At 56.6% G+C, this 56,805-nt stretch carries 54 protein-coding genes, 5 tRNA genes, 1 pseudogene and 1 riboswitch (2 of these 61 running past the window's edge); of the genes and pseudogenes, 41 read left to right on the top strand and 19 right to left on the bottom strand.

Going from position 1 to position 56,805, the window contains the following annotated elements:
* The 7 genes from zapE to F7P80_RS05785 all read left to right on the top strand — a co-directional run.
* On the top strand, positions 1-678 hold the 3' portion of the coding sequence (gene zapE, locus F7P80_RS05815; protein ID WP_151043372.1) for a cell division protein ZapE. It extends 426 nt beyond the left edge of the window; only the last 678 of its 1,104 coding nucleotides appear in the window; the start codon falls outside the window, past its left edge; it ends in the stop codon at positions 676-678.
* 59 nt (positions 679-737) lie between these two features.
* Positions 738-1,451 (top strand): hypothetical protein, encoded by a 714-nt coding sequence (locus F7P80_RS05810; protein ID WP_151043370.1) that lies wholly within the window; start codon positions 738-740, stop codon positions 1,449-1,451.
* Between the two features lie 111 nt (positions 1,452-1,562).
* Positions 1,563-3,617 (top strand): DNA repair helicase YoaA, encoded by a 2,055-nt coding sequence (yoaA, locus tag F7P80_RS05805; RefSeq protein ID WP_077344622.1) that lies wholly within the window; start codon positions 1,563-1,565, stop codon positions 3,615-3,617.
* Positions 3,618-3,680: 63 nt separating this feature from the next.
* A complete protein-coding gene (locus tag F7P80_RS05800; RefSeq protein ID WP_151043368.1) occupies positions 3,681-4,796 on the top strand; it encodes an NAD(P)/FAD-dependent oxidoreductase in 1,116 nt (371 codons plus the stop codon).
* A 123-nt stretch (positions 4,797-4,919) separates the two neighbouring features.
* Positions 4,920-5,225: a glycine zipper domain-containing protein gene (locus F7P80_RS05795; RefSeq protein ID WP_054067256.1), complete on the top strand. Its 306-nt coding sequence runs from the start codon at positions 4,920-4,922 to the stop codon at positions 5,223-5,225.
* A gap of 48 nt (positions 5,226-5,273) precedes the next feature.
* Positions 5,274-5,669 carry a phage holin family protein gene (locus tag F7P80_RS05790; protein ID WP_054067257.1) on the top strand — a complete coding sequence of 132 codons (396 nt, stop codon included), beginning with the start codon at positions 5,274-5,276 and terminating at the stop codon, positions 5,667-5,669.
* Positions 5,666-6,043 carry a hypothetical protein gene (locus F7P80_RS05785; protein ID WP_130932709.1) on the top strand — a complete coding sequence of 126 codons (378 nt, stop codon included), beginning with the start codon at positions 5,666-5,668 and terminating at the stop codon, positions 6,041-6,043. Before F7P80_RS05790 ends, F7P80_RS05785 begins: the two co-directional genes overlap by 4 nt.
* Before the next feature lie 155 nt (positions 6,044-6,198).
* Here the strand turns inward: F7P80_RS05785 and F7P80_RS05780 are convergent, their stop codons facing one another.
* On the bottom strand, positions 6,199-7,248 hold the full coding sequence (locus F7P80_RS05780) for a quinone-dependent dihydroorotate dehydrogenase (RefSeq protein ID WP_151043366.1): 1,050 nt from the start codon (positions 7,246-7,248) through the stop codon (positions 6,199-6,201).
* 36 nt (positions 7,249-7,284) lie between these two features.
* Here F7P80_RS05780 and rpiA point away from each other — a divergent pair, with 36 nt between their 5' ends.
* The 3 genes from rpiA to F7P80_RS05765 all read left to right on the top strand — a co-directional run bounded on the left by rpiA (position 7,285) and on the right by F7P80_RS05765 (position 12,209).
* A complete protein-coding gene (rpiA, locus tag F7P80_RS05775; RefSeq protein ID WP_054067260.1) occupies positions 7,285-7,977 on the top strand; it encodes a ribose-5-phosphate isomerase RpiA in 693 nt (230 codons plus the stop codon).
* A gap of 21 nt (positions 7,978-7,998) precedes the next feature.
* Complete coding sequence (locus tag F7P80_RS05770) at positions 7,999-9,228, top strand: nucleoside recognition domain-containing protein (protein ID WP_054067261.1); 1,230 nt, start codon at positions 7,999-8,001, stop codon at positions 9,226-9,228.
* 677 nt (positions 9,229-9,905) lie between these two features.
* Positions 9,906-12,209, top strand: a complete 2,304-nt coding sequence (locus F7P80_RS05765; RefSeq protein ID WP_249041394.1) for a putative bifunctional diguanylate cyclase/phosphodiesterase — start codon at positions 9,906-9,908, stop codon at positions 12,207-12,209.
* 156 nt (positions 12,210-12,365) lie between these two features.
* Here the strand turns inward: F7P80_RS05765 and F7P80_RS05760 are convergent, their stop codons facing one another.
* Positions 12,366-13,490: a PQQ-dependent sugar dehydrogenase gene (locus F7P80_RS05760; RefSeq protein ID WP_151043364.1), complete on the bottom strand. Its 1,125-nt coding sequence runs from the start codon at positions 13,488-13,490 to the stop codon at positions 12,366-12,368.
* Positions 13,491-13,660: 170 nt separating this feature from the next.
* On the opposite strand from F7P80_RS05760, the gene F7P80_RS05755 reads away from it, so the two are divergent.
* Positions 13,661-14,365, top strand: a complete 705-nt coding sequence (locus tag F7P80_RS05755) for a YebC/PmpR family DNA-binding transcriptional regulator (RefSeq protein ID WP_054067264.1) — start codon at positions 13,661-13,663, stop codon at positions 14,363-14,365.
* A gap of 290 nt (positions 14,366-14,655) precedes the next feature.
* Here F7P80_RS05755 and F7P80_RS05750 read toward each other — a convergent pair whose 3' ends face one another.
* Positions 14,656-15,852 (bottom strand): amino acid aminotransferase, encoded by a 1,197-nt coding sequence (locus F7P80_RS05750; protein WP_151043362.1) that lies wholly within the window; start codon positions 15,850-15,852, stop codon positions 14,656-14,658.
* A gap of 118 nt (positions 15,853-15,970) precedes the next feature.
* Here F7P80_RS05750 and uvrB point away from each other — a divergent pair, with 118 nt between their 5' ends.
* From uvrB to F7P80_RS05690, 12 genes are all read left to right on the top strand, one after another.
* A complete protein-coding gene (gene uvrB, locus F7P80_RS05745; RefSeq protein WP_151043360.1) occupies positions 15,971-18,031 on the top strand; it encodes an excinuclease ABC subunit UvrB in 2,061 nt (686 codons plus the stop codon).
* Between the two features lie 232 nt (positions 18,032-18,263).
* Positions 18,264-18,800, top strand: a complete 537-nt coding sequence (gene iscR / locus F7P80_RS05740; RefSeq protein ID WP_054067271.1) for a Fe-S cluster assembly transcriptional regulator IscR — start codon at positions 18,264-18,266, stop codon at positions 18,798-18,800.
* A gap of 104 nt (positions 18,801-18,904) precedes the next feature.
* Complete coding sequence (locus tag F7P80_RS05735; RefSeq protein WP_151043358.1) at positions 18,905-20,125, top strand: IscS subfamily cysteine desulfurase; 1,221 nt, start codon at positions 18,905-18,907, stop codon at positions 20,123-20,125.
* A 40-nt stretch (positions 20,126-20,165) separates the two neighbouring features.
* Complete coding sequence (gene iscU, locus F7P80_RS05730; protein ID WP_054067273.1) at positions 20,166-20,567, top strand: Fe-S cluster assembly scaffold IscU; 402 nt, start codon at positions 20,166-20,168, stop codon at positions 20,565-20,567.
* Between the two features lie 4 nt (positions 20,568-20,571).
* On the top strand, positions 20,572-20,895 hold the full coding sequence (iscA, locus tag F7P80_RS05725) for an iron-sulfur cluster assembly protein IscA (RefSeq protein ID WP_054067274.1): 324 nt from the start codon (positions 20,572-20,574) through the stop codon (positions 20,893-20,895).
* Positions 20,896-20,978: 83 nt separating this feature from the next.
* On the top strand, positions 20,979-21,497 hold the full coding sequence (gene hscB, locus F7P80_RS05720; RefSeq protein ID WP_054067275.1) for a Fe-S protein assembly co-chaperone HscB: 519 nt from the start codon (positions 20,979-20,981) through the stop codon (positions 21,495-21,497).
* Between the two features lie 85 nt (positions 21,498-21,582).
* Positions 21,583-23,451 (top strand): Fe-S protein assembly chaperone HscA, encoded by a 1,869-nt coding sequence (gene hscA, locus F7P80_RS05715; RefSeq protein WP_151043356.1) that lies wholly within the window; start codon positions 21,583-21,585, stop codon positions 23,449-23,451.
* A 12-nt stretch (positions 23,452-23,463) separates the two neighbouring features.
* Complete coding sequence (gene fdx / locus F7P80_RS05710) at positions 23,464-23,802, top strand: ISC system 2Fe-2S type ferredoxin (protein WP_054067298.1); 339 nt, start codon at positions 23,464-23,466, stop codon at positions 23,800-23,802.
* Between the two features lie 5 nt (positions 23,803-23,807).
* The gene (dnaQ, locus tag F7P80_RS05705; protein ID WP_151043354.1) at positions 23,808-24,545 is read left to right on the top strand and encodes a DNA polymerase III subunit epsilon; all 738 of its coding nucleotides are present in this window, start codon (positions 23,808-23,810) and stop codon (positions 24,543-24,545) included.
* Positions 24,546-24,571: 26 nt separating this feature from the next.
* Positions 24,572-24,646, top strand: a tRNA-Val gene (locus tag F7P80_RS05700).
* Positions 24,647-24,673: 27 nt separating this feature from the next.
* A tRNA-Val gene (locus F7P80_RS05695) sits at positions 24,674-24,748 on the top strand.
* Positions 24,749-24,754: 6 nt separating this feature from the next.
* A tRNA-Val gene (locus tag F7P80_RS05690) sits at positions 24,755-24,829 on the top strand.
* A gap of 105 nt (positions 24,830-24,934) precedes the next feature.
* Here the strand turns inward: F7P80_RS05690 and F7P80_RS16735 are convergent.
* The gene (locus F7P80_RS16735; RefSeq protein WP_170265348.1) at positions 24,935-25,090 is read right to left on the bottom strand and encodes a hypothetical protein; all 156 of its coding nucleotides are present in this window, start codon (positions 25,088-25,090) and stop codon (positions 24,935-24,937) included.
* Between the two features lie 310 nt (positions 25,091-25,400).
* Between F7P80_RS16735 and F7P80_RS05685 the strand changes: the two genes are divergently transcribed.
* The 4 genes from F7P80_RS05685 to F7P80_RS17070 are packed head-to-tail and all read left to right on the top strand — an operon-like array spanning position 25,401 to position 26,438.
* Positions 25,401-25,628 (top strand): hypothetical protein, encoded by a 228-nt coding sequence (locus tag F7P80_RS05685; RefSeq protein WP_151043352.1) that lies wholly within the window; start codon positions 25,401-25,403, stop codon positions 25,626-25,628.
* Between the two features lie 13 nt (positions 25,629-25,641).
* Positions 25,642-25,848: a hypothetical protein gene (locus tag F7P80_RS17080; protein WP_249041393.1), complete on the top strand. Its 207-nt coding sequence runs from the start codon at positions 25,642-25,644 to the stop codon at positions 25,846-25,848.
* Positions 25,845-26,144 (top strand): Abi family protein, encoded by a 300-nt coding sequence (locus tag F7P80_RS17075; RefSeq protein WP_249041392.1) that lies wholly within the window; start codon positions 25,845-25,847, stop codon positions 26,142-26,144. Before F7P80_RS17080 ends, F7P80_RS17075 begins: the two co-directional genes overlap by 4 nt.
* Positions 26,145-26,147: 3 nt before the next feature.
* Positions 26,148-26,438 (top strand): hypothetical protein, encoded by a 291-nt coding sequence (locus F7P80_RS17070; protein ID WP_249041391.1) that lies wholly within the window; start codon positions 26,148-26,150, stop codon positions 26,436-26,438.
* Positions 26,439-26,631: 193 nt separating this feature from the next.
* Here F7P80_RS17070 and F7P80_RS05675 read toward each other — a convergent pair.
* A tRNA-Ser gene (locus tag F7P80_RS05675) sits at positions 26,632-26,722 on the bottom strand.
* A 236-nt stretch (positions 26,723-26,958) separates the two neighbouring features.
* Here F7P80_RS05675 and F7P80_RS05670 point away from each other — a divergent pair.
* Positions 26,959-28,524, top strand: a complete 1,566-nt coding sequence (locus F7P80_RS05670; RefSeq protein ID WP_211371999.1) for an AAA family ATPase — start codon at positions 26,959-26,961, stop codon at positions 28,522-28,524.
* Positions 28,508-29,053 (top strand): ATP-binding protein, encoded by a 546-nt coding sequence (locus F7P80_RS16895; RefSeq protein ID WP_211371998.1) that lies wholly within the window; start codon positions 28,508-28,510, stop codon positions 29,051-29,053. Before F7P80_RS05670 ends, F7P80_RS16895 begins: the two co-directional genes overlap by 17 nt.
* An 88-nt stretch (positions 29,054-29,141) precedes the next feature.
* On the opposite strand, the gene F7P80_RS05665 is transcribed toward F7P80_RS16895, so the two are convergent.
* Positions 29,142-30,080 carry a LysR family transcriptional regulator gene (locus F7P80_RS05665; RefSeq protein WP_058880227.1) on the bottom strand — a complete coding sequence of 313 codons (939 nt, stop codon included), beginning with the start codon at positions 30,078-30,080 and terminating at the stop codon, positions 29,142-29,144.
* Positions 30,081-30,482: 402 nt separating this feature from the next.
* Here F7P80_RS05665 and F7P80_RS05660 point away from each other — a divergent pair, with 402 nt between their 5' ends.
* From F7P80_RS05660 to F7P80_RS05645, 4 genes are all read left to right on the top strand, one after another.
* A complete protein-coding gene (locus F7P80_RS05660; protein WP_151043350.1) occupies positions 30,483-31,466 on the top strand; it encodes a putative oxygenase MesX in 984 nt (327 codons plus the stop codon).
* A gap of 45 nt (positions 31,467-31,511) precedes the next feature.
* Positions 31,512-32,075, top strand: a complete 564-nt coding sequence (gene msuE, locus F7P80_RS05655; RefSeq protein WP_054067300.1) for an FMN reductase — start codon at positions 31,512-31,514, stop codon at positions 32,073-32,075.
* A 70-nt stretch (positions 32,076-32,145) separates the two neighbouring features.
* Positions 32,146-33,177 carry a methionine synthase gene (locus F7P80_RS05650; protein WP_151043348.1) on the top strand — a complete coding sequence of 344 codons (1,032 nt, stop codon included), beginning with the start codon at positions 32,146-32,148 and terminating at the stop codon, positions 33,175-33,177.
* 139 nt (positions 33,178-33,316) lie between these two features.
* Positions 33,317-34,585 (top strand): BaiN/RdsA family NAD(P)/FAD-dependent oxidoreductase, encoded by a 1,269-nt coding sequence (locus F7P80_RS05645; RefSeq protein WP_151043346.1) that lies wholly within the window; start codon positions 33,317-33,319, stop codon positions 34,583-34,585.
* A 41-nt stretch (positions 34,586-34,626) separates the two neighbouring features.
* Here F7P80_RS05645 and F7P80_RS05640 read toward each other — a convergent pair whose 3' ends face one another.
* From F7P80_RS05640 to F7P80_RS05605, 8 genes and pseudogenes are all read right to left on the bottom strand, one after another.
* The gene (locus F7P80_RS05640) at positions 34,627-35,175 is read right to left on the bottom strand and encodes an ATP--cob(I)alamin adenosyltransferase (protein ID WP_170265347.1); all 549 of its coding nucleotides are present in this window, start codon (positions 35,173-35,175) and stop codon (positions 34,627-34,629) included.
* The gene (locus F7P80_RS05635; RefSeq protein WP_151043342.1) at positions 35,172-36,008 is read right to left on the bottom strand and encodes an ABC transporter substrate-binding protein; all 837 of its coding nucleotides are present in this window, start codon (positions 36,006-36,008) and stop codon (positions 35,172-35,174) included. Before F7P80_RS05635 ends, F7P80_RS05640 begins: the two co-directional genes overlap by 4 nt.
* Positions 36,008-37,921, bottom strand: a complete 1,914-nt coding sequence (locus F7P80_RS05630; protein ID WP_151043340.1) for a TonB-dependent receptor domain-containing protein — start codon at positions 37,919-37,921, stop codon at positions 36,008-36,010. Before F7P80_RS05630 ends, F7P80_RS05635 begins: the two co-directional genes overlap by 1 nt.
* Positions 37,922-37,978: 57 nt before the next feature.
* A riboswitch (cobalamin riboswitch) is annotated at positions 37,979-38,212 on the bottom strand.
* 267 nt (positions 38,213-38,479) lie between these two features.
* On the bottom strand, positions 38,480-38,893 hold the full coding sequence (locus F7P80_RS05625; RefSeq protein WP_077344611.1) for a YeeE/YedE family protein: 414 nt from the start codon (positions 38,891-38,893) through the stop codon (positions 38,480-38,482).
* A gap of 25 nt (positions 38,894-38,918) precedes the next feature.
* On the bottom strand, positions 38,919-39,362 hold the full coding sequence (locus F7P80_RS05620) for a YeeE/YedE family protein (protein WP_054067288.1): 444 nt from the start codon (positions 39,360-39,362) through the stop codon (positions 38,919-38,921).
* Entirely contained in the window at positions 39,359-39,697 is a 339-nt protein-coding gene (locus F7P80_RS05615; protein WP_054067301.1) for an ArsR/SmtB family transcription factor, read from the bottom strand. Before F7P80_RS05615 ends, F7P80_RS05620 begins: the two co-directional genes overlap by 4 nt.
* A 116-nt stretch (positions 39,698-39,813) precedes the next feature.
* Positions 39,814-40,919: pseudogene (locus F7P80_RS17390) on the bottom strand (transposase).
* A gap of 108 nt (positions 40,920-41,027) precedes the next feature.
* Positions 41,028-41,225 carry a YgaP family membrane protein gene (locus F7P80_RS05605; RefSeq protein WP_054065565.1) on the bottom strand — a complete coding sequence of 66 codons (198 nt, stop codon included), beginning with the start codon at positions 41,223-41,225 and terminating at the stop codon, positions 41,028-41,030.
* Positions 41,226-41,360: 135 nt separating this feature from the next.
* On the opposite strand from F7P80_RS05605, the gene F7P80_RS05600 reads away from it, so the two are divergent.
* Positions 41,361-42,284 carry an MBL fold metallo-hydrolase gene (locus tag F7P80_RS05600; RefSeq protein ID WP_151043338.1) on the top strand — a complete coding sequence of 308 codons (924 nt, stop codon included), beginning with the start codon at positions 41,361-41,363 and terminating at the stop codon, positions 42,282-42,284.
* A 189-nt stretch (positions 42,285-42,473) separates the two neighbouring features.
* Here F7P80_RS05600 and F7P80_RS05595 read toward each other — a convergent pair.
* The 3 genes from F7P80_RS05595 to F7P80_RS05585 form a co-directional block, all read right to left on the bottom strand.
* Positions 42,474-42,564: transfer RNA gene (locus tag F7P80_RS05595), tRNA-Ser, on the bottom strand.
* A 96-nt stretch (positions 42,565-42,660) separates the two neighbouring features.
* The gene (locus F7P80_RS05590; RefSeq protein ID WP_151043336.1) at positions 42,661-43,578 is read right to left on the bottom strand and encodes an SPFH domain-containing protein; all 918 of its coding nucleotides are present in this window, start codon (positions 43,576-43,578) and stop codon (positions 42,661-42,663) included.
* 65 nt (positions 43,579-43,643) lie between these two features.
* On the bottom strand, positions 43,644-44,069 hold the full coding sequence (locus F7P80_RS05585) for an NfeD family protein (protein ID WP_151043334.1): 426 nt from the start codon (positions 44,067-44,069) through the stop codon (positions 43,644-43,646).
* A 156-nt stretch (positions 44,070-44,225) separates the two neighbouring features.
* On the opposite strand from F7P80_RS05585, the gene F7P80_RS05580 reads away from it, so the two are divergent.
* Positions 44,226-46,598: an arginine/lysine/ornithine decarboxylase gene (locus F7P80_RS05580; protein WP_151043332.1), complete on the top strand. Its 2,373-nt coding sequence runs from the start codon at positions 44,226-44,228 to the stop codon at positions 46,596-46,598.
* Positions 46,599-46,725: 127 nt separating this feature from the next.
* Here F7P80_RS05580 and F7P80_RS05575 read toward each other — a convergent pair whose 3' ends face one another.
* Entirely contained in the window at positions 46,726-47,586 is an 861-nt protein-coding gene (locus tag F7P80_RS05575) for a DNA ligase (protein WP_151043330.1), read from the bottom strand.
* 315 nt (positions 47,587-47,901) lie between these two features.
* Here F7P80_RS05575 and F7P80_RS05570 point away from each other — a divergent pair, with 315 nt between their 5' ends.
* The 4 genes from F7P80_RS05570 to F7P80_RS05555 all read left to right on the top strand — a co-directional run bounded on the left by F7P80_RS05570 (position 47,902) and on the right by F7P80_RS05555 (position 52,973).
* On the top strand, positions 47,902-48,441 hold the full coding sequence (locus F7P80_RS05570) for a fimbrial protein (protein WP_151043328.1): 540 nt from the start codon (positions 47,902-47,904) through the stop codon (positions 48,439-48,441).
* 110 nt (positions 48,442-48,551) lie between these two features.
* The gene (locus tag F7P80_RS05565; RefSeq protein ID WP_151043326.1) at positions 48,552-49,274 is read left to right on the top strand and encodes a fimbrial biogenesis chaperone; all 723 of its coding nucleotides are present in this window, start codon (positions 48,552-48,554) and stop codon (positions 49,272-49,274) included.
* A 19-nt stretch (positions 49,275-49,293) separates the two neighbouring features.
* Positions 49,294-51,966 (top strand): fimbria/pilus outer membrane usher protein, encoded by a 2,673-nt coding sequence (locus F7P80_RS05560; protein ID WP_151043324.1) that lies wholly within the window; start codon positions 49,294-49,296, stop codon positions 51,964-51,966.
* Positions 51,967-52,013: 47 nt separating this feature from the next.
* Positions 52,014-52,973 (top strand): fimbrial protein, encoded by a 960-nt coding sequence (locus F7P80_RS05555; protein WP_170265344.1) that lies wholly within the window; start codon positions 52,014-52,016, stop codon positions 52,971-52,973.
* A gap of 80 nt (positions 52,974-53,053) precedes the next feature.
* Here F7P80_RS05555 and fabI read toward each other — a convergent pair whose 3' ends face one another.
* Entirely contained in the window at positions 53,054-53,854 is an 801-nt protein-coding gene (gene fabI / locus F7P80_RS05550; protein WP_054065560.1) for an enoyl-ACP reductase FabI, read from the bottom strand.
* Positions 53,855-53,954: 100 nt separating this feature from the next.
* Here fabI and F7P80_RS05545 point away from each other — a divergent pair, with 100 nt between their 5' ends.
* Complete coding sequence (locus tag F7P80_RS05545) at positions 53,955-55,805, top strand: extracellular solute-binding protein (RefSeq protein WP_151043319.1); 1,851 nt, start codon at positions 53,955-53,957, stop codon at positions 55,803-55,805.
* Positions 55,806-55,811: 6 nt separating this feature from the next.
* Positions 55,812-56,805 carry the 5' portion of a microcin C ABC transporter permease YejB gene (locus tag F7P80_RS05540; protein WP_151043317.1) on the top strand. Its footprint extends 35 nt past the window's final position, so only the first 994 of its 1,029 coding nucleotides appear in the window; it begins with the start codon at positions 55,812-55,814; its stop codon lies off the right edge, out of view.

Raw genomic sequence — 56,805 nt, 5'->3', positions numbered from 1 at the left:
ATCCTGTACCGTCTGCTGATGGCTCTGTTTGACAACGGTGTGGGTTTTGTGACCACGTCCAACTTCACCCCCGATGGCCTGTATCCGGACGGCCTGCACCGCGACCGTATCCTGCCCGCCATTGATCTGCTCAACACACGCATGGATGTGGTGAACGTGGACAATGGCACGGACTACCGCCGCCGCACGCTGGAAAAGCTCAAGCTCTACCACTGCCCGCTGGGAGAGTCCTCTGACGCTGCGATGCAGCAGACCTTTGAGCAGCTGATCGATGCGCCCGAAGAAAAACCGCTGTTCAAGATCGAGTCGCGCGAGATTCCTGCCGTGCGCCGTGCTGGTGGCGTGATCTGGTTTGACTTCCGCGAACTGTGTGGCGGTCCCCGTTCGCAGAACGACTATCTGGAAATTGCCTCGCAGTTCCATACGGTGCTGCTGTCCAACGTGCCTTACATGCCGGTCAACATGGCATCGCCTGCACGCCGCTTTACCTGGCTCGTGGATGTGCTGTACGACCGTCGCGTCAAACTCATCATGTCGGCAGCCGTGCCTCCTGAACAGCTGTACACCGAAGGCCCACTGGCCCATGAATTTCCGCGTACAGTGTCACGCTTGAATGAAATGCAGTCGCAAGAGTATCTGTCGCTCGAACGCCGCGTGGTAGATACTGGACTGACCTGAGTTTTTGACGAGCAACCATGAACCTTTCTTGCTGGCTTCCCCGTACGTGCAGTGCCCTGATGTTGAGTCTGCTGTCTGCCGCTGTCTGCGCACAGAGCGATGTGCAGGATGAGGCGGCCCATGCTGCCGCACTTGAGCAGCGTGCACAGGCGCGTGACAGGGAGCGTGCCGAGATTGAACAGGCGCGTCAGACCATTGAAGCCCGCAGAAAGGAAGCCGAAACGGCCTGCTGGCAGCGCTTTGCGGTGGAGCACTGTCTGCGCGATGCGCGCCAGACCGCACGTGAGCAGGAGCTGCCGCTGCGCCAGCGTGAACTGGAACTCAAGCAGCAGGAGCGTCAGGAAAAGGCTGATGCCCGCCTGCGCCAGATTGAGCAGAAAAAACGTGAGCGCAGCCCCGCACCCATGAACGCCACAGAGCGTCGGGCGCCTTCTGCAGCGGCTGAAAAAGCCAATCCAGAGCAAGCTGCCGCAGAGCCATCGGTAACGCCATCTGCAGCGCAGTCGGAGGCTGATCTGGCGCGCGTACAGGCAGAGCGTGAAGCACAGGCGCGTGAGCGTGCGGTCAAGACCGAGCAGGCACGCCAGAACAAGGCTGTGGAGCTTGCTGAGCGTGAGCAAGCTGAGGAAGAGCGCCGCGCCCGCGTGAAAAAATCCATGCAGGAAAAGCAGCAAAAAGCCGCAGAACGCCGCGCCAGCAAGGAGTCGCAGCCCAATGTGCAGCGCGGCAATCCATTGCCTGTGCCCGAAGGTTTGCCCCAGCCCAAGGACTGATGCGGCCCGGGTCGCCAGTGCCATAGCTGTGGCGATTTCAGTGGGAAGTACGGGCTGAAATCTTTGTAGTTCCTGTGCCTGTGGTGACTGACTGCCACGTGGATAGCCCCCATGACTCTTGAGGAACAAGTTGCCGCAGCCTTTGCGCAGGACGGCTGGCTCTCACGTGCAGAGCCACATTTCCGCCCGCGCACCGGGCAGACCGCCATGGCGCTGGCCGTGGCTGCCACCATTGAAAGTGGTGGCGTGCTGGTGGCTGAAGCCGGCACGGGCGTGGGCAAGACTTTTTCCTATCTGGTGCCTGCCTTGCTGTGCGGCAAGCGCGTGGTGATCTCCACCGCCACCAAGGCCTTGCAGGATCAGCTTTATCTGCGTGACCTGCCACGGCTGGTGCAGGCGCTGGGCATGCCGCTGCGCATTGCGCGCCTGAAAGGCCGCTCCAGCTATCTGTGCCTGCACCGCATGGGCCAGGTCCACCAGAGCAAAGTGCCGCTGGACCCCCAGGTGTTGCGCGCCGTTGCCCGTGTGCAGCAATGGTCGCATGGCACACGCACGGGAGATCTGGCGGAGCTGCCGGGGCTGGCCGAAAACTCTGCCGTGACCACGCTGGTCACTTCCACCAAGGACAACTGCCTGGGCAGCAGCTGCGAGCACTGGGAGCAGTGCCACGTCAACACCGCACGTGCACAGGCGCTGCAGGCCGATATCTGCGTGGTTAACCACCACCTGTTTTTTGCCGACATGGAAGTGCGCGACTCGGGCGTGGCGCAGTTGCTGCCTTCCGCCGGTGTCGTGGTCATGGATGAGGCCCACCAGCTCAACGAAACCGGCATTCAGTTTGCGGGCTGGGTACTGGGGACACGCCAGCTGCAGGGCTATATCAAGGATGTGCTGGCTGATGTGAACCTGCATGCCCGGGGGCAGGCAGACTGGATGCAGCTGCTGGCCCAGCTGGAGCACGCCATCAACACCTGGCGGGCAGTGGCGGGCAGCGTGCCGCAGGGCACAAGGTTGCGCTGGCTGGGGGCTGCACCGGATGGGCTGCCGGAGAGCAGCTGGCGCAAAGGCCTGCATGCCACAGGGCAGGCCTTGCGCGCCTTGCTGCTGGCACTGGCGCAGGTGACAGAAACCGCCCATGCCTTGCTGCCGCTGTACGAGCGCGGTGCACGCCTGCTGTCGCAGCTGGCCAGCTTCGCCCAGCCTGTGCCTGATGACGCAGTGCGCTGGCTGGAAGTGACGCGCCAGCACCTGCGGCTGATGGAGTCGCCCCTGAACATTGCCCGCCTGATGCGGGAGCACCTGCAGGACACGGACGATGCCCAGGACGAAGCCGCCGCACCGCGCCAGGCCTGGGTGTTTACCTCGGCCACGCTGGGCGATGACGATGACATGCGCTGGTTCACGGAAAGTTGCGGCCTGCGACAGGCACGGGTGCTCAAGGTAGAAAGCCCGTTTGACTACCAGCGCCAGGCGGTGCTCTATGTGCCTGAAGTGTTTCCAGACCCCGCGCAGCAGGCTGAACACAGCGCTGCGGTGGCGCAGCTTGCAGGCGATGGCGCCCAGGTGCTGGGTGGCCGCACGTTGGTACTCACCACCACGCTCAAGGCCCTGGAGACTATCGGCCAGCTGCTGCAGCAGCGCTTTGGCATGTTTGAACCCATGGACGTGCTGGTGCAGGGGCAGGGCTCCAAGCATGTGCTGATGGAGCGCTTTCGCGCAGGCGCGGTCAACGGTCGCGGCTGCATGCTGGTGGCGTCTTCCACGTTCTGGGAGGGCGTGGACATTCCGGGCGATGCGTTGCAGCTGGTGGTGATTGACAAGCTGCCTTTCCCGCCGCCGGACGACCCGCTGGTCGATGCCCGTTCGCGCCAGTTGGAGTCCATTGGCCGTAGCCCCTTTGTGGACTACATGCTGCCCGAGGCCTCCATGGCGCTCAAGCAGGGGGCGGGCCGCCTGATTCGCAGCGAAACTGACACCGGCATTCTGGTGGTGGCTGACACCCGGCTGCGCACCAAGTCTTATGGCAAGCGCCTGGTGCAGGCTTTGCCCCCCATGCATCGCATTGGCACGCGGGAAGCTTTTGAAGACGCGCTGGCACGTTTGGTGCGTGGAGAACTGCCTGTAGAGACTGCGCCTGCTGATGAGGACGATGTCAGCAATTCTTAAGCCTGATGGGTTCGCAATCGGCGTACGCTAGGCGCAGAGACAAATTCATTAGGGGGCAGACAAATGGTCGATCAGGTGCAAACCGTAGTGGTTGGTGCAGGTGTGGTGGGGCTGGCTGTGGCGCGTGCGCTGGCCCAGTCAGGCCGCGAGGTGATTGTGCTGGAGGCGGCCGATGCGATTGGCACGGGCACCAGCTCTCGCAACAGCGAGGTGATTCATGCCGGCATCTACTACCCCAAAGACTCGCTCAAGGCGCGGCTGTGCGTGCAGGGCAAGGAACTGCTGTATGCCTACTGCGCAGAAAAAAATGTGGAACACCGCCGCTGCGGCAAGCTGATTGTGGCCACCAGTGGCGAGCAGGTCGCGCAGTTGCAGCAGATCCAGCAAAAAGCAGCGGCCAATGGCGTGCATGACCTGCAACTCCTCACGCGCGACCAGGCGCAGGCGCTGGAGCCTGCACTGCAATGCCAGGCAGCGCTGCTTTCACCCAGCACCGGCATTGTGGACAGCCATGGGCTGATGCTGGCACTGCAGGGCGATATGGAGCAAGCTGGCGGCGCGCTGGCCTTGCTCTCGCCTGTGGTGGCAGGCCAGGTGCAGGCCGATGGCATCTTGCTGCGCACCGAAGACGGTACTGAACTGCTGGCGCAGGAAGTCATCAATGCCGCAGGCCTGTATGCGCCCGAGGTGGCTTCGCGTATTCAGGGGCTGGATGCCAAGCATGTGCCTACGGCCTACTTTGCCAAGGGCAACTATTTCACGCTCAGCGGCAAGGCACCGTTCAGCCATCTGATCTATCCCGTGCCGGAAGCCGCAGGCCTGGGCGTGCATCTGACGCTGGACCTGGGCGGGCAGGCCAAGTTTGGCCCGGATGTGGAATGGGTAGACAGCCCGGATCAGCTGCAGGTGGACCCACAGCGCTGCGCAGGCTTTTATGCCGAGGTGCGCAAGTACTGGCCCCAGCTCAAGGACGATGCACTGGCCCCCGGCTATGCAGGCATGCGCCCCAAAATTTCCGGGCCGGGGGAAGCCGTGGCAGACTTTGTCATTCAGGGCAGCAGCACCCACGGCATTGCCGGACTGGTGAATCTGTTTGGCATTGAGTCGCCCGGACTGACCAGCTGCATGGCGATTGGCGATCATGTTCTGCAAATGCTGAAAAGCGCTGGCAATGCATGATGGCTGTTGACTGACTTGGTGAGGGCTGCTGCATTCGTTAAGATGCTGACGCAGTCTTCGTTGCCCGGGCCACACAGGTTCGGGCCTCTGATTGTTCTTCTGATAGCTAGAAAGGTATCCATCATGGCAATTTCTGACACCGTTTCTTCCGCTCAAGCCGATCTCGAAAAGCTGGTCACTGACGTTCGCACCCTGCTGGCCAGCAAGGATCTGGACGCCATCCCCCAGATCAATGTGCTGCGCGAAAAGCTGGACGAAAGCGTATACCAGGTGCGTGAAAAGACCCTGAACGCCGCTTACGAAGCAGCGCGTCAGGCCAAGGACGCAGCCTATGCCGCTGACCGCTATGCCCATGACGAACCATGGCGCGTGGCAGGTGCTGCACTGGCCGTGGGTGCCTTGCTGGGCTTCTTGCTGGCCCGTCGCTAAGCGTGGACGTGAGCCCCTTGTTTTCCCTCCCAGCAAAGGAAATCTGCCGTGAACTGGATGTCAGCGATTGGATTGGACAGTTTATTAGCGCGCATTCGGACCAACCTCAATGAGGGGGCCATCGCAGCAGAAGACCGCATAGAACTGGCTCGGCTGGAATGGTCTGCGCAGAAAAAGCGCATGCAGACCATTTTTGTGCTGGGCATTGTGATGGGCGGGTTGACCATTGTGGCCCTGCTGCTGATCTCCATGGCCGTGATGGTGCAGTTCTGGGACTCGCCCCAGCGCACCGTGGTGGCATGGGTGATCGCCTGTGTATGGTTTGTGGCGTGGGTGGCAACACTGCTGGTGCTGGTGGCGGTGCTGCGCAAGTCCAGCAGGCCGTTTGAACTCACACGCGCGGAACTGGCCAAGGACTGGTCATTGATCAAGGAGCGGCTGTGAATACCTCTGTATCTACACCTGCCGAGTCGCACAGTGAATCACCTGTAACACTGTCTGCACTCGAAGCTTTGGAAAAAGATCACCGTTGGCTCAAGGCTGGTGCGGCGGAACGTGCCGTGCTGGAGCGCATAGCCAAGCAGCGTGACCGTCTGACGCAGGCCAGCAAGGCCCAGCAGCAGGCGCTTGCGCTCAAGCAAGAGCAAAAGCCTGTGCTGCGTGCTGATGCGCCCCTGCCAGATCGCGTGGTGGCCTTTGCCAGACTGCACCCGTTTGCTACAGCAACGGCGGTGGGCGCAGCCTTGATGATTGGCCCGCGCCGCATCATGCGCTACAGCGCCTGGGTGCTGCCTTTGATCAGTCGCTTCAAGCGCTGATTGCGGCTTTGGTCCGCACCATGAAAAAAGTCCAGCCTGGTGCTGGACTTTTGTTTTGATAGCTGCTTGCGCTGATGTTTAAAGGCTTTCAGATACTTTTCTATCTGAAATCCATGAATATCCAGCGCTGGAAGCTATATTTTTTGAGGTTTTGCTCAAGGGCGCATGGCCTTGATGGCCTTGGCTGCTTCCGTCACCAGCGCAGGGCCTGCATAGACCAGACCGCTGTAGATCTGCACCACGTCTGCACCGGCGTGAATCTTGGCGACGGCGTCTTGTGCACTCATGATGCCGCCCACGCCGACGATGGGAAAGCCCTTGCCCAGCGCAGCGCGCAGCTGGCTGATCACGCGGTTGCTGGCTTCAAACGCGGGCGCACCGCTCAGGCCACCGGCTTCCTCGCCGTGCTCCATGCCCTTGACGGCATCGCGGCTGAGCGTGGTGTTGGTGGCAATCACACCGTCCATGCCGTGGCGCTGCAAGGTCGCTGCAATCACCTTGACCTGGTTCTCGTCCAGATCGGGCGCAATCTTCACAAAGATGGGCACGCGGCGGCCCTGTGCGGCAGCCAGTTCCTCGCGCTTGGTGGCAATCGCGCCCAGCAGGCTGTCCAGCGCCTCGTCACTTTGCAGCGCGCGCAGGTTCTTGGTGTTGGGGGAGCTGATGTTGACCGTCACATAGTCGGCATGGGGGTACACGCCCTCCAGGCAGATCAGGTAGTCGTTCGTGGCTTCTTCGATGGGTGTGACCGCGTTCTTGCCAATGTTCAGGCCCAACAGCAGGGGCTTGTCCTGTGCGCGCACGGTGGACTTCTTGACGTTGGCGATAAAGGCATCCAGCCCGTCATTGTTAAAACCAAAGCGGTTGATGATGCCCTTGGCCGCTGGCAGGCGGAACATGCGCGGCTTGGGGTTGCCGGGCTGGGGCTTGGGCGTGACGGTGCCCACTTCCACAAAGCCAAAGCCCATGGCCGCCAGCGCATCGATGCAGCGGGCGTTTTTGTCCAGACCCGCAGCCATGCCCACGCGGTTGGGGAAGTGCAGCCCCGCCAGCGTGATGGGGTCGTTCACCTGCGGTGCAGACCAGGCCATCTGCAGCGGTGTGCCCTGGCCCTTGGCCAGCATGTTCATCGTGAAGTCATGGGCCTGTTCGGCATCCATACCAAAGAGAAAGGGTCGCACGAGCGCGTAGGGGATCAGTGACATAGGGAATAATTCGGTGGATTAACCGGATTCTCTCTCATGACGACACCTCAAGCTCCTTTGTCCCAAGATGAATTGAAAACTTTGGTCGGTCAAGCCGCACTGCAATACGTGGTTCCCGGCGAGATCGTGGGGGTGGGCACTGGCTCCACGGTCAACAAGTTCATTGATGCACTGGCCTCCATGAAGGACCAGATCAAGGGTGCGGTGTCCAGCTCCGTGGCCAGCACAGAGCGCCTGAAGGCGCTGGGCATCACGGTTTTCGATGCCAATACCGTTGAAAGCCTGTCGGTCTACATCGACGGCGCGGACGAAATCGACGGCAAGGGATTCATGGTCAAGGGCGGTGGCGCTGCACTCACGCGCGAGAAGATCGTCGCAGCCCAGGCCAAGCAGTTTGTCTGCATCGTGGATGAATCCAAGCTGGTCGAAGCCCTGGGCAACTTCCCCCTGCCAGTGGAAGTCATCCCCATGGCCGCCGCACAGATTGCGCGCAAGTTTGCAGCCATGGGCGGCACAGCCACCATCCGCATGAAGGACGGCCAGCCGCTGGTGACGGACAACGGCCAGCACATTCTGGACGTGCGCGGCCTGCGCATTACCGATCCGCTGGCGTTTGAGAGCGAAGTCAACCAGTGGCCCGGTGTGGTCACCGTAGGCGTGTTTGCCCACCAGAAGGCCTCCGTCTGCCTGATGGGGACGGCCGCTGGTGTGAAAACCTTCACCTACTGATCACCGCTTCCTAAGTAAGCCATGCTCAACATCCTCTGGTTGGGCTTTTTTATCGTGGCTGCCATCGCGGCACTGGCCCAATGGCTGGTGGGCGGGCAGCCACAAGTGTTTGCACAGATGGTGCAGGCACTGTTTGCCATGGCCAAGCTCTCGGTCGAGGTCATGGTGCTGCTGTTTGGCACGCTCACTCTGTGGCTGGGCTTTTTGCGCATTGCCGAAGAAGCAGGTGTGGTGCAGTGGCTGGGCAAGGTGCTGGGGCCGCTGTTTGCCAAGCTCATGCCTGAAGTGCCACGCGGCCACCCGGCGCTGGGCCTCATCACCCTGAACTTTGCTGCCAATGGCCTGGGGCTGGACAACGCCGCCACGCCCATGGGCCTCAAAGCCATGAAGGCGCTGCAGGAGCTCAACCCCAAGCCTGACACTGCCACCAACGCGCAGATTCTGTTCTTGGTGCTCAACGCCTCATCGCTCACGCTGCTGCCCGTCACCATCTTTATGTACCGCATGCAGCAGGGCGCGGCAGACCCCACTCTGGTGTTTCTGCCCATCTTGCTGGCTACGTCGGCTTCTACGTTGGTCGGGCTGCTGTCCGTGGCACTGGTGCAGCGGCTACCCATTTTTAGCCCCGTGGTACTGGCCTATCTGCTGCCTGTGGCGCTGGGCCTGGCGGCGTTCATGGCGCTGCTGACCACGCTCAGTGCGGCGGCGCTGGCTTCGCTGTCATCCTTGCTGGGTAACTTCACGCTGTTTGCTTTGATTCTGCTGTTTGTCTGCATGGGTGCGTACAAGAAGGTGCCGGTGTATGACAGCTTTGTGGCAGGCGCCAAAGAAGGCTTTGATGTGGCCAAGGGCCTGCTGCCGTACCTGGTCGCCATGCTCTGCGCCGTGGGGGTATTTCGCGCCTCGGGCGCGCTGGACTATGTGCTGGACGCCATTCGCTGGTGCGTCCACCTGCTGGGCATGGATGGCCGCTTTGTGGATGCGTTGCCCACGGCCCTTGTCAAACCCTTTTCCGGCAGCGCCGCCCGCGCCATGCTGATTGAAACCATGCAAAGCCAGGGTGTGGACAGTTTTGCCGCGCTGGCTGCCGCCACCATTCAAGGCAGTACCGAAACCACCTTTTATGTGCTGGCGGTGTACTTTGGCGCAGTAGGCATTCAGAAGGCCCGCCATGCAGTGCCTTGTGCGCTGCTGGCAGAGCTGGCGGGGGTGGTAGCGGCGATTGGGGTCACGTATTGGTTTTTTGGGTGAGCGTGCGATAGAGCTTGGTGGGCTTGTTGGGGGTGGCATGCTTGGCTTGCCGAAGGGGGTCGGGTTTCGCCCCGACAGCCGATTTCCTTTTCTTTGCCTTGCCAAAGAAAAGGAATCTTCACGCTTGTGTGGGGCGGAACTCATATGGCGGAGCAATGTGAGTGGAGAGTAAAAGAAAGGCGACTCTGTTACCTGCGACCCTTCGCATTCGCTGCGGGTAACCTGCGGTGCTCGCCTGTGGGGTGCGCCGCAGAACTCGCTGCACGCCTTTGTCGTTGCGCACAGACAGCTGCGGCGAGTCAGTCTACGAAGCGTGTGCGCTGCGCCCGCGTCTTGCTGCGCACACGCCACCCCACAGGCTGTGCGCCTCGGCGCAGGTAGAAGGGAGTGGGGGGAGCACCTGTCGTTGGGTGCTTCATGAAATATGGCTGTAGCGCCCATGTATCAAGCACTGGTAGCTATGGATTTTGTATTTACCCCCTCTCCCGCTTGCGGAAGTGAAGCGGATATCTTGCCTTTTCGTGCACGGTAGCGGCCTGAGGCGGTGACGGGCCTAGCCTTTGGCGTTGTGTCACAGCCTTGTCACTGCGCGGTAACAGAATGTAGAACTCCTTTGAGTTCTTGCCATGTGTGCTGCCGCTGTGCTTTCGCCAACTCCTCAATTGCCTGTTTCTTGTGTGTTCTGGCGTCGCTGGTTGCAAGGCTGGCAACCATTGCATGCGGCCATTGTGGGCACGGTCATGGCCATTTTGTTGCTGCTCTGGTGGTTTAGCAGCCAGCACTGGCAGACACAGGCGCGGCAGGTGGACCAGGCCGCACGCATGAAGCAGGCGGGCATGGCTGCCATCGTGGCTGAGAACCTGCGCCAGGTGGTGGAAAAAGCGCAGCTGGCAGCTGCTGTGGCGCAGCAGGGCTTATGGGGGCAACGCGGCTGGCAGCAGCAGCTGGAGCAAATGCTGCAGCGTGACCGCGTTTTTCTGCGCCACGCCTTGTACAGCGCTGATGGCCAGCATCTGGCTGGTGCTGAGATCAGCGCCGCGCTGCTGCACAGTTTGCAGGCACAGCAGCATGCATGTCCGCAGGTCCGTGTGCTGCAGCCAGAAGCCGCGCCTGCGATACAGCCGCCGCATGTGCTGCAAGTGCCTTTGCTGCTGTGCCTGCACGGGCCAGATGATGTATTGCAGGCCTTGCTGGTGCTGCATATGGACATGGGCTACTTTCTGCGGCTGTACCGGGACATGGATCTCGGCAGCAGCGGCATGCTGCACCTGGTGGCGCAGGATGGCAGCGTGGTGGCAGCGCTGGCCGGTGGCGGCCTGCTGGCGCAGCCCGTGCAGCAACTCTCCGCAGTGGCGCGCTTGCAGGAGCGCTCTGGAGAAATCAATCTGGCGCTGGGCGCAGGTGATATGCGTCTGGCCAAATTCCATCGCGTTGCCGATGTGCCTTTGACGGTGGTGGCGAGCCGGGAGTGGGCGGAAATTCGCGCAGCACAGCAAGAGCATGTCACAGGCACCAGATGGCTGCTGGCGGCGGTGTCGCTGATGGCCATCATGGCCACCATTGCCGTGCTGCGTACCTTGCAGCGCAAGCAGCATCTTTATGAAGCGCTGGCCAGGGCAGACCACGACAAGCAGACGCTGATTGCACAGCTGGAGCAGGAAAAGCAAAGGGCGCTGGATCTGGCCTCTAGTGACCATCTGACAGGGCTGCACAACCGGCGCATGTTTCATGAGCTGGTTTCCAGTCACCTGGCCTTGGCCCGGCGCAGCCGCAAGCACTATGCGCTGCTGTATCTGGACATGGACCGTTTCAAGCAGATCAATGATTCCTTTGGGCACCATGTGGGCGATGCCTTGCTGCAGGCCGTGGCCCAGCGCTTGCGCAGCATCCTCAGAAGCTCTGACGTGATTGCCCGCATGGGTGGGGATGAGTTTGCGGTGCTGGTGACGGCGCTGGAGCGAATGGAAGACGTGGAGGCGCTAGCCAGCAAGCTGGTGGCAGCCCTGGCTGCCCCTTATGAGGGGCTGGATGCTGCGCCCATACATACCTCGCCTAGCATGGGCATCGCTTTGTTCCCGCGCGATGGCCATGATGTGGAGGTGCTGTGCCGCCATGCGGATGCCGCCATGTACGCCTCCAAGAAAGCAGGGCGCAACCGCTTTACTTTCTACGATCGCCTGCCGGAGCTGGATACGGAGCGCAGTCTGCGCCTGACACGCCAGCTGCCGCAGGCCATTGCCAGTGAGCAGCTGGTGCTGCATTTCCAGCCCAAAGTGCGGCTGGATGACTGCTCCATCGACAGTTTTGAAGCACTGGTGCGCTGGCAGCACCCGGAGCTTGGCCTGATTTACCCCGGCGATTTTGTGCCACTGGCTGAGGCACATGGGCATGTGCAGGCACTGGGCGACTGGGTCATGCAGGCCTGCTGCCGCCAGATTGCCGCCTGGCGCATGCAAGGGCTGGATCTGGTGCCTGTGGCATTCAATGTGTCCCCCCTGCAGCTGGCTGACAGTGGCTTTCCCGTGCGGCTGACCACCTGGCTGCAGCACTACGGCGTAAGAACCTCGGATATCCAGATCGAAATCACGGAAAGCTGTCTGGTAGAGCCCGCAGGCATTGCTGCACGTGTGCTGGCGCAGTTACAGCACATAGGGGTGAGGATTGCGCTGGATGATTTCGGGACCGGCTTTTCCAGCCTGAGCCAGATCCGCAACCTGCCCATCAACACCATCAAGCTGGATAAATCATTCGTCAATGAATTGCGCACCAGCACAGAGGCCGGTGTGCTGGTGACATCCATCATCACGCTGGCGCACAACCTGCGCATGCAGGTGGTGGCAGAAGGGGTGGAACTGAAAGACCAGCTGGTCTACCTCAAGACCGCTGGCTGTGATGTGGCGCAGGGCTATTTTCTCAGCCGCCCCGTTACCGCGGTGCAGGCAGAAGCTTTGTTGCGTCAAGGCGTGGTGCACCTGTCATAAGACCCGCTTACACAACCTTTGATACGTCGTTGCGAAGCCTTGTCGTACGCCTTGTGCTGCCTGCGGCTTCGCGCCTGCGCGGCCCGGCCTCGTCTCAAACGCAAACCTGCGGTTTGCTGGGTAGTGTTAGCAGCTCTAAGGCGCAAAGCTTGCCGCTTAAGGCGCGGGCGTGCGCAAGCGCAACAGCTGCCCTTTGCTTTCATCGGTCAGCACATACAGCCAGCCGTCTGGCCCCTGGCGCACATCACGCACACGCTGGCCGAGGTTGGGCAGCAGGTGTTCGGTCTTCACCACCTTGTCACCATCCAGCGTAATACGCTCCAGCCGCTTGGCGCGCAGTGCGCCGACCACCATCTGGCCTTTCCATTCAGGGTAGCGGTCTGAGGTGATAAAGGTCATGCCAGAAACGGCAATCGACGGCGTCCACTGGTGTGCGGGCTGCTCCATGCCTTCCCTGTGCGTGATGCCTGCACCAATCTTGCCGCCGCCGTAGTTCTCACCATAGGTAATCACGGGCCAGCCGTAGTTCTTGCCGGGCTCAGGGCGGTTGATTTCGTCGCCACCCTGCGGGCCGTGCTCATTCATCCAGAAGCTGCCGTCCGGTGCCAGTGCTGCGCCCTGTGGGCTGCGGTGGCCGTAGCTCCAGATTTCAGGCAGGGCATCGCTGCGGCCCACAAAGGGGTTGTCCGGGGGCGCGCTGCCATCCTTGTGAATGCGCACGATCTTGCCCAGGTGGCTTTGCAGGTTCTGCGCTTCTTCCTTGAAGAAAGAGCGCTCGCCCAGTGTGAGCAGCAGCGTGCCATCGGGCCGCTCTACGATGCGGCAGCCAAAGTGCAGCTGGCTGGCTTTCTTCGGTTGCTGGCTGAAGATGGTCTGAACGCTTTCCAGCTGCGTTTCGTCTGGTGACAGCTGCGCCTTGGCCAGCGCCGTGCTGTTGCTGCCGTTCAGCCCTGGCTCGGCAAAGCAGAAGTACAGCGTGCGGTTGCGGGCAAAGTCACTGTCCAGCACCACATCCAGCAGACCACCCTGGCCGCCCACGGCAATGGCGGGCAGGCCCTGAATGGGTGCGCCCAGCGTGCCATCGGGGGTGATGGTGCGCAGGCGGCCGGGGCGCTCGGTGACGAGGAATTTGCCATCGGGCAAAAAGGCTACGGCCCAGGGGCGCTGCAATCCCTGGGCGACCACTTCGGGCTGCACTTGCAGGGCGTGTGCGCTGCCAAGCTGCAGCAGGGCAGCACAGAACAGGGCGGGGGTGGTGCGCAAAAAGCTGGGGGTGGCCATGGGCGAATGTCTCCTCATCAAAACTTTGCGAACACGCAAGAACAGCGCCTGAGTCGTCAAAAAACTTGGCAATGCTGGCGCTGTGGCCTATGGTGCAGGTGTATAAATCGAAGCATTCTATGCCGCACTGCTCGTGCGGTTTTTTTGTTCTTTTTCGAGAAAGGCCCCGTATGGGAGCGCAATGGAAAGCCAAGGGCAAGGCCCTGGTTGCGGATGCCAAAGGCAAGCTGTTTGGCAAACTGGTCAAGGAAATTACGGTCGCAGCCCGTCTGGGCGGAGGCGACCCCACAGGCAATTCGCGCCTGCGCATGGCCATTGAAGCAGCGCGCAAGGCTTCCATGCCCAAGGACACGCTGGACCGTGCCATCAAAAAAGGCTCGGGTGCAGGCGCTGATGCGGTTAACTACTCCAGCGTGATTTTTGAAGGCTATGCCCCCCATCGCGTGCCCGTGATGGTGGAGTGTCTGACCGACAACCCCAACCGTACCGCTCCCAATATGCGCGTGTGCTTCCGCAAGGGCCAGATGACGGCCGTGGCCTGGGATTTTGACCACGTGGGCATGATTGAAGGCGAAGCCGAAAACGGTGCCGACCCCGAACTGGCCGCCATCGAAGCCGGTGCACAAGACTTTGAAGCGGGCGACGAAGAGGGCGTGACCCTGTTCATCACCGAGCCTACCGATCTGGACGCAGTGTCCAAAGCCCTGCCTGCGCATGGCATCAAGGTGCTGTCGGCCAAGCTGGGCTACAAGGCCAAGAACCCTGTGAGCATGTCCAGCCTGTCTGCCGAGCAGCAGGAAGAAGTGCAGGCCTTCCTGGCCGGTCTGGACAATGATGATGACGTGCAGAACGTCTTCGTCGGTCTGATTGACTGATTGCGCAGCCTCGCCAGCCATGGCGATGCACGGCAACAAGGCTGCTTCGGCAGCCTTTGTTTTGGGTGCTGTTTTATAAAAAAGAGAGCTGCCAGCGCTTGAATTTCCAATGTTTCAGATATAAAACTATCTGAAATCATTGATTTACAAGCGCTGGAAGCTATTTTTTTAGATTTACCTGTTTGTAGCGGCAGGTAGCAGCCATGAAAAAAGGCAAGGTGAGAATCACCTTGCCTTTTTGGTGTGCGCTGCATGCCGGGCTTTGAGGGCGCGGCATGGCGTTCACAGACTTAGATCACAGCGGCAATCGCCTTGCACACGTGGTCAATGTTCTTGCTGTTGAGCGCAGCCACGCACATACGGCCAGTGTCAGTGCCGTACACGCCAAACTCGGAGCGCAGACGGATCATCTGTTCCTTGGACAGGCCGGAGTATGAGAACATGCCGATCTGGGTGGTGATGAAGCTCATGTCCTGCTGCACGCCAGCAGCCTTCAGGCCGTCCACCAGCTTCTGGCGCATTTCCTTGATGCGCACGCGCATGCCAGCCAGCTCTTCTTCCCACAGAGCGCGCAGCTCGGCGTTGTTCAGCACCGCAGCCACCACAGCACCGCCGTGTGTAGGAGGGTTGGAGTAGTTGGTGCGGATCACGATCTTCAGCTGCGACAGCACGCGGGCAGCTTCTTCCTTGTCGTTGGCCACCACGGACAGGGCACCCACGCGTTCGCCGTACAGGCTGAAGCTCTTGGAGAAGGAAGTCGACACAAAGATGTTCAGGCCTGCAGCCACGAACTTGCCGATCACGGCGCCGTCTTCGGCAATACCGTGGCCAAAGCCCTGGTAAGCCATGTCCAGGAATGCGACCAGGCCCTTGGCCTTGACCACGGCAATCACCTGTTCCCACTGCTCGGCAGTGATGTCGTAGCCGGTGGGGTTGTGGCAGCAGGCGTGCAGCACCACGATGGTGCCAGCAGCAGCGGCGTTCAGGTCAGCCAGCATGCCGTCAAAGTTGATCGAGCGGGTGGCTGCGTCGTAGTAGGAATAGGTGCCCACTTCGAAGCCAGCGTTCTGGAAGATGGCGCGGTGGTTTTCCCAGCTGGGGTTGGAGATCAGCACCTTGGCGTTGGGGCTGAGCTTCTTCAGGAAGTCGGCACCGATCTTCAGGCCGCCTGTGCCGCCGATGGCCTGCACAGTGGCCACACGGCCAGATTGCACGACTTCGGAGTCAGCGCCAAAAACCAGGCCCTTGACGGCGCTGTCGTAGGCAGCAATCCCGTCGATGGGCAGATAGCCGCGAGCCTTGGGCTCTTCCATCATGGCCTTTTCAGCAGCCTGTACGCACTTGAGCAAAGGCAGCTTGCCGTTATCGTCGAAGTACACGCCTACACCCAGGTTCACCTTGTTAGGGTTGGTGTCAGCGGCAAATTGTTCGTTCAGACCCAGAATGGGGTCGCGGGGTGCCATTTCGACGGCGGTAAACAGAGACATGGACAGTCCTTGAGGGTAGAAATCTAACGGGCCACCCTTAGCTAACACCTGCGGTAGGCTAGAGGGTTAGCTCGCCATTTTACGCTGGCTGCACTCTATGCGCCTGCGTCATGAAACTATGCAAGACGAAAATATTCACCAGCCCCCTGCAGGACAGTTTGTGCACTTCCCTGACTCACCGTTTGAGCTGTTCCAGCCTTACCCGCCAGCGGGTGACCAGCCTGCAGCCATTGAGAAGCTGGTGGAAGGCGTGGAGGACGGTGAAGCTTTTCAGACGCTGCTGGGTGTGACGGGTTCGGGCAAGACCTTCACCATGGCCAATGTGATTGCGCGCCTGGGGCGGCCTGCCATCGTCTTTGCGCCCAACAAGACCCTGGCGGCGCAGCTGTATTCCGAGTTTCGCGAGTTCTTTCCCAAGAACGCTGTGGAGTATTTCGTCAGCTACTACGACTACTACCAGCCTGAAGCCTATGTGCCGCAGCGCGATCTGTTCATTGAAAAGGACAGCGCCATCAACGAGCACATCGAGCAGATGCGCCTGTCCTGCACCAAGAGTCTGCTGGAGCGCCGCGATGTGGTGATCGTGGCCACGGTCTCTGCCATCTACGGTATTGGCGCGCCAGAGAGCTACCACCAGATGGTGATGACCATGCGCACGGGCGACCGTGTGGGCCAGCGCGATGTGATTGCCCAGCTCATTCGCATGCAGTACCAGCGCAATGACCAGGATTTCTCGCGCGGCACGTTCCGTGTACGCGGCGACACGATTGACGTCTTCCCGGCGGAACACTCCGAGCTGGCCCTGCGCATTGAGCTGTTCGATGACGAGGTGGACAGCCTGCAGCTGTTTGACCCACTCACAGGTCGTGTGCGCCAGAGTATTCCGCGCTTTACCGTCTACCCCAGCAGCCACTATGTGACGCCGCGTGACAAGGTGCTGGCGGCGGTGGAAACCATCAAGCTGGAGCTGTCCGAGCGCGTCAAGCAGCTGGTAGGCATGGGCAAACTCGTGGAAGCGCAGCGCCTGGAGCAGCGCACCCGCTTTGATCTGGAAATGCTCAGCGAAGTAGGGCACTGCAAAGGGATTGAGAACTACACGCGCCACCTTTCGGGCGCAGCACCCGGTGAGCCGCCCAGCACGCTGACGGACTATCTGCCCAAAGATGCCGTGATGTTTCTGGACGAAAGCCACCAGATGATTGGCCAGCTCAACGCCATGTACAACGGTGACCGCCAGCGCAAGACCACGCTGGTGGAGTATGGCTTTCGCCTGCCTTCGGCGCTGGACAACCGTCCGCTCAAGTTTGAAGAGTTTGAGCAGCGCATGCGCCAGGTGATTTTTGTCTCGGCCACGCCTGCTGACTATGAAAAGACCCATTCCGGGCAGGTGATCGAGCAGGTGGTGCGCCCCACCGGGCTGGTGGACCCTGAGATTGAGGTGCGTCCGGCTACCCATCAGGTGGACGATGTCCTGCAGGAAATTCGCCTGCGCGTGGAACAAAATGAGCGGGTGCTGATCACAGTACTGACCAAGCGCATGGCCGAGCAGCTGACAGACTACCTGAGCGAAAACGGCGTCAAGGTGCGCTATCTGCACTCAGACATTGATACGGTGGAGCGTGTGGAAATCATCCGAGACCTGCGTTTGGGTGTGTTTGATGTGCTCGTTGGCATCAACTTGCTGCGCGAAGGGCTGGATATTCCCGAGGTGTCACTGGTTGCGATTCTGGATGCCGACAAGGAAGGCTTTCTGCGTGCTGAGCGCAGCCTGATTCAGACGATTGGCCGCGCCGCGCGCAACCTGCACGGCAAGGCCATTTTGTATGCCGACCGCATCACCGAGTCCATGCGCAAGGCCATTGGTGAAACCGAACGCCGCCGTGCCAAGCAGATGGCGTTTAACGAAGCCAACGGAATTACGCCAAAAGCACTTGTCAAGAGGGTGAAAGATCTGATTGATGGGGTTTATAGCGAAAAAGGTGCACGTTCGGCCAGTGAACAATTGCAAATTCATTCTTCGAATGCGGCGGGGAAGGTGCTCTCCGAAGCGGAACTGGCCAAGGAAATCAAGCGGCTGGAGAAGGAAATGCTGGAGCGTGCCAAGAACCTGGAATTCGAAGCTGCGGCCCGTATCCGCGACCAGTTGGCGCTATTAAAACAAGAGCTTTTTGGAGCTTGAGCAACCCTGGAGGGAGTGCGGCGATAGCCTGTGGCGATTGCCGCGATTGGATGTACCCGACCAAAATAATGGGGTTTGTGCTATACTCCTACACATTACTCAACAACAACAAAACTTCATGAAGAAGGGCTCTGCGCCTTTTGCAGGACGGAGTAAGGGCGGAGACGGTAGTCAATCCGGTAATCCGTGATTGATGTTTCTGTAACGAACAGCCTGACTGAAGGAGCTCACGATGCGTCTTACAACTAAAGGCCGCTTTGCGGTCACAGCCATGATCGATTTGGCCCTGCGCCAGAACAATGGTCCCGTTACGCTGGCGGCGATCAGTCAGCGTCAACAAATTTCGTTGTCCTACCTGGAGCAGCTGTTTGGCAAGCTGCGCCGTCATGAACTGGTGGAGTCAACCCGTGGCCCTGGCGGCGGCTATACGCTGGCCCGCAAGGCAGCGGAAATTACCGTGGCAGACATCATTGTCTCCGTGGACGAACCTATTGACGCTACCCAGTGCGGCGGCAAGGAAAACTGCATGGGCGAAGCTGGTCGCTGCATGACACACGAACTGTGGTCTGCACTGAACCAGCGCATGGTGGAATTTCTGGATTCCGTCACGCTGCAAAAGCTCGTGGATGAGCAGCTGGCCAAGGGCGTCCAGATTGAGGACAAGCCTGTGGTGCGCCGCGCCATTTCCACGGCGCCTGTGGTGAAGCCTATCCGTGTGAATGCCCCCAACTCGGTGTTTGCGCTGGGCAACGTTTTTGCCAAGTCTTAACTTCATTGCTTGAGGTGCTCTACCGGGCTTGCTCGGTAGAAATGTTCGGATTTTCGAAAAGGCAGCTTCCTGTAGTTGCTGCGTTGATTTCAATAGAGCCAGTCATGGACCAGACCCCACATTTCCCCATTTATCTTGACTACGGCGCAACCACTCCCTGCGATCCTCGCGTGGTGGACGCCATGATTCCATGGTTGCGTGAGCACTTTGGTAATGCTGCCTCTCGCAGTCACGCCTGGGGCTGGGAAGCCGAAGAAGCCATTGAAAAGGCCCGCACGCAAGTGGCTGAGCTGATCAATGCAGACCCCCGCGAAATCGTCTGGACCAGCGGTGCAACCGAGTCTGACAACCTGGCCATCAAGGGTGCTGCGCACTTCTATCAGGGCAAGGGCAAGCACCTGATCACTGTCAAGACAGAACACAAGGCCGTGCTGGACACCATGCGCGCTCTGGAGCGTGAAGGCTTTGAAGTGACGTATCTGGACGTGCAGGAAAACGGTCTGCTGGATCTGGAAGCCTTCAAGGCAGCTATCCGCCCTGACACCATCCTGGTGAGCGTGATGGCTGTGAACAATGAAATCGGCGTGATCCAGGACTTGAATGCTATTGGTTCAATCTGCCGCGAAAAGGGCATCATCTTCCACGTGGACGCTGCACAGGCCACAGGCAAGATGCCTCTGGACATGCAGACCATGCCTGTGGATCTGATGAGCCTGGCTTCGCACAAGACATACGGCCCCAAGGGCATCGGTGCGCTGTACGTGCGCCGCAAGCCTCGCGTGCGTCTGGAAGCGCAGATGCACGGCGGTGGCCATGAGCGTGGCATGCGCTCCGGCACGCTGGCGACCCACCAGATCGTGGGCATGGGCGAAGCTTTCCGCATCGCCAAGGAAGACATGCAAAAGGACTACGAGCACGCCAAGCGCATGCAGCAGCGTCTGCTCGACGGTCTGATGGATCTTGAGCAAGTGTTCGTCAATGGTGATCTGGAGCACCGCGTGCCCCATAACCTGAACATCAGCTTCAACTTCGTGGAAGGCGAGTCCCTGATCATGGGTATCAAGGGCCTGGCAGTGTCTTCCGGTTCCGCCTGTACATCGGCCAGCCTGGAGCCCAGCTATGTGCTGCGTGCCCTGGGGCGTTCGGATGAGCTGGCGCACAGCTCGCTGCGTATCACCATCGGTCGCTTCACGACAGAGGAAGAAGTTGATTACGCCATCGCTTCGATTCGCAAGAACGTTGAAAAGCTGCGTGAACTCAGCCCCCTGTGGGAAATGTACAAGGACGGTGTTGATCTGAGCACCATCCAGTGGGCCGCGCACTAAGCGCCTTGCAACACACCATTGAAATCAAGAGGTAGACATCATGGCTTACTCTGACAAGGTCATTGACCATTACGAAAACCCCCGCAACGTTGGTTCCTTTGAAAAGGGTGACGACACTGTTGGTACCGGCATGGTGGGTGCGCCAGCCTGTGGCGACGTGATGAAGCTGCAAATCAAGGTCAACCCCGAAACCGGCGTGATCGAAGACGCTCGTTTTAAAACCTACGGCTGCGGCTCTGCCATTGCTTCTTCCTCTCTGGTGACAGAGTGGGTCAAGGGCAAGACGCTGGATGAAGCTGCTGCGCTGAAGAACAGCATGATTGCTGAAGAGCTGGCACTGCCTCCCGTGAAGGTGCACTGCTCCATCCTGGCAGAAGACGCCATCAAGGCTGCAGTGGACGACTACCGAGCCAAGCGCGGCGAAGCCGTGTCTGCCGAGTAACGCCATGGCGATTACGCTGACGGAAGCGGCTGCTCGTCACGTGGGGCGCTACCTGGCCCGACGTGGCAAGGGTATTGGCGTGCGCTTGGGGGTCAAAACCACAGGCTGCTCTGGCCTGGCTTACAAGCTGGAGTATGTGGACGAGGCGGAGCCTGAAGATGTGGTGTTTGAAAGCCACGGTGTGAAGGTGCTGATCGACCCCAAGAGCTTGGCTTACATCGATGGCACAGAGCTGGACTTTGTGCGCGAAGGTTTGAACGAAGGCTTTAAGTTCCACAATCCCAACGAGCGTGATCGCTGCGGTTGCGGCGAGAGCTTTCGCGTGTAACAGCGCTGCTTTGCTGCTTGCAGCAGGGTAGAGCACTGCATTGAGAACCGCCATCGCGCATGTGTTGGCGGTTTTTTATTGATATGAATCTGCAATCCGACGATTTTGAGCTGATGGGGCTGCCGCGCCAGTTTGTGCTGGACCGTGATCTGCTCGATGCACGCTGGAAAGAGCTGCAAAAGCAAGCGCACCCTGACCGCTTCTCGGCCGAGGGCGGCGTGGCGCAGCGCATTGCCATGCAATGGTCTGTGCGCATCAACGAGGCGTATCAGCGCTTGAAGCACCCCCTCAAGCGTGCGGCCTATCTGTGTGAACTGTACGGCGTGCCTGTGCGTGCCGAAGACAACACCGCCATGCCTGCTGCTTTTCTGATGCAGCAAATGGAATGGCGTGAAGCGCTGGAAGAGGCGGAAACAGAAGATGCCATCGACGCGCTGGATCAGGAAGTGCAGGCGGTGCGCAAGCAGATGCTGCAAAAATGCGAGCTTTTGCTGCAGTCACCAGAAGGTGCCGCAGAGGCGGTGCAGGTAGTGCGCTCGTTGATGTTTGTGGAGCGCTTCCGCGCCGACATCGAAGCACGACGCGACCAGTTGGGACAATGATTATTGGTGCTTTGCCGCTGCATTGCTGCACGGCAGGGTCCAGGCTGGCAGTGCATGCTGGCCATTGAATGGAATAGACAAAGCCATGGCTTTACTGCAAATCTCAGAACCCGGGCAATCGCCAGATCCACACCAGCGCCGCATTGCGGTGGGTATTGACTTAGGAACCACGCACTCCCTGGTGGCAGCGGTGCGCAATGGTGTGCCAGAGTGCCTGCCAGATACGCAAGGCAGGATTTTGCTGCCCTCTATCGTGAGATATGCAGAAGCGGGCAAGCGCCAAATTGGTGACGATGCCAAGGCTTTTGCCGTGGAAGATGCGGCCAACACCATTGTGTCGGTCAAGCGCTTCATGGGGCGTTCGCTGGCAGATATCGGTAACCAGGAGCAGCTGCCTTACCGCTTTGAAGATGGTGGTGCACAGGGCATGGTCAGCCTGCACACACGTGCCGGTGTGAAGTCGCCCGTGGAAATCAGTGCGGAAATTCTGGCCACGCTGCGCTACCGTGCCGAAGACACCTTCAACGACGACCTGTACGGTGCTGTGATCACCGTGCCTGCGTATTTTGATGATGCGCAGCGCCAGGCCACCAAGGATGCGGCCAAGCTGGCGGGCATCAATCTGCTGCGTCTGATCAATGAGCCTACTGCTGCTGCCATTGCCTACGGCCTGGATAACGCCAGCGAAGGCATTTACGCCGTCTATGACCTGGGTGGCGGTACGTTTGACATCTCCATCCTGCGTCTGACCAAGGGCGTGTTTGAAGTGATTGCCACGGGTGGTGACTCCGCGCTGGGCGGTGATGACTATGACCAGGCGCTGGCACAGTGGGTACTGGCTCAGGCGGGTGTGTCGCTGTCGCAGGTGCAGGATCTGGCAGCCGTGCGCATGGCCGCCAAGCGTTGCAAGGAAGCGCTGACCGACAGTGATGAAGCCGTGTTTAGCATGGATTTGCACAGCGGCCAGCGTCTGGAGCAGCGCGTCACGCGTGCGGACTTTGATCAGGCCACTGCTGCGCTGACCAAGCGCTCCATCAGCGCTGTGCGCCGTGCACTGCGTGATGCAGACCTGCAGCCTGAAGAAGTGCAGGGCGTGGTCATGGTGGGTGGCTCCACCCGCATGCCACAGGTGCAGGAGGCGGTAGAGGCTTTCTTTGATCGCAAGCCGCTGACCAATCTGAACCCCGACGAAGTCGTGGCGCTGGGCGCAGCCATCCAGGCCAACCAGCTGGCGGGCAACAATGCAGCCGGTGACCTGCTGCTGCTGGATGTGATTCCGCTGTCGCTGGGCATTGAAACCATGGGCGGTCTGGTGGAGCGCATCATCTCGCGCAACGAAACCATTCCTGCGGCCCGTGCGCAGGACTTCACCACCTATAAGGACGGCCAGACGGCCATGGCCATCCACGTGGTACAGGGTGAGCGCGATCTGGTGGCAGACTGCCGCAGTCTGGCGCGCTTTGAGCTGCGTGGCATTCCGCCCATGGCAGCAGGTGCAGCGCGTATTCGCGTGACCTTTACCGTGGATGCGGATGGCCTGCTGTCCGTTTCTGCCAAGGAGCAGACCAGCGGCGTGGAAGCACACATTGATGTGAAGCCTTCCTACGGCCTGTCGGATGAACAAGTTGCCCAGATGCTGCAAGATGGCTTTGCCACCGCGCAGCAGGACATGAAAGCCCGTGCGCTGGTGGAGGCGCGCGTGGATGCAGATCGCATGCTGCTGGCCACCATGAGTGCACTGGAAGCCGATGCGGATCTGCTACAACCCGAAGCGCTGGAAAAAATCCACGCCCTGATGGAGCAATTGCGTGCTGTGCAGGCGTCCGAAGACGCCGCGCAGATCGAAGCTGCCACACAGGCCCTGGCCAAGGGGACAGAAGCTTTTGCCGCGCAGCGCATGAATCGCAATATTCGCGAAGCGCTGGCGGGTAAGAGCGTGCAATCTATCTCTTAAGAAACGTTGGATATGCCCATCATCAAAATATTGCCCCATCCTGAATACTGCCCACAGGGCGCACAGATCGAAGCGCCTGCTGGCACAACGATCTGCGAAGCACTGCTGGACAACAAGATCAACATCGAGCACGCCTGCGACATGAGCTGCGCCTGCACGACCTGCCACGTGATCGTGCGTGAAGGCTTTAACTCGCTGAACGCCAGCGATGAGACCGAAGACGACCTGCTCGACCGCGCATGGGGGCTGGAGCCTCAGTCGCGCCTGAGCTGTCAGGCCATCGTTGCGCAAACTGATCTGGTGGTGGAAATCCCCAAATACTCCATCAACCACGCCAAAGAAAACCACTGATTCTTATGTCGCGTCAAATCGTTCTGGATACGGAAACCACGGGCCTGTCACCGGAAACGGGTGACCGGGTGATTGAGCTGGGCTGCGTTGAACTGGTCAACCGCAAGCTCACAGGCAATAACCTGCACCTGTATTTCAATCCGGAACGCGACAGCCATCCAGATGCCTTGCGCGTGCACGGGCTGACGACGGAGTTTCTGAGCGACAAGCCCAAGTTTGCGGAGAAGGCGCAGGAGATCCTGGCCTATCTGCAAGGTGCGGAACTCATCATTCACAACGCGCCCTTTGACGTGGGTTTTCTGAACAAGGAGCTGTCGCTGCTGGGGCTCAAGCCCATTACCGAATACGTTGCCAAGGTGACGGACTCTTTGGTGATGGCCAAGGAGCTGTACCCCGGCAAGCGCAACTCGCTGGATGCGCTGTGCTCGCGCCTGGAGGTGGACAACAGCGGCCGTGAACTGCACGGCGCCTTGCTGGATGCGGAGCTGCTGGCAGACGTCTACATCAACATGACGCGGGGGCAGAACACCCTGGTCATGCCGGATGTGGATGATGACCATGGCGGCCAGGCTTCGGGTGAATTTACGCCTGCCATTGATCTGCGCAGCTACCGGCTGCCTGTGCTCCAGCCCAATGAGCAGGAGCTGGCTGCCCACGAAGCCTATCTGGACGAGGTCGATAAGGCCTCTGGTGGCAAAACAATTTGGCGAGTTTCCGAAAACGTCACTCAAGCTGTGACATAATTCAAGGCTTACCAGATTGCTGGTTGGGGTGATTAGCTCAGCGGTAGAGCACTGCCTTCACACGGCAGGGGTCACATGTTCGATCCATGTATCACGCACCAATCAAGCTTGACAGCTATGTCAGCTGCGGGTGATTAGCTCAGCGGTAGAGCACTGCCTTCACACGGCAGGGGTCACATGTTCGATCCATGTATCACCCACCACAATTTGCGTGATTAGCTCAGCGGTAGAGCACTGCCTTCACACGGCAGGGGTCACATGTTCGATCCATGTATCACGCACCAGTCAAGCAAAACCTCCTGAATCCCTGGTTCAGGAGGTTTTTTGCTTTGGGACTTCTTCTTGCGCAGAACGCACGCATGCCGGTCTGTGCGCGTGCGAAGGGGTGTTCACGCAGCCTTGCGCTGGCTGCTGCGTCGCACGGCGCGCGCGCTGATCTTGGTGGCCTCAGGAAAGCGCGCCATGGCGTACGACACCGCCGAGCAGGTGCTGGAAAACAAACCGACATAGCGGATGCCTTGAACTTTGACAATGCAGTACTTCATCGAATTGCAGGAGTTGGATGTGCTGAATTTGTTACTTATCGACAATTTTGTTTAAAAATGAAACAAAAAGTTGTAACAGACACTGATGCCCCGCATTTCGACAGTGGGTGTGGGTTGGCCTCAGTTCAGAAGGGTGGACATGTGGATGGCGCAAACTATTAAAAAAATAGCTGCTTGCGCTTGCATTCCAAGGTTTTCATGATGTTTTATGCATGAAGTGCTTGAAAAACAAGCGTAAGCAGCTATAAAAATAAGAGCAGTGTGGTTTGCCATGATTAGTTACAGACTGTTGGCATGCCGGAGACACGCATTGGATAAGAAGCAGCTCAGCGAAGCAGACATTCGCGCCAAATTCATTGACCCAGCCATCCTCAAGGCAGGCTGGAGCGAAACCACCCAGATCTACCGCGAATACACCATTGCCCATGGCCGCATCGTGGTGCGCGCCCTGTGCCAGCAATTGCGTGAACAACTGATCCAGGCGCGCCAGACCGAAAACCTGCTGGCGCAGGCATGGGTGGAGCAGGTAGCAGCATAAGCACCTCGTACACATGACAGGCTACGTAAAACCTTGGACCAGTTATGCGGACCAGCTGCGTATCCTGCAGCAGCGCGGCATGCAGGTGTCTGATGCCGCCAAGGCGCTGGAGTATCTGGAGCGTATTGGCTACTACCGCCTCTCCGGCTACTGGCACGACATGCGCCAGTGGCAGCGCGATGCGAACGGCCAGCGCGTAGTGCTGGACGCGCTGGATTGACGGCCTATGCAGAGTGGCTGCAGAAGCACGACAGCTTGATACAGCGCAGCAGCGAAAAATTCATTCAGCACAACCGCAATAAATATGGTTTGCCGCTGGCTATTTGGGTGGCCTGTGAAGTGTGGGATTTTGGCTGTATGTCTGTGCTTTTTTCAGGCTTACCAGAACCGGAACAGAACGACATTGCGAAGTCTTACGGGCTGCCAGCAGATAGCGGCAGTGTGATGGTCAGTTGGCTGCGCAGCTTGAACTATGTGCGCAATGCCTGTGCCCACCATAGCCGCTTATGGAACTGAAACGTGGTGGATCAGCCCAAGCTGCCTAAAAAAGGTGCTGTGCAGGCGTTGGATGTGTTCCACGGCAAAGCTTGGCTGGTGGCACGCCCGTTTGCGCTGTTGTGTATTTGCCAACATTTGATGCAGCAAATTAACCCGCATTCCTCGTGGAGTCAGCGTGTGCGGGTGCTGTTGGAGAGCTTTCCGCCCTTGCATCATGTGGGCTTGACGCTGCAAGGCATGGGAATGGAGGCTCAGTGGCTACAAGCACTAGATGACGGGCGCCCTGCTTACTGGACCAGTCTTTTGCGCTGAGAGGGATAAAGAAAAACCCCCAGCAGCTAGTGCAAGCACATCACTGAAGGGGGCCGTGTTGACGGTGATTCTAGACCTTTTTGGGTTTTTGCACATCATCCAGAGCGTGCAGTCTGTGGCATGGCAGTGTTCTTGCTCGGGGTGAAAATTAAAAAAGCCTTGTAACTCATTGAATTACAAGGCTTTTGTATTTTGGCGGAAGGGGCGGGATTCGAACCCGCGGTAGGCTATTAACCTACACACGCTTTCCAGGCGTGCGACTTAAACCGCTCATCCACCCTTCCGTTGCTGGGGCTGCAGTGCAGCATCAGCGAAAACTTTGCCAGCTGCAGAGGATTGGCTCTGCGATTTGGCGAAACCAAGATTCTAGCGCAGTTTTTCATGCCCTCAATGAAATTCAGGGTGTCTGTGCGTGGGCTGAGGGCCTTGCATGCAAGTTGGTGCCTGTGCAGGCGGTGTGCGACACAACGTGACGCAGTGCTGTGAAGAATCTGGGGCTGCAATCTCAGGAGGACACAGCATGGCAAGAAGGCGTAAACCGGGTTCAGGGGTGAGTGGGGATCTGGACCCATTGGTCAGACTGTGGATGCTGCGCTTGCTGGTGCTGCTGGGCGGCCAGCGTGAGTTCATGTGCACACATGGTTTTCGCAATGATGCAGTGGCTGTTGCTCTGGGTCTGGGGCACTGGGTGGATGAGGCGGAGTTTGATTTGCCCGACTATCTGAAGGGGGGCGAAGGCAGCAGCAGTGAGTTTGAGGTCAAGCGGGTCAAACGCGCGCTGCGGCAGATGCACCAGCAGGCTGAAGACAGCAAGCCGCAGACCGTGGCTTCGGAATTCATGCGCCGCAATATGCACAGGCTGGCCGAGCTGGTGGGACTGGATGAGACGGACTGCAAGATCCTGACGTTTGTTGTGGTCATTCACAACGAACGCCTGCTTGACGATACGGGGGATTTGCTGGGCCAGCTTTCGTCGTCCAGGGTGTTTCAGGTGCTGTCAGTGCTGCTGGGGCTGCCGGAAGCTGCGGTGCGTACCGCATTGGGTGCACAAGGGATTCTGGCATGCTCCGGGCTGGTGTCGGTGGAGCGCAGAGGGGCCAGCACGCTGTGCAACAAGCTGAACCTGCTGTCGGATGTGTTTGCAGACCTGATGGTCTCGGCCGACACGGACCCGCTGGGTTTGCTCAAAGGGACGGTTGCCCCTTCACCGCAGGGCACGCTCAGTCTGGCTGATTACGCGCACATTCAGCCTTCGCTGGACATTTTGCAGCCGTATCTGCAGCACACGGCGCAGACATGCCGGCGTGGCGTGAACATCTTTTTGCATGGGGCGCCTGGTACAGGCAAGAGCGAACTGGCGCGTGCACTGGCGCAGGAGCTGGGCTGTGAGTTGTTTGAGGTGTCCAGCGAAGATGAAGACGGCGACCCCATCAACGGAGAGCACCGCCTGCGTGCCTTTCGGGCCGCGCAGAGTTTTTTTGCGCAGCGCACGGCGCTGGTGGTGTTTGATGAGGCTGAGGATGTCTTCAACGATGGCGACCTGATGTTTGGCCGCAAGAGCACGGCGCAGGTGCGCAAGGCCTGGGTCAACCGCATGCTGGAGGACAACCCGGTGCCGACGGTATGGCTCTCCAACACAGTGCGCGGCATGGACCCAGCTTTTGTGCGCCGTGTTGACATGGTCATTGAACTGCCGGTGCCTCCCAGAAAGCAGCGTGAGCAGATGCTGCGCATGCGCTGCGGTGACTTGCTGGATGCGCCGCGTATTGCGGCAATTGCAGAAGTTGACAGTCTGGCTCCGGCAGTGATTGCCAAGGCGGGTGGGGTGGTACGTGCCATCAGTCAGCAGCTGGGGGCGGAGAAGACCGCTGCTGCGTTTGAGCATCTGGTCAGCAGCACTTTGCGCGTGCAGGGGCACCACACGCCGCTCAGGCAAGGGAGTGCAGATGTGGCCATGGGCTATGACCCTGCATTCATCCAGGCTGACGCTGATCTGGAGGAGGTGGCTCGGGGGCTGGTGGGTACACAGTCCGGCCGCCTATGGCTGCTGGCTGGCAGAGCAGCTGGGCATGCCGCTGACGGTTAAGCGGGTGTCGGATCTGATTTCGCCCTATGCGGGCAAGAGTGAGCAGAACATTGCGCGGGCATTTGGGGATGCGCAGTCGGAGCAGGCGGTGCTGATGATGGATGAGGTGGACAGCTTCTTGCAGGACCGCCGTGGCGCACAGCGTGGCAGGGAGGTGAGCCTGGTCAATGAAATGCTCACGCAGATGGAAGCTTTTCCGGGGGTGTTCATTGCTTCGACCAATCTCATGGACGGGCTGGATCAGGCTGCACTGCGGCGTTTTGACCTGAAAGTGAAGTTTGACTTTCTGCAGCCACAGCAAGCCTGGGCACTGCTGTGCGCTCAGTGCGAACGCATGCAGCTGCCTGCGCCTTCAGACGCAGAGCGCGCACAGCTGGCGCGACTGCACAGCCTGACGCCAGGTGACTTTGCCGTGGTAGTGCGCCAGAGCCGGTTTCGCCCAGTGCGCAGCGCGGCCAGCCTGATTGCAGCGCTGGAAGCGGAATGCGCGGTCAAGCAAGGTGCTGGCCGGTCGATGGGGTTTGTGTAAACAAGTGCTGAGGTTTATATAGTTTTAATAGCTGTCAGCGCCTGATACATAAGCCTTAGCATGTGTTTTTGCTATGAAAATTTGGCTGCTACGGCTTCGGATGCAGCAGTTCAATGCCCGGCAATGCCTTGTAAGTGCATTCCCGGGTAATGCGCACAAAATCCTGCATCCACGGGCGCTGTGCCACTTCAGGGCTGCTGGCCATATACAGGTGTGCATGCAGACCGTTGGGCGTAATGGGCTTGGCGGCTACATAGCCTTTTTCCAGATAGCTTTGCACCGTCCACATCGGCAAGGTAGCAATGCCGCGGCCACTGGCCACCAGTTGCAGCATGGCCACCGTGAGCTCACTGGTGCGCCGCCCTGCGGGGGTGACTCCGGCAGGGATGAGCACTTGCCGCATGATGTCCAGCATATCGTCAGGGATGGGGTAGCTGATGAGCACTTCGCTGGCGAAGTCCTGCGCTTGCAGGTAGCTGCGCTCAGACAGGTGGTGCTGCTTGGCAATCAGCGCCAGCATTTCATAGCGAAACAGCGGGTGGTAGACGACGGGGTCATCCTCATCGGGATCGCCCACGATGGCGACTTCTGCCCGGTTTTGCAGGATGAGCGCCACGGGGTCGGGGTGAAAGCCGGAGACGATGTCCAGCTCTACATCCGGCCAGCGCTGGCGGAAGACATCCATGGCGGGCATGAGCCAGTCAAAGCAGGTATGGCACTCCACCACGATGCGCAGCGTGCCACCGCCACCTTGCGACAGGCGCAGCACATCGCGTTCCGCCTGTTCAACCTCGGGCAGGATATGGGCCCCCAGTTCCAGCAGGCGTTCGCCAATGGCACTGAACTTCAGCGGGCTGGATTTGCGCTCAAACAGCGGGCTGCCGTAGCGCTCTTCCAGAAATTTGATCTGGTGAGATAGCGCAGACTGGGTAACGTTGAGCATCTGCGCAGCGCGAGCCAGGCTGCCGGTTTCTTGCAGGGCGCAGAGCGTACGCAGATGGCGCAGCTCCAGAAAAGGGGAGAGGATCACAGCAGGTCGTTGGTGCGAAAACTTAAGGCTATTAGTTTTCCTCAAGTTTATCTGAAAAATTCTCGTTTTACTGCAAGATATAACTTTTATAGTATTCATGCATTCCTTGTTGCAGCTTGCACTGCACTGGGCACTCATGTTTCTCTCAAGGTTTGTATGTCGCTGTTCTGTTCTTGCCCTCTGTTTCACATGCCGATGCTCTTGGCTGCTGCTGAGCGTAGTGCTGGCATTTCGATGATTGACAGCCCAGCATGATTTGAAGCCGGATTTGCCTGAATGCGAAGAATTGAAAATAAAAAACATTGCATGCATATCGCAGGTTTGCTGCATTCAATGTTTTAAATAGATTTAGAAAATTTCACGAAATTTCAGAATTTATTCTGAAGGGAAAAGACGACCATGTATCCAGACTTCACTTTTAGCATTGAAAAGTTCATTTTTGATGAGAACTATCAGCCATCGAATAAAACCAGGCTGACCACCAATTTTGCCAACTTGGCGCGCGGTGAAAATCGCAAGGAAAATTTGCGCCGTACGATACAGATGATGAATAATCGTTTTAACAGTCTGGCGCACTGGGATAACCCCAATGGTGATCGCTATGCGATTGAGCTGGAAATTGTTTCTGCGGATATGAAAATCAATGGGGAAGCATTAAAGCATGAGCTTCCACTGATTGAAATACTAAAAACCAATATTATTGACAGGCAAGCGGGGCTGCACATCGAGGGCAGTGGCGGCAACAGCTTCTCGTCTTATGTGCGTGACTATGACTTCAGCGTCTTGCTGAAAAATCACAACGAAAACAAGCCGGAGTTTAGTGAGCCAGAGGAATTTGGTGTGTTGCACGGAAAGCTGTTCAAGCACTTTCTGAACTCCAAGGCTTACCAGGAAAATTTCAGGAACTATCCGCTGATTTGTCTGAGCATTGCTGCTGGTAAAACTTATTACCGCACGGGTACGCATCATCCTGTGCTTGGCATGGAGTACACCCAGGATGCTCCATCCATCACAGACAGGTATTTTGAGAAAATGGGTATGAAGGTACGTTACTTCATGCCTGCAAACAGTGCTGCACCTCTGGCTTTTTATTTTATTGGCGATCTGCTTGCAGATTATGCCAATCTGGAGATGATTGCGGCCATCAGCGTCATGGAAACTTTCCAGAAGATCTATCGCCCTGAGATTTATAACGCCAATGCCCCAGCTGCTACACGCTTTCAACCTAGCTTGAAGCATACCGACTATTCATTGACGCAGATTTTCTACGACCGTGAAGAGCGCAACCAATTGGCCGTCAATCAGGGCAAGTTGACCGAAGCATGGTTTATCAAGCCCTACGAAAAAATCCTTGCGCAATGGGCTTCGCATGTACAGGTTTAAACGCCGTGCATGGATAGCGCTGAGATACATATTTATGAAAGAGCCATCATGCGCCCATTGCGTGTAGTTGCGATCTCTGGTGGGGTGCAGCAAAGCTCCAAATCCACAGTTCTGGCAGAACATTTGCTGCACTTGATGGCCCAGAAGCTGCCTGTTGAACCACGGTTGACCGTCCTCGGCACGCTGGTGCCGCAGTTAGCGGGCACGACATGGCGCGCTCAAGTGCCAGGTGTGGTGGAGCAAGCGCTGGAGGAAGTGGAGCAAGCAGATGTTCTGGTAGTGGTTACCCCGGTCTTTCGGGGCTCTTACACCGGCATGTTCAAGCACTTTTTTGACTTGATCCATCAGGATGCCTTGATCGATAAACCGATCCTGCTGGCTGCCACAGGCGGCAGTCAGCGTCACGCCTTGATGATTGATCACCAGCTGCGGCCCTTGTTCAGCTTTTTTCAGGCGCGCACTTTGCCGCTGGGCGTTTATGCGACAGACAGCGATTTTGAGAGCCATCGCCTGCACAGCGCAGCCTTGCTGGAGCGTGCCCAGTTGTCCGTGGATCGGGCATTGCCTGTGATTGAACTCATATGCCGCGCACCAGCGGTGACTCCCTGAGTGCTCACTTCGCGCTCTCCATACAGGGGAGCGCCCCCCACTTTTTGTTTATTGTTTGAGAGGAACCCTGATGTTTGAGACTTCTATTGCAGGCAGTTTGCCAAAACCAGCCTGGCTGGCAGAAACCAACAAGCTCTGGCCGCAGTGGAAAGCGGAAGGCGATGCACTGCTGCAAGCCAAGGCGGATGCCACCCTGCTGTGGATCAAAGCCCAGGAAGATGCGGGCCTGGACATCATTTGCGATGGCGAACAGTCCAGGCAGCACTTTGTGCATGGCTTTCTGGAGCAAGTCGAGGGCATTGACTTTGAGAACAAGGTCAAGATGGGCATTCGTAACAACCGCTATGACGCCATGGTGCCGCAGGTGGTGTCGGCGCTGCGCCTGAAGGGCCGCGTTCATGCCTTTGAAGCGCAGCTGGCGCGCGCTCATACGAAAAAGAAGCTCAAGTTCACCTTGCCTGGACCCATGACCATCATCGACACCGTGGCAGACAATTACTACGGTGACAAGATCAAGCTGGCTTTTGCTTTTGCCGAATTGCTGAATCAGGAAGCCCTGGCGCTGCAGGCGGATGGCGTTGACATCATCCAGTTTGATGAGCCTGCATTCAATGTCTATATGAAGGACGCCGCAGACTGGGGTGTACAGGCACTTGAGCGTGCCGCACAAGGCTTGACCTGCACCACAGCGGTACATATCTGCTATGGCTACGGCATCAAGGCCAATACCGACTGGAAGAGCACCCTGGGTGAAGAGTGGCGGCAGTACGAAGAGGTGTTCCCCGCACTGGCGCGCAGCAGCATTGACCAGGTGAGTCTGGAGTGCATCCACTCCCATGTGCCTCCTGAACTGATGAAACTGCTGGTGGGCAAGGACGTGCTGGTGGGCGTGATCGATGTGGCCAGCGATGTGGTGGAGACACCTGAGGAGGTCGCAGACACCATCTCCAAGGCGCTGGAGTTTGTGCCTAAGGAACACTTGTTACCTTGCACCAACTGTGGCCTGGCACCGATGGGGCGCGATGTGGCATGGCGCAAGCTGAAAGCCCTGGCTGCTGGTACCCAGCTTGCCAAGGAGCGGCTTGCGGTGAAGTCATTGTGATGGGCTGAAGCTGCTTTGTTCAGGCAGCTCAATCAGCCGGGCGCGCAACGAACTACCGGTGATGCACAAGTGATCGGAGGTTTGGCTAAACTGCCGCCTCGTTTTACTTGGGATTCCTGTCCCTGCAACGCCCTGATTTATGACTGCTGCAACCTATCCATCCGCTGAAACTGACTTTGACGCCATCATCCTGGGAGCGGGGGCAGCCGGTTTGTTCTGTTCGGCACAAGCCGGACAACTGGGCCTGAAGGTGCTGCTGATTGATCATGCGGAGAAGGTGGCAGAGAAGATCCGTATCTCAGGTGGTGGGCGCTGCAACTTTACGAACCGGGACTTGGATGTGCGCGCCCCACACAAACACTATGTGGGTCAAAACCCCCAGTTTTGCCGCTCTGCGCTGTCTCGCTATACGCCTAACGACTTCATCGCCTTGCTGGACAAGCACGGCATTGCCTATGAAGAAAAGCACAAGGGGCAGTTGTTTGCCAGCCGTAGTGCCGAGGACATCATTCAGATGCTCTTGGCGGAATGCCAGGCTGGTCACGTACAGCGCTGGCAGCCGTGCAGCGTAAAGAAAGTGGCGTTTGATCCAGCCCAGGCACACAGCCGCAAATATGCAGTGCACACGGATCGCGGTGTTGTTCATGCACGGTGCCTGGTGCTGGCCACGGGTGGCCTGTCGATCCCCAAAATTGGCGCCACAGACTTTGGCTACCGTCTGGCACAGCAGTTTGGCCTGCCTTTGGTAGAGCGCCGCCCAGGCCTGGTGCCTCTGACCTTTGATGGCGAGCACTGGCAGCCTTATGCACAGCTGGCTGGCCTGGCGCTGAACGTGGAGATCAGTACGGGCAGCCAAAAAGAGAGAGTGACTTTCCAAGAGGATTTGCTGTTCACGCACCGTGGTTTGTCTGGCCCAGCGGTGCTGCAAATTTCCAGCTACTGGAAAGAAGGCACTCCGCTCAAAATCAATCTGCTACCTGGTAGCGATGTGGGCGAATTACTGCAGCAAGCCAAAAGCTGCTCTCGCAAGCTCGTCGCGAACGAGTTGTCTGCCTATATGCCCGGTCGCTTGGCGGATGCCTGGACCGCACAGCGGCCTGAGCTGCAACGTCCGATCAATGAGGTCAGCGATAAAGCGCTGGCTGCGTTGGCAGAGAAATTGTCCCGCTGGGAAATCACGCCCAGTGGTTCAGAAGGCTATAAAAAAGCGGAAGTGACTTTGGGTGGCATTGACACCAAAGCCTTGTCGCAAAAAACCATGGAGGCTAAATCTCAGTCTGGCCTGTATTGCATTGGTGAAGTCGTTGACATCACAGGCTGGCTGGGTGGCTATAACTTCCAGTGGGCTTGGGCCAGTGCTTTTGCGTGTGCGCAGGCCATGGCACAGCAGCCTGCGAACGATCAATAACAAGGCTTCGGCACGTTCGCTCAAGCACTGGTCGATGCCGTTCAGTCCGCAGATGAGGCTGGCTTTCCATAGCTCTTGCTCGTGAATGGGACTGCTTCGACACCACGGCGTTGATTGACGACCAGTGTCATCAAGAAAAACAGATTGCACAGCGTATTGCACATGCGTGGCAGGATGTCTGGCACGGTCTTTTGCCCTTCCTCCTCCACACGCACCATGCAGCGAATCGCCTTTTTGGCGGCAGATCGTGCCTGGTGCAGTTGTGGCACGGGGGCAGTGCCGCGAGGCAGCACAAAAATATGTTCACGCTCACCAACCTCGGTGCGGTAGTGCTGCAGTCTGCCCAGCAGCCATTGCTGGTCGTTTTCGGTCACAGCAAGACGTCCACGGATGGAGCCATTGATGTGAAAAGCCAGGGGCTGCAGCGTTTCAAGGTCCTGGCGCATGTCTTGCATGTCATCGGGCATGGCTGCAATGGCGCTGCCAATCAACGCACATAGCTCATCGGTGGTGACTTCAAAGTCGCACAGGTAAGAGGTCTGGTGAATAAAGGGGTAGCAGACTTCATCCCAGTTTTTGCTGAGTTTCATGGGGTTCTTTCGCGGTAGGGCATGCGCAGGCAGCGCAGAAAAATCTCTGCCGCCTCCGCCAGGCGTGGGCCAGGTCGCGTCGCAATGCGGCGCTCTTCGGCGGTCAGGGGACATATGCGGCCGTGCTGGAGCGCAGGAATTCGGTGCCAGCCGGGGCGTGTGTGCACTGCGTGTGCCCCTTGGGAATAGGTCTGGATGATCAGCTCCGGCGCATGCTGGACCACATATTCAGGCGAGAGCTTGGGGTAAGCTGTGGTCGATGCTGCTGCAATGTTCTGCGCCCCCAGAAGTGCTAACAACTCACCAATAAAGGAGTCTGGCGCGGCGCTGTAAAGCGCAGCATCAAGCTCGATATAGACACGCTGTGCTGGAATTTTTGCAGCTTGCTCGCGCAATGCATCGAGCTTTTGGTCCATGGCGGCAATCACCGCTGGTGCAGCCTGCGTGTCCAGTAGACCATCTAAGCGCTGCAAGACGCTGCGGACTTCCTCTATTGATAAGGCATCGACTTCCTGCACATTCAGGCCCAGTGCCTGCAGCTTTTGAATTACTTGTGGAGCGCGACCCACCAGTACCAGATCGGGCTGTAGCTGAACAATTTCTTCGAGACGAGGTTGCCAGGTTTTTCCCAGCCGTGGGAGCTTGGCAACTTCTGGCGGGTCCAGCGAGAAATCATCCACACCTACGAGGCGATCGCAGGCCCCTAAAACACAAACTGCCTCCGTAGCAGAAGGCAGTAAAGAGATCACGCGCTGTGCCTGGGCCCATGCCTGCCCATAAAGGGCGGACAGGGTCACAAGGCACGCTGCGCTGTAGATGCGCAGCGTGGACATTATTTAGGGGCCCATTTGAGTGTCAGATAACCAGCGCGGCCACGTTGGTTGTAGCCATAAACGGTTTCGTATTCCTTGTCAGTCAGGTTAGCCACACGTGCTTGTAGCGCCCAATCTTTGGCAAGCTGGTATTCGGCATAGGCATCTACTGTGGTGTAACTAGGAAGATAAGCGGCTGTAGAGCGCTGACGCTTGCCAACATGTAGTGCAGATGCACCTATCTTCCAAGCCCCCCAGTAAGCATCAAGTGCAACGCTGGCTTGATCTTTAGCTAGGTTGTATAGAGGTAAGCCGGAACCATCGTGGGCATTTAATCGCTCGTAATTTGCATTCAAATTCCAATGCGTGCCGCTGACGCTATATAGCAGTGACCAGCCCTTGAGCTGTGCTTGATTAACGTTGGCGGGAAACCAAGGGCTGTTATTTGGATCTGCTGGATCGGAAGGTGCCCAAGCAATCAAGTTTTTAACTTTGTTATCAAAACCTACCAACTTAAGATTGTGTACACCAATATCCCATGCAAGACCAATTTCATTGCTTTTTGCTGTTTCAGGCTGCAGCAGAGGATTTCCACTTCTTGGGTAGTACAGGTCATTGAAAGTAGGCGCAGTTAAGCTGCTGGAGCGACTGATATGTGCTTTGAGAGAAGAAAAAATTTCATAACCATAGGTCAGCCCCCAGGTGTTGTAACCACCGTATTGAGAGTTGTCATCTCGACGCAAATTGATCTGCCAAGAGTGGCCTGCGTGACTACCATTCACACCTGCGTAGACAGCATTCGTGGTACGGCTGGTGGTGTCAAATGGGGTAGACGTATCTATTTTTTGTTTTAAATGGTCAAAACCAGCGACAACGATACCTGCTGCCGTTTTTATTTCATTACCCCACTGGATTTCGTCTTGAGTGGTGTTGAACTTATCACTGTGGCGCGTATTGGTTGATATGGTGTGATATTGGTTGCTTTGCTTGTCCATAGAGCGAGCTAAGCTCAGATGGGTTTTCCACGTAGGACTCACAACACCGGATAGCTTCAAGGAGCGTGTCCCGGCTTGTGAATTAAGCCATGCATCTTGAAGCAAATTGTTGTAGTCCGCATTATCAAACTCAGCATAGCTTTGGGCTTGCAGTAGATTGGCATCTAAGCGCCAAGCATCATTGAATGCGTAACCCAGGCTGGCACTGACAGCCGTTTGGTTAAATTTATCTTTATCTGGACTATGTTTGGGGCCGGCTTTTTTGTTCGTTGAAGAAAATCCAGGATCGAGCACGCGGGATACATTCAAACTGTAGTTCCAGCCTTGCTGGGTGCCAATAAACCCAGCATTGGCATCTTTGTAGCCAGCACTGCCCCAGGTAATGTCGGCATGCGGTTTAAAGGCTTTTTTGGCACCTTTACCTTGTTTGGTAAAAATTTGAATCACGCCTCCAATGGCATCACTGCCATACAGAGCTGAGGCGGGGCCTTGTACTACTTCAATGCGTTCGATTTGTTCGATCGGAAGGCTAGCTAGAGTGGGAGTTCCCATTGTGGCCGAGCCAAAACGCACTCCATCGATAAGCAAAATTACTTGGTCACTTCCACGAATCGTGAAGGACTGTGTATTGCCCCGTCCTCCATTGCTTGACATACGGACGCCAGCCAGTCGTTGCATGATTTCAGCCAAAGAGCGTCCAGCAAAATTCCCTATTTGTTCTTGTGTGATCACACGCACGTCGGCCAAAGTTTCGTCCAGTTTTGTTTCGGAGCGGGTCGCCGTCACAACCGTGGGATTCATGCGCGCTTCTTCTGCGGCGACCTTTTGTGTCAAGGCCGTAGCGGTTATCGTAACCACAGCTAAAGCAAAACGCGCAGACGTGCCCACGGCACCCTGCTTCAAGGAGGTTTGGAGAGACATAAAAATTTTGAGCTGCACGCACAGCGTCCCCGCATGTGCGTCACAAAACCACCGGGGCAGCTGCGCAGGGCGGCTGCCTCGAACCAATTTCTGGCCGGTATCCAGACTGATGCACCGACTGTCGAAGCCTTCCCAAAGCACGAGGCTTCAGTGGCTGTGGAACGACAGGCTGGTCTTACGACCTGTGCACACACTGTTGCGGGGGCAGTACATGCAAGGTAAGGCGCTGTAGAGCGCAGAACCTCCATGTTTCTCGTTTATCAGCATGGCCTGAACGGCCACGCGAGCACCAGAAATCAGCGTGGATTCTAGAGCGCAAAACAGTGTTGTGCAGCCTGACTTGGCGATGACTGTTGCCATATGGCACAGCATCACCCGGTTTTTGCGTGTTTCAGCGGTGTTGTTGCAGTTCGTCAATGCAGTGAGGTGCTTGGCATAACCTCAGCGGTGGCTATGCCTCGATAGCTACTGCAGGGCAGCGGCATTGCTCAGTCTTGTGTGCTGACCGCCTGAACGGCAGGCTGTGGGCTGCTTCAGCCCCACGGAGTTTTTTTGCTGCTGCGACAGTGTTGGCTATCAACGGTTTTTGGCTGTGACATGCTGCAGCACCATTCCTGCCAGCATGGCTGCTACAAACAGCCAGACCTCCATCTGCAGGGTGGCCAGATTCATCACGGCAGGGCCGGGGCAAAACCCTGCCAGGCCCCAGCCAGCGCCAAACATGGCGGCGCCCGTCAGCAGCTTGCGATCTACTACCGTGGCCGTTGGTAGCTGCATGGGCTCACCCAGTGCCGAGGTTTTGCGGCGCTTAGCCCAGGTAAAGGCAATCAGGCCTACAGCAATAGCACCGCCCATCACCAAGCCCAGCGAGGGGTCCCAGGTGCCAAAAATATCCAGAAAGTTTTGCACTTTGGCGGGGTTGCCCATGCCGGAGAGGATCAGCCCCAAACCGAACACTAAACCCGCAATCAATGCAGCGATTGCAATCATGGTGTGACTCCTTTTTCTTTGCTGTTCAAGCCACTACATGGCGCATGATGAACACTGTCGCCACGCCTGTGGCCATGAACATCAACGTGGCGGCCAATGAGCGAATGGACAAACGCGACAAACCACATACACCATGGCCACTGGTACAGCCCGAACCTAGTCGCGTGCCGAAACCTACCAGCAAGCCTGCGCTGATGATCAGCATGGGGTTGGAGGGCATTTGCATGGCTGGCAGTGGAGCAAACATCTGCCACAGCAGCGGTGCAAGCAGCATGCCCGCTACAAAGGCTGCACGCCAACCCCACTGGCGCACTGAGCCCCATGTGGCCTTCTGCAGCAAGCCTCCCAAAATACCGCTAATGCCAGCAATGCGGCCCAGCAACACCACCATCAAAGCGGCGGCTAATCCAATCAACACCCCGCCCGCCAAGGACGACCACGGCGTAAAAGCTTCCCAATAAATACTCATGACTGAGCTCCATGCGCGGCAGGGCCGCAAAACAATTGATGCACCACTTGCATAAGCTGCAGAGCACGAGCATCGGCCAATTGATACCAGATGAACTTGCCTTCGCGGCGCGTCGACACCAGGCCTTCTCTGCGCAGCACACCCAGCTGCTGCGACAAGGTAGGCTGGGTAATGCCTGTCAGCTGCTCCAACTCCGTCACTGTGCGCTCTTGTAATGAGATCTGGCAAAGCAGCATCAAGCGATCTTCATTGCCAAGTAGCTTGAGCATGCTCACCGCTTCACTGGCATGGGCACGCATGCTGGCCAAATCCAGACTGTTGGTGATGTCTGTCATTGGCTCGTTGAAATTTTCGTTTGTCATCTTTTCCAGCATTGGGCGCTTGTGGTGCCCAATGTTTTGCTAGTTCCAAAATGCTTTGAGAGCAGTCTGTGGCGGATTTACTTGGTTCTTCACGGATTTCCGGGGAATGCGGCCTTGATCTTCAAGAAGAAGTATTCAGTGTTGCGATATCCGTAGGCCATGCGCTTGATGAGTTTGATGCGGTTGTTGATACCCTCCAGCAAACCTGTGTGCATGGGCCAGCGCATACGGGAGAGTATGCCGCGCCAGTACTTGCTGAGCTTTTTGGCAAACTGCTGCAAGCAGGCAATGCCACTTTGCTGGCAGTGCTCATGCCACTGTCTCCAGCTGCGCCTGAACTGCCAAGGGTCTGAACAGTTCCACAGTTGCTTGAGCTCATCTTTGAGCACATAGACCGTCATCAAGGGCTGATTGGCCTGTAGCACTTGCTGCAGGTGCTGCAGGTGCTGCTTTTGTTCAGGGCGCAAGTGGGCTTTATTTTTCAGCAACAGCCAGTGGACGCTTTTGACCATCTTGCGCTGGCGTTTATCCCCGCGCAGTGCATTGGCCGCATCAACACGCACGCGTGCAACAACCTCGCGGCCATACTTGGCCACCACATGGAACAAGTCATAGACAACCTTGGCTTTCGGACACCAATGCTTGACCTCTGCGTCGAACGCCGTATTCATGTCCATGGCGACAGCTTGGATACGCTGGCGTAGCGATGCCCCTTGAACATTGCAAACTCATCCATGACCAGACGCTCAGGTTGCGCTGGTGGCAAGCTGTCAATTTGTTGCTGCAGCCTGCGTGCATCAAGCTCACGCACGGTCTGCCAATGCAGGCCTAACGTCTTGGCAACGTGCTTGATGCTCATGTGCTGGCATAAGTGCTGGATATGCTCAACCAAGCGCTTGGTTAAACGACTGTACTTATCGAGCCAGGGCACATGCTGCAGGCATTTGCCGCAATCGGGGCAGACCAGCCTGTGCAGCTTGACCTTCAAACGCAGCTGCCTGTCCACCAGTGGCATATCTCGCACTGTGCGCTGCACGTATTCATGCACCTGAGCCAAGGGCTTGAGACAAGCACTGCATTTGTAACTGCCCGGCAGCGGCTCAAGCGTTAAAACTGCTTGGCCTGGTGTTTGAAGGTCAGCATCAATAACCCGGAAACCCTCCCAAAGGTCCAGCCATGTAGTATCTTTGTGCATGCAGCGGTGCTTTCTTGCATGTTGATTGGTCGCACAACCATCATGCTTGAAATGTCACCGCTGTTTCTGTTTGAGGGGCAACTACCCCGACATTCCGTGATGAACCATTTACTTCTTGCTCCGTAGCGGACAGGTGTTCAACCCGAGTAGCGGGTACAAGGGGCAGAATCGAACCAGGCCCGTGACCAAGGGAATCACACCCAGCCAGCCCCACCAGCCGACAGTACCTGTCGCAGCCAGTCCGATGAGCACCAAGCCGAGCACGATGCGCAGCACACGATCCCAACCACCGATATTTGCTTTCATTGCGGTCTCCAGATTGTTGAAAACATAGGGCGTATGGTTGTCACCTGCGAATAGAGGGTGAATGCATACGATCTATTTTTTTATATTATATTAAAAAGTAAATTAAAAGCAAGTCCGTCACCCAAAGGAAGCTCCATGCACATGCCTCAGCCACATATCGAATCTTTTTTTGATGCTGTCACTGGCACGGTCAGCTATGTGCTGGCAGATCCCAGTACCGGCAAGGTCGCCGTGATTGACTCCGTGCTGGACTTTGACGCCAAGTCAGGCAACCTCACCAGCGCCAGCAGCGATCGCATCATTGAATATGTGCGCAGCCAGAACTGGCAGGTCGAATGGATTCTGGAAACCCATGCCCATGCTGACCACATCTCGGGGGCGCAACACATTCGCCACCACTTGGGCGGCAAGATTGCCATCGGGGCCAACATTCGTCAGGTGCAAAAAATCTTCCGCACAGTCTTTCTGTTTGAACGGAGTTTCTTGCCCGATGGCAGCCAGTTTGATCACCTGTTTGAGGACGGAGAGGTGTTTCATGTGGGCAGTCTGGCCGTAACAGCCATGCTCGTGCCCGGGCATACGCCTGCCGATATGGCCTATCTGGTTGGGGGTGATGTGTTTGTGGGCGACACCTTGTTCATGCCCGATGTGGGCACCGCACGTGCCGACTTTCCCGGTGGGGATGCTGCAGTGCTGTATCGCTCTATACAGCGCATCTTGAGCCTGCCTGCAGACACCCGTATTCATGTGTGTCATGACTACCCGCCTGCCCATCGTGCCGCTGCCTGGGTGTGCACGGTGGCAGAGCAAAAGGCCGGCAATATTCATGTGCGCGACGGCATCAGTGAAGCGGAGTTTGTGGCCATGCGCAACCGCCGCGATGCGACCCTGGCAATGCCGACGCTCATCTTGCCGTCCGTACAGGTGAACTTGCGCGCAGGGCGCATGCCTCCTTCTCAGCCAGATGGGCGCACCTATATCGAAGTGCCCATCAATGCATTCCTCAAAGACCCCGATCAGGCGCCAGATGGCATCTGGCAAGGAGCAGAGACGGAGTAGCTTTCACTCCTCAGGGGTGATCGTCCATGGTGTTGCTTCGAGCGCGCTTGGTGAGTAAGCGCCTCGAGAATTCACTGGAGAAAATCGGCAGTTTGGAAAGAAGTGCGTGTGGCAGATGCGAGGCTGCATCTGATGCGGTGAAAACGAAAAACCCCTTGCAAGCTCGCGCTTGCAAGGGGTTGTTGATTCTGGCGGAAGGGGCGGGATTCGAACCCGCGGTAGGCTATTAACCTACACACGCTTTCCAGGCGTGCGACTTAAACCGCTCATCCACCCTTCCGGAAGACCGCTATTGTAGCCAGCTTTTTGCACCTTTCTGGCTTGGTGCGCATTTTTTCGAAAAAACTTGCACTGAAGAGCCAGTTTTTACTGGCTTTTACTGGCCGTTTTTACCTTGCTGCACCACGCGCATGGCAGAGGCAATCAGGCCAGAGACTTCAGAGATGTTGCTGGGCACGATGAGGGTGGTGTTGGCATCCTGCGCGACCTTGCTGTAGGCCTCGACCGCGCTTTCTGCCACCTTGAGCTGCACGGCCTGCTCGCCACCGGGCTGACGAATGGCGGCTGCCACGCGCTCCAGTGCCTGGGCCGTGGCTTCTGCCACGGTGGTAATGGCGGCGGCCTCACCCTGGGCCTTGTTGATGGCGGCCTGCTTTTCACCTTCGGAGCGGGCGATAAAGGCTTCGCGTTCGCCGGTAGCGATGTTGATTTGCTCCTGGCGGCGGCCTTCGGAAGCGGCAATCAGTGCGCGCTTTTCGCGCTCGGCAGTGATCTGGGCCTGCATGGCGCGCAGGATTTCTGCGGGCGGGGTCAGGTCCTTGATTTCGTAGCGCAGCACTTTCACGCCCCAGTTCAGCGCGGCTTCGTCAATGGCGTTGACCACCTGGGCGTTGATCATGTCGCGCTCTTCAAAGGTTTTGTCCAGTTCCAGTTTGCCGATTACGCTGCGCAGCGAGGTCTGAGCCAGCTGCGTCACGGCCATGATGTAGTTGGACGAGCCATAGCTGGCGCGCATGGGGTCAGTGACCTGAAAGTACAGAATGCCGTCGACCTGCAGCTGGGTGTTGTCGCGGGTGATGCAGACCTGGCTGGGTACATCCAGCGGAATTTCCTTGAGGCTGTGCTTGTAGGCGACTTTTTCGATGAAGGGGATGATGATGCGCAGGCCGGGGCTGAGCGTGCCTGCGTACTTGCCAAAGCGCTCCTTGATCCAGGCGTGCTGCTGAGGAACGATCTTGACGGACATGCTGACGAAGATGGCAGCAATCACAAATGCGACGATGGCGATTTCCATGGATCAGGCCTTATGAAGAAAAACAAATAAAAGAAGCAACCATGAGCTTGCCCCAAAAGCAGGGCTTATGCCTTGTCAACGATCAGCCGGTTGCCTTGCACCTCTATGACGCGGTACAGCCCCGCCGCAGGCATGCTGCCTGCACGCAGGACCACGGTCCATTGGCTGCCACGGTAGGGGATGCGGGCTGTGCCGTCACTGTTCCATTCGGGCACGTGCAGGGTTTCGCCAATGTCAAGGTTCAGGTCTGGGTTGGCAGAAGGGGGCAGCTCAGGGGCACGGCGCGCACGCAGACGGCGGCACACCAGCACGGACAGCATGCCCACTGCGGCTGCGATCATGATCTGCAGTGGCAGGCTCAGGCCCAGGTGTGCTGCGATGGCACCGCAGGCCAGACCGAGTGCAATCATCAGCAGATAAATGCCACCGGTGAGCAGCTCGGCCACAATGGTGATGCCTGTGAAAACCCACCACCAGGTACTGGTCGCCATGTGTTCTTCTCCCTATAGATATTGGTGCAAGAGACCGCTTTGAGAATTTGCCCGGAAATTGAGGTTTAGTGGGCAGAATTCACAGATTTGCACACGATATTACTTACACTGCGCGGCTATCCGATCTTTATTGTTCCCGATTACAAAGGGTTGCGCATGAAATTCCGCTTTCCCATCGTCATCATTGACGAGGATTACCGCTCCGACAATACGTCTGGTCTTGGCATCCGCGCTTTGGCTCAGGCGATTGAGGCCGAAGGTTTTGAAGTGCTGGGGGTGACCAGCTATGGTGATCTGAGTCAGTTTGCGCAACAGCAAAGTCGGGCCAGCGCCTTCATCCTGTCGATTGACGATGAGGAGCTGACGGGCCATGACGAAGACCCCATCATTCACAGCTTGCGCAGCTTCATTGGCGAGCTGCGCCGCAAGAATGAAGAGGTGCCGATCTACATCTACGGCGAGACCAAGACCGCGCGCCACCTGCCCAACGACATTCTGCGTGAGCTGCACGGCTTTATTCACATGTTTGAGGACACGCCGGAATTCGTGGCCAAGCACATCATCCGTGAAGCCAAGGCCTATCTGGAAGGCGTGCAGCCGCCGTTCTTCAAGGCGCTGCTGGACTATGCGGAAGACGGCTCGTACTCCTGGCACTGCCCCGGTCACTCCGGCGGCGTGGCGTTTCTGAAGAGCCCTGTGGGCCAGATGTACCACCAGTTCTACGGCGAGAACATGCTGCGTGCCGACGTGTGCAATGCGGTAGAAGAGCTCGGTCAGCTGCTGGACCACAACGGCGCGATTGGCGAGTCGGAGCGCAATGCGGCGCGCATCTTCAATGCCGACCACTGCTACTTCGTGACCAATGGCACATCGACATCGAACAAGATCGTCTGGCACCATGCTGTGGCGCCGGGTGACGTGGTGGTGGTCGATCGCAACTGCCACAAGTCCATCCTGCACTCCATCATCATGACGGGTGCGATTCCGGTGTTCTTGAAGCCCACGCGCAACCACTTCGGCATCATTGGCCCGATTCCGCAAAGCGAATTCAGTGTGGAATCCATCCAGGCCAAGATTGCGGCCAACCCGCTGCTCAAGGGTGTGGATGCCAAGGCGGTCAAGCCCCGCGTGCTGACGCTGACGCAGTCCACCTATGACGGCGTGCTCTACAACACCGAGACCATCAAGCAGATGCTCGATGGCTACGTGGCCAACCTGCACTTTGACGAGGCATGGCTGCCCCACGCGGCCTTCCACCCCTTCTATGGCACCTACCATGCCATGGGCAAGAAGCGCATTCGCCCGAAAGAGTCGGTGGTCTACGCCACCCAGTCCATCCACAAGCTGCTGGCCGGTATTTCGCAGGCTTCGCATGTGCTGGTGCAGGATTCGCAGACACAGAAGCTGGACCACCACCTGTTTAACGAGGCGTACCTGATGCACACCTCGACCAGCCCGCAGTACAGCATCATTGCCAGCTGCGACGTGGCCGCGGCCATGATGGAGCCACCCGGCGGCACTGCGCTGGTGGAAGAATCCATTCTGGAGGCGCTGGACTTCCGCCGCGCCATGCGCAAGGTCGATGATGAGTTTGGTGAGGATGACTGGTGGTTCCAGGTCTGGGGCCCAGAGAAGCTGGCCGAAGAGGGTGTGGGTCGTGCGGACGACTGGATCATCCGTGGCAAGGACGCAGCGCCCAAGACCAAGTCCAAGAAGAAAAACGGCAAGCTGTTTGACAACTGGCACGGCTTTGGCGATCTGGCCGACGGCTTCAACATGCTGGACCCTATCAAGTCCACCATCGTCACGCCCGGCCTGGATCTGGATGGTGAGTTTGCTGAGACGGGTATTCCTGCCTCCATCGTGACCAAGTACCTGGCCGAGCACGGTGTGGTGGTGGAGAAGACCGGCCTGTACTCCTTCTTCATCATGTTCACCATCGGCATCACCAAGGGCCGCTGGAACACCATGCTGGCTGCGCTGCAGCAGTTCAAGGACGACTACGACCGCAACCAGCCACTGCTGCGCATCCTGCCCGAGTTTGTGCAGCAGCACCGCCGCTACGAGCGCATGGGCCTGCGTGACCTGTGCCAGCACGTGCACGAGCTGTACGCCAAGTACGACATTGCGCGCCTGACGACAGAGATGTACCTGTCTGATCTGCAGCCAGCCATGAAGCCCTCGGACGCCTACGCCCACATCGCGCAGCGCAAGACCGAGCGTGTGGAGATTGACCACCTGGAAGGCCGTATCACCGTGGGTCTGGTCACGCCTTACCCTCCCGGCATTCCGCTGCTCATTCCCGGTGAAGTCTTCAACAAGAAGATCGTGGACTACCTGCTGTTCGCGCGCGAATTTGCCAAGGAGTGCCCCGGCTTTGAAACCGATATCCATGGCCTGGTGGAAATCGAGGACGAAAAGGGCGAAGTGCACTACTACGCAGACTGCGTGGCGCAAGAGCAGCCTGCCGTGAAGCCCGCAGCCAAGCTTCGCGCGAAAGCCGCGCCCCGCAAGACGGCTGCCAAATAAGCTCAGCCAAGATCAGCAAGGGCATTGCCCTTCAAAAATAAAAGCGCCTTGCGCTTGATTCATAAGTGTTTCAGGTAGAAAACTATCTGAAACCTTTACAGAATCAGCGCAAGGCGCTTCTTTTTTATTATTTGGTGGGTGAAGTGGCCTCTTCTCGCACACGCCAGAACCGTGCAAAGCGTGGCACCCCACTGGGATGCGTGCCGTTGTAGCGATAAGTGATGGTGCTGCCAATCGGGGGCGGGTTGGCACGGTCTGCATCCTTGAGCCCACTGCCAATGCGAAAGCGCAGGCCCTCGGGCGTCTGCACCAGCAGCGCGCCTGTCATGCCCGTGTATTTACCTTTGCCGGGCAGGTGGCCAATGACCACGGCTTCTGCGTCATCAAACAGCTTAAGTTTGATCAGGTCATCACTGCGCCCAACGCGATAGGGCGCGTGCTGGTGGCGCAGCATCAAGCCTTCCGCGCCTTGCTGGCTGAACTGGCGCAACTGCTGCATCAGTGTGGCGTGGTCCGGCACTTGCCATTGCGGCGCAGCCTGCACCCAGGGCTGCGCGATGCCTTGTACCAGCTGCTGCAGCGCCTGGTAGCGCTGGGTGAAGCCTCCGCTGTGCTGCGGCAGGTCAAACACCATGTAGCGCAGCTGCTGCCAACCTGTTTCATCTTTGCTGCCTTGTGCCACCGTGGACTGCACTTTGGCAAACTGCCCGCGCCCGGCCCACAGCTCACCGTCCAGGGCGTAGGCAGGCCAGCCTGCCGTGAACCAGGCAGGGGCTTCAATCGGCAGGCCCTGGCGGCTGAGGAACTGCTGGCCGTTCCAGTAGGCGCGAATGCCATCGTATTTTTCGCTGACCCAGTAGTGCGCCAGGTTCAGGTTGGGGTGGTAGGGGGTGGCGAGGGTAATGGGGGTGTTCTGTGCGTTTAACTGTGCAGGCAGGCAGAGCGCAAATGATGCTATCCATAAGGAGAGTAGACGTAGTACAGACATCTTGAAGCAGGCTTTTTGCACTGGTTGCTTCAAGGCTAGTGTGTCTGTGATGCTGGTGTTAATGCCGTATGTCCATATTCCATGGACAAAAAAAATAAATATTGAATTTTATTCGGATATATTGTTTTTGATAGTTTTTCCTGCGAAAAATTTCTGAAGCGTTATGTCCTACTCACATGTGAATCAATTGACTTCATGAAATGAAGGAGGAATGCCCGCTCTTCACCTGCGCTTTGTCCTACAAAAATTTTATGTCTAGTTGTTACTATTTTTAGCGGCCCCAGATATTGGGGTTTTATAAAGAAAGGGAATTTTATGAAGAAAGTCCATCAGGCCCTCACCAAGAGCGCTTTGATTTTATCTCTTGGGTTTATTGCAGGAACAGCTTTTGCAGCAGATGGTGAAATTACTTTTGTGGGAAAAATTACCAGCGCAACCTGCAAAATTAATAATGGACAGCCTGATTTTCAGGTGACATTACCTACAGTCTCTGTTCAGACACTCAATAGCGCTGGTAAAACGGCAGGGCGAACACCATTCAACATTAGCTTGTCAGAATGTGATGAAGGTCTGAAACAGGTTAGTGTTTATTTTGAGCCTGGTAGCTATACCAGCATGACAGATAACCGACTCATTAACAGTATTAATCCAAACAGTAATGTTGAGATTCAGCTGATGAATAGCAATTTGAGCGTAATTAAGCTCAGTGAAGGTGTGACTGGTCAATCCAGTCAAGTGGTTCCAGTTCAAAATGGTAATGCAAGTCTTACCTATTTTGCAGAATACTATGCAACTGGTGCTGCTGAAGCGGGTGCAGTGCAAAGTGCCACTGAGTACACCATTATTTATCCATAAATACATTTGAAGATTTAATAGTATGCATAGATTTGTCGTAGTTTTGTGCAAATCATGCGAACGTTGTAGAACGTAGTCAATAAATTTATTGGGAAAAACAAGGAGATTTTATGACGAAATTGAAATACCTGGTTGCAGGTGCATTGGCACTATCTGCTTCCTTGGCCTCTGCCTCTGTGATTCTGCAGGGTACACGTATTGTTTATCCTGCAAACAGCAAGGATGTGACGATTGTTGCGGAGAATACAGGGTCGCAGCCAGCGCTGGTTCAGGCCTGGATGGACCGTGGTGATGACCTGAAGACTTTGGATACGGATGAGACGCCTTTTGTGTTGACTCCTCCTATTTTTCGTCTGAATCCAGAGAAAACGCAGTCTATTCGCATTATCTACAACAAGGAGCCTTTGCCTAAAGACCGTGAAAGTCTGTTCTGGCTGAATGTGCTGGAAGTGCCTCCAACGCTGGCAGATGCAACGGATGCAAATGCACTGCGTGTGACTTTTCGTACGCGTATTAAGATGTTTTTCCGTCCTGCAGAGTTAAGCGGTGATGTGCGTAAAGCAGCTTCTGAAATGCAATGGGGTCTGACGCAAATTGCCGATGGTGTGGATATTTCTATCAAAAATCCATCCCCATATTACATTACTTTGACTGATGTCTCGGCTGCAGTTGGTGGGAAAGAATACAAGGCAGATGGTCAAATGGTAGCGCCTTTTGGTAGTATTACCATTCCTTTGAATGGTTTGAAAACCACCGAAGGTTTAAGCAAGGTGACATACTCATTTATTGATGATCAAGGAGCAAATGTCACGATGGAATCGAAAGCAAAATAAAAAATGAAAACCACCAAACGTGCTGTTTGGTGGTTTTTTAAAAGCTCATGACGAGGGTTCTATGCCGGATATGCGCAGCTTTGTTTTTTTATCATTTTTAGGTGGCTTGCCTTTGTATCTTCAGGCAGAGGTTGGAGTGATTCCGTCTGCTTTGCCACCAGAGTCAAAGAGTATTGATAATGATACTGAAGTCCGGGAGGGTGCGCAAGGTGTCGGTGATAAAGAAGTAAAGTTAAAGCTTGATGCTCAAGGAGATCCAGTTTTTGACTTGAACATGCTGCATGGAAACAGAAAAGTAGAGATTGCTAATTTTTCTGAATTAAATCAGGTATTACCAGGGATATACAATGTTGATTTGGTTCTGAATGGAGAAAGTATTGTTTCTGATGATGTGGAATTCAAAAGAGTTGATAATGTAGTCATTCCGTGTCTCACGCAGAGGCTGCTGAATGGCTTCAATCTGGATCTAGAGACTTTGCCTGAATCGAGTCGTGAACGTATTTTGCAGATGGGTCCAGAATCTTGCGTTCCACTGGAGAAGCTGATCCCTGATGCAAAGGCTGTTTTTGATCAGGGAGCACTGCGTCTAGATATTTCCATACCTCAAGCATTTTTGAAGAAAACGCCAAGAGGTTACGTGAATCCGGAATTCTGGCAGCAAGGTATTAATGCAGCCACCTTGCAGTATAGATTAGGTCATTATCGAACAACAGGTGGATTTGATACGCACAGCAGCTATGCCAGCTTGCGTGGTGGTATCAATGTAAATGGCTGGAATTTCAGGCACTTTGGCTATTTTACAAGCCAAAAAAATTATGGTGCTCCTTCGCTGTCTACTTACGACAGTATAGATACCTATGTGGAAAAAGCACTTCCCGGTATCAAGGCTAATTTGATGATAGGTGATAGTTATACCGATGGTGCTGTTACGGACTCAATCGGTATTCGTGGTATTCAGCTGTCAAGTAGTGACTTGATGATTCCTGCATCCATGCGTGGATATTCGCCCGTAGTGCGTGGTGTTGCTTTAACCAATGCCAAGGTTGAGGTGTTTCAAAGCGGTAATCTGATCTATGAAACCGTTGTGGCACCTGGTCCTTTCGTGATTGACGATCTGTATCCATCAGCCAATAACTCCAATCTTGATGTGGTCATCACGGAGGCAGATGGTACTAAAACCAGCTTTGTTGTTCCAAGTTCTGCCATGCCTCAGCTGGTTCGGGAAAATCAGTTCAGATATTCGGCTGCAATTGGAAAATACAGGAATGCAGGATCTACCAGTAATGTGAATGTTGCGCGCGCGACAGCGCAGTACGGTATTTCGAACTACTGGACGGCTTATGCTGGCTACACTGTTTCAAAAAATTACTGGGCTACCTTGATTGGATCTGTGTATGGCACTGATTATGGAGCTTTCTCCGGTGATGTCGAGTTTGCTAAAACAAAATTAACAGACTTTTTTGGTCAGCAAGAGTTTACAGGTAGTAGATTGCGACTTGGGTATGCAAAATTATTTGATTCTCTGCAATCAAATTTTGATATATCTGTATATTCATATAATAATAATTACTGGGGCTTGGATTCTAAGGTGAATTACGAGGAGTTTTCTTCTTTTGTTGCTCCTAGTAACTACAATCGTGAAAGAAGAAAGATACAGTTTACCTACTCTCAGCCGTTGGGGGGGTATGGCAGTGTATACATGATGCTGGCGAAGACCAGGTACTGGAGTTATCAGGATTCGTTGGTGACGGCGCAGGCAGGGTATTCAAATAATTTTACGGTTAATAATTATACCTTTGGATTGAATTTTAATTATCTGAAATCTAAGGCCAATGGCATAGGTGATGTAGATAGTGATCGCTTTGCCTTGACGCTGACATTCCCTCTGGGGCGGAACTGGGGTAATAATTTGACTACTAGCCTGGTGCATGACAAAACACGGGGTAATTCTGAGCAAATTCGATTTAATGGGGTGGCTGGTGAGGATTACAGGCTGAGCTATGGCTTGTATGCAGAAAATTTTGAAAAGCAAGGCACTCTCAGTGGTGGTAGCGTGCAATATCGATCCAGTTCAGCAATTTTTGATGGAAGTGTGAGTTCTGGTGAGGGCAGTACCCAGCTTTCAGCATCTGTCAGTGGTGGGATTGTGCTCCATGCAGGGGGATTGACATTTGCGAACCAGATTGGTGACACCGTGGGTCTGGTGCATGCTCCAGGTGCTAAAGGTGCAATTGTTCAAAACTCCCAAGGTATTGAAGTTGATGGGAATGGATATGCCGTTGTGCCTTACTTGAGTGCATACCAGAGAAACAATATTTTGTTGAATGTGAGAAATGTTTCTCCAGATGTGAACTTTGAATCAACCACAGAGCAGGTCGTTCCTTATGAAAATGCCGTGGTCTTGATAAAATTTGAGACAACGATTGGCAAGGCCGCCTTGTTTGATATTTCCCGCAGTGATGGAACGCCTCCACCATTTGGTTCAGTAGTTCTGCTGCCAGATGGGAAAGAGGCCGGCGTGGTGGGGCAGGGGGGAAATAGTTTCGTATATGGCTTGCAAGAGCAGGGTGAACTTAGCGTGAAGTGGGGTGATGCTCCTGATCAACAATGTCAAGTGAAGTATGAGTTGCTGCGCGACGATACAGCTAGGAATGCGTATGAAAAGCAAGATGTGTCATGTACATCTATGTAAAAGCGTTGAAATTTAGATGTGATTGATTTTTAGAAATGAGGTCTTTTATGCCTAATGTTTTGAGATGCATAAATAAATTGTTTTTTTTACTGTTGTATCCTTCGGTTGTATTGGCTCAAGGTGAAATTGTTGCGCCTAGTAATATCACATTCCAAATGCCAAGTATTACAATTCCTAGAGATATGAAGGTTGGTACGGTGCTTAATGAGACGTTTGATTTGGGATTGATGCAATCTAAAAATGTCACATGCCCATTTTTGCAATCTGCAGAAGTCTATGGGGCACTGGCACCAGGATTTACGAATGTTTATAAAACCAATGTTCCTGGAGTGGGGGTGCGCTTTGGAATTACCAAGGGGTGGAATGGTGGCTATTATATTGCACCTAATTCGGTAACGGCCAATGTTTATCAACCAAACTCGTCTTCTCAGCAATATCGCCGAGTTCAATATGTGGTGATTGATCAAGTTGGGCAAGGGACTATCAATCAAACGCCTTATATGATAGTGACTTACTCTGGTACATGCTTTCCGACGGCTAGCTACCGTGCTGATATTAAAGAAGGTGTTTCAGTAATCACGCCGCATACATGTGCGGTGCTGTCAAATCGTGTAAATGTCACATTGCCAGATGTCCAGGCAATTGACTTGAAAAATGCCAATTCCACAGCAGGAGATACGAATTTCTCCATAGGTTTGAATTGCACGGCTGGCTCTAAAGTTTATGTGACATTGACAGATAAAAATGACGTTGGGAATAGAGGGAGTGTTTTGACGCTGGATAAAAGCTCAACAGCCTCAGGGGTTGGTATCGAAATACTCATGAATCAGAAAGCCGTCAAGTTTGGGCCTGACTCTCCAGTCGCTGGCACGGTCAATCAAATGCTGGTGGGAGACGCCGCGCCAAGTCTGACTTCCATACCTTTTACGGCAAGATATATCTCCAAAGGCAATGTGAAAGGTGGCACTGTCAGTGCAACAGCGACATTTACCATGAGCTATCAGTAAGCAGCATCTTTCAATGCATGACAAAAAAATCCCCCGCAGCCTTCAAAGGTGCGGGGGATTTTTTTGAGGAGCTGGCCTGATTAAACCTGGTCTGCGCTCAGACCTGCGGTCTGGCTGAAGCCGCCGTCCACATAGGTGATTTCAGCGGTCACGCCAGAGGCGAGGTCAGACAGCAGGAAGGCAGCTACATTGCCCACGTCTTCAATGGTCACGTTGCGGCGCAGCGGTGCAGCGTCGGCCACACGGCCCAGCAGCTTGCCAAAGTCCTTGATGCCCGAGGCAGCCAGTGTCTTGATGGGGCCGGCAGAGATGCCGTTGGCGCGGATGCAGCGGCCATCTTCGGTGCGGCCCACGGCTTCGGCCAGGTAGCGCACGGAAGCTTCCAGCGAAGCCTTGGCCAGGCCCATGGTGTTGTAGTTGGGGATGGAACGCAGGGCGCCCAGGTAGGACAAGGTCAGCAGCGAGGACTTGTCGTTCAGGTAAGGCAGGGCAGCCTTGGCCATGGCTGGGAAGCTGTAGGCGCTGATTTCGTGTGCAATCTTGAAGGATTCGCGCGACAGGCCATCCAGGAAGTTGCCTGCAATGGCTTCACGGGGAGCAAAACCGATGGAGTGCACAAAGCCGTCAAACTTGCCCCATACAGCGCCCAGATCGGCAAACAGCTTTTCGATTTGTGCGTCGTCAGCAACGTCGCAGTCAAACACCAGCTTGGAATCGAATTCGGCAGCAAACTCGGTGATGCGATCCTTGAAGCGCTCGCCCACATAGCTGAATGCCAGCTCGGCACCTTGCTCATGGCAGGCCTTGGCAATGCCGTAGGCGATGGAGCGGTTGGACAGCACGCCAGTGATCAGCAGCTTCTTGCCGGTCAGAAAACCCATTGTTCTTCTCCTTGTGAAAATGCGGTGAAGGCCTGCCAGACAAATTCGCCAGCTGCAATACAAGCTGTGGTGGCAGGCCGCTGTGGTGCAGAATTGTCGCATGCGCCTATGGAAGTTTTTTTTCTTGCTCGCAGGAGCCACTACGGCAGTCCCAGTTTGGGCTGAGCACGCTTACGCTTTATGGGGGCAACCCAAATATGCGCAGGGCTTTACGCACTTTGACTACGTCAACCCTGATGCTCCCAAAGGCGGTGAGCTGCGGCTGGTGAGCAATCTGCGTGTTTCCACCTTCGACAAATACAACCCCTTCACCATCAAAGGCACGGCGCCTGCGTATCTCTCGGGCCTGCTGTTTGATACCTTGCTGGTAGGCAGCATGGATGAAACCGCCACCGGCTATGGGCTGCTGGCGGAGGATGTGCAGGTCGCACCTGATGGTCTGTCGGCCACCTTCCGCCTGCGGCCTGAAGCACGCTTTCACAATGGCAAGCCGGTACTGGCCGAAGATGTGAAGCACAGCTTTGATACCCTGACCGGGCCGCATACCTCTCCCGGCTACAAGACTGTGCTGGCCGAGGTGCAAAGCTGGGAAGTGGTGGATGCGCGCACCATTCGCTTTCACTTTCGCTCACCCAACCGGGAGCTGCCTTTGACCGTGGGCGGCATGCCCATCTTCAGCCGTGATTGGGGTGCAGGCAAAGCCTTCAATGAGGTGGTCATGGAAACACCCATTGGCAGTGGCCCGTACCGCATTGGCCCTGTGGTGTTTGGCAAGGACATTACCTATGTGCGTGACCCTGACTACTGGGCCAGAGACTTGCCCGTGCGCCGGGGCACCGGCAACTTTGAGCGCATCATCGTCAAGATCTACAAGGACAGCACGGCACGGCTGGAGGCGTTGAAGGCCGGTGAGTTTGATGTGATGCGCTTTTTCAGCGCGGGCGACTGGGCGCGGCGCGTGAATGGGCGCAAGTTTGATGCGGGAGAGCTGGTCAAGGGCGAGTTTGCACACAAGCAGCCCACGGGCTTTCAAAGCTATGTGCTCAATGTGCGCAGACCTTTTCTGCAGGATGCCCGTGTGCGCGAGGCGCTGGGCATGGCGCTGGACTATGAGTGGATGAACCGCCAGATGTTCTATGGCTCCTACCAGCGCGTCAAAGGCCTGTTTGGCAACACCATCTGCGAGGCCAATGGCAAGCCCACGCCCGAGGAACTGGAGTTGCTGGAGCCATTCCGTGGCGAAATTCCAGATGCAGCCTTTGGCCCCATGGCAGTGCCGCCGCGCACCGATGGTGAGCAAGGCCTGCGCGGCAATCTGCGTGCGGCCAAGCAGCTGCTGGCGCAAGCGGGCTGGGAGGTTGGCAAGGACGGTGTGCTGCGCAATGCAGCAGGGCAGGCCATGGTGCTGGAGTACCTGGACAGCGGCGAAAGCGGCCAGCGCGTGGTGGCACCGTGGCAGCGCAACCTGCAAAAGCTGGGCATTCAACTCAAATTCCGCGCGGTGGACTTTGCGCTGTACCAGCAGCGGCTGCAGAAGTTTGATTTCGACATCACCTCCATCGCCTACCAGGGCACGAACAACCCGGGCCAGGAGTTTGCGGACCTGTTCGGCAGTGCGGCGGCAGACCAGGAAGATTCCGGCAACTTCCCCGGGGTGAAGAACCGCGCCGTGGATGCGCTGATTGCCGCCATGGTCCAGGCCAAGACGCAGGAGCAGATGCAGCCCGCCTGCCGTGCGCTGGAGCGCGTGATTGCGCACAGCCACTACCTGATTCCACAGTGGTCGGCCAACACCCACCGCATGGCCTACAACCAGTGGCGGCTGGAGCACCCCAGTGTGATTCCGCCGTACTCCAATGGAGAGGGCTGGGTCATAGACACCTGGTGGGCGCGCATGCCCCCGCTCAATGCAGAGACGGCGCGCGTCGCTTTGCCTTCCACACAGCCCTAAGCCGCCATGTTTGCCTATATTCTCAAACGCATTTTTTTGATGATTCCCACGCTGCTGGGTGTGCTGCTGCTGACCTTTGTGGTCATTCAGTTTGTGCCCGGCGGCCCGGTGGAGCAGTACCTGGCCGAGGCCAAGGCCGGTGCAGGTGTCGGGGCTGAAGGCGGTGGCATGGCCTACCGTGGCGCGCAGGGGGTAGACCCGCAACGCATTGAGCAGATCAAGGCCTTGTATGGCTTTGACAAGCCTGCCCATGAGCGCTTTGTGCAGATGCTGGGCCAGTTTGCGCAGTTTGATCTGGGCACCAGCTTTTTCCAGAACAAGCCCGTGTGGGAGCTGATTGTGGAAAAGCTCCCGGTCTCCATCAGTCTGGGGCTGTGGACCTTTCTCATCAGCTATCTCGTGGCAGTGCCGCTGGGTGTGGCCAAGGCAGTGCGTGCAGGTTCGCGCTTTGATCTGGTGACGACGCTGATGATTCTGGTGGGCTATGCCATTCCCGGTTTTGTGCTGGGCGTGGCACTGCTGGTGATTTTTGGCGGGCAGCTGCAATGGTTCCCGCTGCGCGGGCTGACCTCGGCCAACTGGGAGTCGCTCAGCCTCATGGGCAAGATCACGGACTATCTGTGGCACATCGCCTTGCCGGTCACAGCCATGGTGGCAGGCAGCTTTGCCGTGACTGCCATGCTGACCAAGAATGCTTTCCTCGAAGAAATCCGCAAGCAGTACGTGCTCACGGCGCGTGCCAAGGGCTTGAACGAGAAGCAGGTGCTGTACCGGCACGTGTTTCGCAATGCGCTGATTCCCATCATCACCGGCTTTCCTGCGGCGTTTATTGGCGCGTTCTTTGCGGGTTCCCTGCTGATTGAGACCTTGTTCTCGCTCGATGGTCTGGGCCTGCTCAGCTACGAGAGTGTCATCCGGCGCGACTACCCTGTGGTGCTGGGTTCGCTCTACCTCTTTACCCTGATTGGTCTGGTGACCAAGCTCATCAGCGACCTGTGCT

The organism is Comamonas kerstersii (assembly GCF_008801935.1).
Classification (GTDB): Bacteria; Pseudomonadota; Gammaproteobacteria; order Burkholderiales; family Burkholderiaceae_C; genus Comamonas; species Comamonas kerstersii.
This window is presented reverse-complemented; position numbering and strand designations above follow the sequence as displayed.

Coding starts and splice junctions, on each gene's coding strand:
- F7P80_RS05810 (WP_151043370.1), top strand. CDS start 738: ATGTTGAGTCTGCTGTCTGCCGCTGTCTGCGCACAGAGCGATGTGCAG.
- yoaA (WP_077344622.1), top strand. CDS start 1,563: ATGACTCTTGAGGAACAAGTTGCCGCAGCCTTTGCGCAGGACGGCTGG.
- F7P80_RS05800 (WP_151043368.1), top strand. CDS start 3,681: ATGGTCGATCAGGTGCAAACCGTAGTGGTTGGTGCAGGTGTGGTGGGG.
- F7P80_RS05795 (WP_054067256.1), top strand. CDS start 4,920: ATGGCAATTTCTGACACCGTTTCTTCCGCTCAAGCCGATCTCGAAAAG.
- F7P80_RS05780 (WP_151043366.1), bottom strand. CDS start 7,248: ATGTCACTGATCCCCTACGCGCTCGTGCGACCCTTTCTCTTTGGTATG.
- rpiA (WP_054067260.1), top strand. CDS start 7,285: ATGACGACACCTCAAGCTCCTTTGTCCCAAGATGAATTGAAAACTTTG.
- F7P80_RS05770 (WP_054067261.1), top strand. CDS start 7,999: ATGCTCAACATCCTCTGGTTGGGCTTTTTTATCGTGGCTGCCATCGCG.
- F7P80_RS05760 (WP_151043364.1), bottom strand. CDS start 13,490: ATGGCCACCCCCAGCTTTTTGCGCACCACCCCCGCCCTGTTCTGTGCT.
- F7P80_RS05755 (WP_054067264.1), top strand. CDS start 13,661: ATGGGAGCGCAATGGAAAGCCAAGGGCAAGGCCCTGGTTGCGGATGCC.
- F7P80_RS05750 (WP_151043362.1), bottom strand. CDS start 15,852: ATGTCTCTGTTTACCGCCGTCGAAATGGCACCCCGCGACCCCATTCTG.
- uvrB (WP_151043360.1), top strand. CDS start 15,971: ATGCAAGACGAAAATATTCACCAGCCCCCTGCAGGACAGTTTGTGCAC.
- iscR (WP_054067271.1), top strand. CDS start 18,264: ATGCGTCTTACAACTAAAGGCCGCTTTGCGGTCACAGCCATGATCGAT.
- F7P80_RS05735 (WP_151043358.1), top strand. CDS start 18,905: ATGGACCAGACCCCACATTTCCCCATTTATCTTGACTACGGCGCAACC.
- iscU (WP_054067273.1), top strand. CDS start 20,166: ATGGCTTACTCTGACAAGGTCATTGACCATTACGAAAACCCCCGCAAC.
- iscA (WP_054067274.1), top strand. CDS start 20,572: ATGGCGATTACGCTGACGGAAGCGGCTGCTCGTCACGTGGGGCGCTAC.
- hscB (WP_054067275.1), top strand. CDS start 20,979: ATGAATCTGCAATCCGACGATTTTGAGCTGATGGGGCTGCCGCGCCAG.
- hscA (WP_151043356.1), top strand. CDS start 21,583: ATGGCTTTACTGCAAATCTCAGAACCCGGGCAATCGCCAGATCCACAC.
- fdx (WP_054067298.1), top strand. CDS start 23,464: ATGCCCATCATCAAAATATTGCCCCATCCTGAATACTGCCCACAGGGC.
- dnaQ (WP_151043354.1), top strand. CDS start 23,808: ATGTCGCGTCAAATCGTTCTGGATACGGAAACCACGGGCCTGTCACCG.
- F7P80_RS16735 (WP_170265348.1), bottom strand. CDS start 25,090: ATGAAGTACTGCATTGTCAAAGTTCAAGGCATCCGCTATGTCGGTTTG.
- F7P80_RS17080 (WP_249041393.1), top strand. CDS start 25,642: ATGACAGGCTACGTAAAACCTTGGACCAGTTATGCGGACCAGCTGCGT.
- F7P80_RS05670 (WP_211371999.1), top strand. CDS start 26,959: ATGGCAAGAAGGCGTAAACCGGGTTCAGGGGTGAGTGGGGATCTGGAC.
- F7P80_RS16895 (WP_211371998.1), top strand. CDS start 28,508: ATGCCGCTGACGGTTAAGCGGGTGTCGGATCTGATTTCGCCCTATGCG.
- F7P80_RS05660 (WP_151043350.1), top strand. CDS start 30,483: ATGTATCCAGACTTCACTTTTAGCATTGAAAAGTTCATTTTTGATGAG.
- F7P80_RS05650 (WP_151043348.1), top strand. CDS start 32,146: ATGTTTGAGACTTCTATTGCAGGCAGTTTGCCAAAACCAGCCTGGCTG.
- F7P80_RS05645 (WP_151043346.1), top strand. CDS start 33,317: ATGACTGCTGCAACCTATCCATCCGCTGAAACTGACTTTGACGCCATC.
- F7P80_RS05640 (WP_170265347.1), bottom strand. CDS start 35,175: ATGAAACTCAGCAAAAACTGGGATGAAGTCTGCTACCCCTTTATTCAC.
- F7P80_RS05635 (WP_151043342.1), bottom strand. CDS start 36,008: ATGTCCACGCTGCGCATCTACAGCGCAGCGTGCCTTGTGACCCTGTCC.
- F7P80_RS05625 (WP_077344611.1), bottom strand. CDS start 38,893: ATGATTGCAATCGCTGCATTGATTGCGGGTTTAGTGTTCGGTTTGGGG.
- F7P80_RS05620 (WP_054067288.1), bottom strand. CDS start 39,362: ATGAGTATTTATTGGGAAGCTTTTACGCCGTGGTCGTCCTTGGCGGGC.
- F7P80_RS05615 (WP_054067301.1), bottom strand. CDS start 39,697: ATGACAGACATCACCAACAGTCTGGATTTGGCCAGCATGCGTGCCCAT.
- F7P80_RS05605 (WP_054065565.1), bottom strand. CDS start 41,225: ATGAAAGCAAATATCGGTGGTTGGGATCGTGTGCTGCGCATCGTGCTC.
- F7P80_RS05600 (WP_151043338.1), top strand. CDS start 41,361: ATGCACATGCCTCAGCCACATATCGAATCTTTTTTTGATGCTGTCACT.
- F7P80_RS05590 (WP_151043336.1), bottom strand. CDS start 43,578: ATGGAAATCGCCATCGTCGCATTTGTGATTGCTGCCATCTTCGTCAGC.
- F7P80_RS05585 (WP_151043334.1), bottom strand. CDS start 44,069: ATGGCGACCAGTACCTGGTGGTGGGTTTTCACAGGCATCACCATTGTG.
- F7P80_RS05580 (WP_151043332.1), top strand. CDS start 44,226: ATGAAATTCCGCTTTCCCATCGTCATCATTGACGAGGATTACCGCTCC.
- F7P80_RS05575 (WP_151043330.1), bottom strand. CDS start 47,586: ATGTCTGTACTACGTCTACTCTCCTTATGGATAGCATCATTTGCGCTC.
- F7P80_RS05570 (WP_151043328.1), top strand. CDS start 47,902: ATGAAGAAAGTCCATCAGGCCCTCACCAAGAGCGCTTTGATTTTATCT.
- F7P80_RS05565 (WP_151043326.1), top strand. CDS start 48,552: ATGACGAAATTGAAATACCTGGTTGCAGGTGCATTGGCACTATCTGCT.
- F7P80_RS05555 (WP_170265344.1), top strand. CDS start 52,014: ATGCCTAATGTTTTGAGATGCATAAATAAATTGTTTTTTTTACTGTTG.
- fabI (WP_054065560.1), bottom strand. CDS start 53,854: ATGGGTTTTCTGACCGGCAAGAAGCTGCTGATCACTGGCGTGCTGTCC.
- F7P80_RS05545 (WP_151043319.1), top strand. CDS start 53,955: ATGCGCCTATGGAAGTTTTTTTTCTTGCTCGCAGGAGCCACTACGGCA.